General features: G+C 63.6%; 44 protein-coding genes (1 of these 44 only partly in view). 28 read left to right on the forward strand and 16 right to left on the reverse strand.

Going from position 1 to position 51,478, the window contains the following annotated elements; translation table 11 throughout:
* The 5 genes from KOL99_RS14010 to KOL99_RS14030 all read right to left on the reverse strand — a co-directional run.
* Positions 1-1,191, reverse strand: the 5' portion of a protein-coding gene (locus KOL99_RS14010; RefSeq protein ID WP_216511069.1) for a Na/Pi cotransporter family protein. Its footprint begins 480 nt before the window's first position; only the first 1,191 of its 1,671 coding nucleotides appear in the window; it begins with the start codon at positions 1,189-1,191; the stop codon falls past the left edge of the window.
* Between the two features lie 132 nt (positions 1,192-1,323).
* Entirely contained in the window at positions 1,324-1,599 is a 276-nt protein-coding gene (locus KOL99_RS14015; protein ID WP_183349941.1) for an HU family DNA-binding protein, read from the reverse strand.
* A gap of 26 nt (positions 1,600-1,625) precedes the next feature.
* Complete coding sequence (locus KOL99_RS14020) at positions 1,626-2,672, reverse strand: tetratricopeptide repeat protein (protein WP_216511070.1); 1,047 nt, start codon at positions 2,670-2,672, stop codon at positions 1,626-1,628.
* Between the two features lie 25 nt (positions 2,673-2,697).
* Complete coding sequence (rlmD, locus tag KOL99_RS14025; protein WP_216511071.1) at positions 2,698-4,011, reverse strand: 23S rRNA (uracil(1939)-C(5))-methyltransferase RlmD; 1,314 nt, start codon at positions 4,009-4,011, stop codon at positions 2,698-2,700.
* Positions 4,004-4,396 (reverse strand): hypothetical protein, encoded by a 393-nt coding sequence (locus KOL99_RS14030; protein WP_216511072.1) that lies wholly within the window; start codon positions 4,394-4,396, stop codon positions 4,004-4,006. Before KOL99_RS14030 ends, rlmD begins: the two co-directional genes overlap by 8 nt.
* A 180-nt stretch (positions 4,397-4,576) precedes the next feature.
* Here KOL99_RS14030 and infA point away from each other — a divergent pair, with 180 nt between their 5' ends.
* The 7 genes from infA to KOL99_RS14065 all read left to right on the forward strand — a co-directional run bounded on the left by infA (position 4,577) and on the right by KOL99_RS14065 (position 11,571).
* Complete coding sequence (infA, locus tag KOL99_RS14035) at positions 4,577-4,795, forward strand: translation initiation factor IF-1 (protein WP_012530490.1); 219 nt, start codon at positions 4,577-4,579, stop codon at positions 4,793-4,795.
* Between the two features lie 160 nt (positions 4,796-4,955).
* Positions 4,956-5,519 carry an elongation factor P gene (gene efp / locus KOL99_RS14040; RefSeq protein WP_199388847.1) on the forward strand — a complete coding sequence of 188 codons (564 nt, stop codon included), beginning with the start codon at positions 4,956-4,958 and terminating at the stop codon, positions 5,517-5,519.
* A gap of 3 nt (positions 5,520-5,522) precedes the next feature.
* Positions 5,523-6,434, forward strand: a complete 912-nt coding sequence (epmA, locus tag KOL99_RS14045; protein ID WP_216511073.1) for an EF-P lysine aminoacylase EpmA — start codon at positions 5,523-5,525, stop codon at positions 6,432-6,434.
* A gap of 172 nt (positions 6,435-6,606) precedes the next feature.
* Positions 6,607-7,593 (forward strand): biotin synthase BioB, encoded by a 987-nt coding sequence (bioB, locus tag KOL99_RS14050; protein WP_216511074.1) that lies wholly within the window; start codon positions 6,607-6,609, stop codon positions 7,591-7,593.
* Between the two features lie 126 nt (positions 7,594-7,719).
* Complete coding sequence (gene bioD / locus KOL99_RS14055) at positions 7,720-8,439, forward strand: dethiobiotin synthase (protein WP_216511075.1); 720 nt, start codon at positions 7,720-7,722, stop codon at positions 8,437-8,439.
* 128 nt (positions 8,440-8,567) lie between these two features.
* Complete coding sequence (gene bioA / locus KOL99_RS14060; RefSeq protein ID WP_216511076.1) at positions 8,568-9,929, forward strand: adenosylmethionine--8-amino-7-oxononanoate transaminase; 1,362 nt, start codon at positions 8,568-8,570, stop codon at positions 9,927-9,929.
* A gap of 265 nt (positions 9,930-10,194) precedes the next feature.
* Positions 10,195-11,571 carry a TatD family hydrolase gene (locus KOL99_RS14065; RefSeq protein WP_216511077.1) on the forward strand — a complete coding sequence of 459 codons (1,377 nt, stop codon included), beginning with the start codon at positions 10,195-10,197 and terminating at the stop codon, positions 11,569-11,571.
* Here the strand turns inward: KOL99_RS14065 and KOL99_RS14070 are convergent.
* Positions 11,568-13,535 carry a sensor histidine kinase gene (locus KOL99_RS14070; protein ID WP_236026100.1) on the reverse strand — a complete coding sequence of 656 codons (1,968 nt, stop codon included), beginning with the start codon at positions 13,533-13,535 and terminating at the stop codon, positions 11,568-11,570. The genes KOL99_RS14065 and KOL99_RS14070 overlap by 4 nt on opposite strands.
* A gap of 574 nt (positions 13,536-14,109) precedes the next feature.
* Here KOL99_RS14070 and KOL99_RS14075 point away from each other — a divergent pair.
* From KOL99_RS14075 to KOL99_RS14085, 3 genes are all read left to right on the forward strand, one after another.
* Positions 14,110-16,233 (forward strand): sensor domain-containing diguanylate cyclase, encoded by a 2,124-nt coding sequence (locus KOL99_RS14075; RefSeq protein WP_216511079.1) that lies wholly within the window; start codon positions 14,110-14,112, stop codon positions 16,231-16,233.
* Positions 16,234-16,477: 244 nt separating this feature from the next.
* On the forward strand, positions 16,478-18,565 hold the full coding sequence (locus KOL99_RS14080) for a PilZ domain-containing protein (RefSeq protein ID WP_216511080.1): 2,088 nt from the start codon (positions 16,478-16,480) through the stop codon (positions 18,563-18,565).
* Between the two features lie 6 nt (positions 18,566-18,571).
* Positions 18,572-20,506 (forward strand): HD domain-containing phosphohydrolase, encoded by a 1,935-nt coding sequence (locus KOL99_RS14085; protein ID WP_216511081.1) that lies wholly within the window; start codon positions 18,572-18,574, stop codon positions 20,504-20,506.
* Here the strand turns inward: KOL99_RS14085 and KOL99_RS14090 are convergent.
* On the reverse strand, positions 20,503-21,309 hold the full coding sequence (locus tag KOL99_RS14090; protein WP_216511082.1) for a class I SAM-dependent methyltransferase: 807 nt from the start codon (positions 21,307-21,309) through the stop codon (positions 20,503-20,505). The genes KOL99_RS14085 and KOL99_RS14090 overlap by 4 nt on opposite strands.
* 156 nt (positions 21,310-21,465) lie before the next feature.
* Between KOL99_RS14090 and KOL99_RS14095 the strand changes: the two genes are divergently transcribed.
* Positions 21,466-22,740: an OmpP1/FadL family transporter gene (locus tag KOL99_RS14095; RefSeq protein ID WP_216511083.1), complete on the forward strand. Its 1,275-nt coding sequence runs from the start codon at positions 21,466-21,468 to the stop codon at positions 22,738-22,740.
* 210 nt (positions 22,741-22,950) lie between these two features.
* On the opposite strand, the gene KOL99_RS14100 is transcribed toward KOL99_RS14095, so the two are convergent.
* The 5 genes from KOL99_RS14100 to KOL99_RS14120 form a co-directional block, all read right to left on the reverse strand.
* The gene (locus KOL99_RS14100) at positions 22,951-23,874 is read right to left on the reverse strand and encodes a hypothetical protein (RefSeq protein ID WP_216511084.1); all 924 of its coding nucleotides are present in this window, start codon (positions 23,872-23,874) and stop codon (positions 22,951-22,953) included.
* Between the two features lie 171 nt (positions 23,875-24,045).
* Positions 24,046-25,056, reverse strand: coding sequence for a transglutaminase-like domain-containing protein (locus tag KOL99_RS14105; RefSeq protein WP_216511085.1), 1,011 nt, complete (start codon positions 25,054-25,056; stop codon positions 24,046-24,048).
* A gap of 44 nt (positions 25,057-25,100) precedes the next feature.
* On the reverse strand, positions 25,101-25,868 hold the full coding sequence (locus KOL99_RS14110; protein WP_216511086.1) for a rhodanese-like domain-containing protein: 768 nt from the start codon (positions 25,866-25,868) through the stop codon (positions 25,101-25,103).
* A gap of 84 nt (positions 25,869-25,952) precedes the next feature.
* Positions 25,953-27,119 (reverse strand): double-cubane-cluster-containing anaerobic reductase, encoded by a 1,167-nt coding sequence (locus tag KOL99_RS14115; RefSeq protein ID WP_216511087.1) that lies wholly within the window; start codon positions 27,117-27,119, stop codon positions 25,953-25,955.
* Positions 27,116-27,877 carry an acyl-CoA dehydratase activase gene (locus tag KOL99_RS14120; RefSeq protein ID WP_216511088.1) on the reverse strand — a complete coding sequence of 254 codons (762 nt, stop codon included), beginning with the start codon at positions 27,875-27,877 and terminating at the stop codon, positions 27,116-27,118. Before KOL99_RS14120 ends, KOL99_RS14115 begins: the two co-directional genes overlap by 4 nt.
* Positions 27,878-28,027: 150 nt before the next feature.
* Between KOL99_RS14120 and KOL99_RS14125 the strand changes: the two genes are divergently transcribed.
* Positions 28,028-28,933 (forward strand): selenium metabolism-associated LysR family transcriptional regulator, encoded by a 906-nt coding sequence (locus KOL99_RS14125; RefSeq protein WP_216511089.1) that lies wholly within the window; start codon positions 28,028-28,030, stop codon positions 28,931-28,933.
* Positions 28,934-29,122: 189 nt separating this feature from the next.
* Here the strand turns inward: KOL99_RS14125 and KOL99_RS14130 are convergent, their stop codons facing one another.
* The gene (locus tag KOL99_RS14130; protein WP_216511090.1) at positions 29,123-29,446 is read right to left on the reverse strand and encodes a peptide chain release factor-like protein; all 324 of its coding nucleotides are present in this window, start codon (positions 29,444-29,446) and stop codon (positions 29,123-29,125) included.
* A 228-nt stretch (positions 29,447-29,674) separates the two neighbouring features.
* Here KOL99_RS14130 and dmpI point away from each other — a divergent pair, with 228 nt between their 5' ends.
* The 3 genes from dmpI to KOL99_RS14145 all read left to right on the forward strand — a co-directional run bounded on the left by dmpI (position 29,675) and on the right by KOL99_RS14145 (position 30,774).
* Positions 29,675-29,866: a 4-oxalocrotonate tautomerase DmpI gene (dmpI, locus tag KOL99_RS14135; protein ID WP_216511091.1), complete on the forward strand. Its 192-nt coding sequence runs from the start codon at positions 29,675-29,677 to the stop codon at positions 29,864-29,866.
* 16 nt (positions 29,867-29,882) lie between these two features.
* Positions 29,883-30,455 carry a flavin reductase family protein gene (locus tag KOL99_RS14140; protein ID WP_216511092.1) on the forward strand — a complete coding sequence of 191 codons (573 nt, stop codon included), beginning with the start codon at positions 29,883-29,885 and terminating at the stop codon, positions 30,453-30,455.
* Between the two features lie 88 nt (positions 30,456-30,543).
* Entirely contained in the window at positions 30,544-30,774 is a 231-nt protein-coding gene (locus KOL99_RS14145; protein WP_216511093.1) for a hypothetical protein, read from the forward strand.
* 152 nt (positions 30,775-30,926) lie between these two features.
* Here KOL99_RS14145 and KOL99_RS14150 read toward each other — a convergent pair whose 3' ends face one another.
* Positions 30,927-31,727: an ADP-ribosylglycohydrolase family protein gene (locus KOL99_RS14150; protein ID WP_216511094.1), complete on the reverse strand. Its 801-nt coding sequence runs from the start codon at positions 31,725-31,727 to the stop codon at positions 30,927-30,929.
* A 50-nt stretch (positions 31,728-31,777) separates the two neighbouring features.
* Between KOL99_RS14150 and KOL99_RS14155 the strand changes: the two genes are divergently transcribed.
* The 10 genes from KOL99_RS14155 to KOL99_RS14200 all read left to right on the forward strand — a co-directional run bounded on the left by KOL99_RS14155 (position 31,778) and on the right by KOL99_RS14200 (position 44,935).
* Positions 31,778-32,356 (forward strand): acyl carrier protein phosphodiesterase, encoded by a 579-nt coding sequence (locus tag KOL99_RS14155; protein ID WP_216511095.1) that lies wholly within the window; start codon positions 31,778-31,780, stop codon positions 32,354-32,356.
* A 296-nt stretch (positions 32,357-32,652) separates the two neighbouring features.
* On the forward strand, positions 32,653-33,087 hold the full coding sequence (locus tag KOL99_RS14160; protein WP_328760422.1) for a chemotaxis protein CheW: 435 nt from the start codon (positions 32,653-32,655) through the stop codon (positions 33,085-33,087).
* A 1-nt stretch (position 33,088) separates the two neighbouring features.
* Positions 33,089-34,582, forward strand: a complete 1,494-nt coding sequence (locus tag KOL99_RS14165) for a CheR family methyltransferase (RefSeq protein ID WP_328760399.1) — start codon at positions 33,089-33,091, stop codon at positions 34,580-34,582.
* A 33-nt stretch (positions 34,583-34,615) separates the two neighbouring features.
* A complete protein-coding gene (locus tag KOL99_RS14170; protein WP_216511096.1) occupies positions 34,616-35,221 on the forward strand; it encodes a chemotaxis protein CheW in 606 nt (201 codons plus the stop codon).
* Between the two features lie 113 nt (positions 35,222-35,334).
* The gene (locus KOL99_RS14175) at positions 35,335-37,191 is read left to right on the forward strand and encodes a methyl-accepting chemotaxis protein (protein WP_216511097.1); all 1,857 of its coding nucleotides are present in this window, start codon (positions 35,335-35,337) and stop codon (positions 37,189-37,191) included.
* A 36-nt stretch (positions 37,192-37,227) separates the two neighbouring features.
* Entirely contained in the window at positions 37,228-39,516 is a 2,289-nt protein-coding gene (locus KOL99_RS14180; RefSeq protein WP_216511098.1) for a hybrid sensor histidine kinase/response regulator, read from the forward strand.
* Between the two features lie 10 nt (positions 39,517-39,526).
* Positions 39,527-40,585: a chemotaxis-specific protein-glutamate methyltransferase CheB gene (gene cheB / locus KOL99_RS14185; protein WP_216511099.1), complete on the forward strand. Its 1,059-nt coding sequence runs from the start codon at positions 39,527-39,529 to the stop codon at positions 40,583-40,585.
* A gap of 13 nt (positions 40,586-40,598) precedes the next feature.
* The gene (locus tag KOL99_RS14190; RefSeq protein ID WP_216511100.1) at positions 40,599-41,957 is read left to right on the forward strand and encodes a hybrid sensor histidine kinase/response regulator; all 1,359 of its coding nucleotides are present in this window, start codon (positions 40,599-40,601) and stop codon (positions 41,955-41,957) included.
* A 1-nt stretch (position 41,958) separates the two neighbouring features.
* On the forward strand, positions 41,959-43,467 hold the full coding sequence (locus KOL99_RS14195; protein ID WP_216511101.1) for a sensor histidine kinase: 1,509 nt from the start codon (positions 41,959-41,961) through the stop codon (positions 43,465-43,467).
* 43 nt (positions 43,468-43,510) lie between these two features.
* Positions 43,511-44,935: a sigma-54-dependent transcriptional regulator gene (locus tag KOL99_RS14200; protein WP_216511102.1), complete on the forward strand. Its 1,425-nt coding sequence runs from the start codon at positions 43,511-43,513 to the stop codon at positions 44,933-44,935.
* A 120-nt stretch (positions 44,936-45,055) separates the two neighbouring features.
* Here the strand turns inward: KOL99_RS14200 and lhgO are convergent, their stop codons facing one another.
* Together lhgO and KOL99_RS14210 are read right to left on the reverse strand one after the other, a co-directional pair.
* Positions 45,056-46,261 carry an L-2-hydroxyglutarate oxidase gene (gene lhgO / locus KOL99_RS14205; RefSeq protein WP_216511103.1) on the reverse strand — a complete coding sequence of 402 codons (1,206 nt, stop codon included), beginning with the start codon at positions 46,259-46,261 and terminating at the stop codon, positions 45,056-45,058.
* A 278-nt stretch (positions 46,262-46,539) separates the two neighbouring features.
* Complete coding sequence (locus tag KOL99_RS14210) at positions 46,540-47,475, reverse strand: 3'-5' exonuclease (RefSeq protein WP_236026106.1); 936 nt, start codon at positions 47,473-47,475, stop codon at positions 46,540-46,542.
* Between the two features lie 184 nt (positions 47,476-47,659).
* On the opposite strand from KOL99_RS14210, the gene KOL99_RS14215 reads away from it, so the two are divergent.
* The 3 genes from KOL99_RS14215 (at position 47,660) to KOL99_RS14225 (ending at position 51,272) form a co-directional block, all read left to right on the forward strand.
* Positions 47,660-48,484 (forward strand): HesA/MoeB/ThiF family protein, encoded by an 825-nt coding sequence (locus KOL99_RS14215; RefSeq protein ID WP_216511104.1) that lies wholly within the window; start codon positions 47,660-47,662, stop codon positions 48,482-48,484.
* 488 nt (positions 48,485-48,972) lie between these two features.
* The gene (locus tag KOL99_RS14220) at positions 48,973-50,742 is read left to right on the forward strand and encodes an aldehyde ferredoxin oxidoreductase family protein (RefSeq protein WP_216511105.1); all 1,770 of its coding nucleotides are present in this window, start codon (positions 48,973-48,975) and stop codon (positions 50,740-50,742) included.
* 11 nt (positions 50,743-50,753) lie between these two features.
* Positions 50,754-51,272, forward strand: a complete 519-nt coding sequence (locus KOL99_RS14225; RefSeq protein ID WP_216511106.1) for a 4Fe-4S dicluster domain-containing protein — start codon at positions 50,754-50,756, stop codon at positions 51,270-51,272.
* Positions 51,273-51,478: the final 206 nt, after the last annotated feature.

Raw genomic sequence — 51,478 nt, forward strand, 5'->3', positions numbered from 1 at the left:
CTCCTTGTCGCGCACGGCCGCGGCGACCTTGGGGTTGAAGCCGTCGAACTGCGACACCAGTTCCGTGTACATCGCCGCCGCGATGCCGCCCATCCGGGAGAGTTCGTTCCACGCCTGCACCAGCGCGATGGTGGGGGTCTTGATGACGCGCAGATCGATAAAACGCGGACGCGGTTCGCTCTCGGAGCGCCTGGTGGGGAGCAGCGTCTCGGCGGAACGGGCGAAAAAGCCAATGGTCGGGAGGAAGATGAACAGCGACGCCACCGTGAAGACGGTATGTGCGTTGGCCAGGTGCCGGGCGATATGGGGGCGCAGGGCCTGCACCACCGCTTCCGGCGGCGCTCCGCGGTGCAGCAGGGACACGTCCCCGGGTGAGACCAGCGCCACGACCTTCAGGAACAAGGGGAAGAAGACCAGGGCCAGGGATATGGCCACCAGGCTGATGCCGAGATAGATCACCACGGCGCGCTTCGCGGTCTGGCTGCCGCCGATGGAGGCGATCAGCGGTATCAGGGCCGCCCCGGCCACCTCGCCGATCACCATGGCGATCGCGGCGTCATAGGACAAGACCCCCGCCGAGGCGAGCGCGATAACGATACCCAGGGTGGCGCTGCCGGACTGAACCAGGAACGTGAGCAGCGCGCCGAGGAGGACCGCGACCAGGCGCAGCGAGGGAATCCCCTGGTGCAGCCCGGCGATGATGGCGCTTTCGCTTAAGGGAAGGCAGGCCCCTTCCAGGATGGAGAGGCCGAAAAAGACCAGGCCGATACCCAGCAGCATGCCGCCGGCCTCGGAGAGCTTGCGGCTGCGGGAGAAGAAGTTGAGGAACACGCCGATGGTGATGGCGGGGAGCGCCACGGCGGAAACGCGGAACGCGATGAACTGTATGGCGAGGGTGGTGCCGATGCCGGTACCGAGCAGCACGCCCAGCGCCTGGTACAGGGAGAGGAGCCCCGCGTTGACGAAGCCGACGACGAGGACCGAGGCCGCGGAGCCGGACTGCAGGATCGAGGCGAGACAGCTGCCGATCAGGGGGGCGGTAAGACGGTTGCCGGTGGACTTCTCCAGCACGCGGCGCAGGCGCTCACCGGTGACCTTCTGCAGCCCCTCCGACATGGTGCGCATGCCGAGTATGAAGAGCGCCAGGCCGCCGAGAGCCTCGACGATGTATGACCAAGAGGTGGGAAACATGGTAAGGCCAGTCCAGCAAGGTTAAGGCTGATGATGCTTCGAGAATAATGGGCGCCCGTCGGCCATGGCGGCCGGCGGGCGCAGTAGTGGTGTCGAGATCCGTTACTCCCGTGACGGTAAGGGCGGAAAGGGTTAGCCGGAGACCTTCTCCTTCAGCTCCTTACCGACCTTGAAGAAGGGCAGCTTCTTCGCCTTGACGGAGATGGACTCGCCCGTCTTGGGGTTTCTGCCGGTATAGGCGTCGTATTCCTTGACCACGAAGCTGCCGAACCCCCTGATCTCGATCCGGTCACCGGAAAGCAGGGCCTCGGTCATCGAGGCGAACACGGCGTTGACGACTTCCTCGGCCTTCTTGAAGGAGAGGGTCTTTTTAGCTGCGAGAGATTCAATGAGTTCTGATTTGTTCATTGTCCACCTCCGAAAAACAGCTTCTTTTAACAACATCCCTTTAGATATTTCTTGGACAGATACTTCACGTCGTCGCTGCGCCCCTGGCGGTTCAGGATCGGGATGAGCCGCTCGGCGGCCGCCTTGGCAACGCCGGGGTGTTCCAACGACTTGGTCCACAACTCAACAGCCCGATCGATATCGCCTATCGTCTCGTGCAGCTCGCCCAGCATGAATTGGGCCTGGTCAGGGAGAATGTCCAGTTCCAGCATTTTCTGCACGGTGGCTATCGCCTGCGGGTAGCGCCCGCCGCCGGCAAACAAATGAACGAGTGCTATGTAGACGGCTGCGTTTTGCGGATTCAGCGCCAGTGCTCGATTCAGGAGCGCCTCGCTCTCATGAATTTGCCCCGCACGGAACATTATAAGTGCCACTTCGTATAATACAATGTCATTTTCACCAGATAACAACATTTCTTGCAAAATCGGGAAGGCGTCGCGGTCGTTGCCGTCATGAATCATGAGGTACGCCTTGGCGAACTGGGGGCCGAGGGTGGCGTAGCGGGCGGGAAGATCGCCGGGGAGCGGCTGCACCATGAGGAAGAACTGGTCCTCCTCGGAGAGGCTCATCTCCATCGGCGCGGGCTCCTCGTGGTGGTGGTCGCCGTGCCCCTTGCAGGTGGTGCAGGAACCGCCGCTGTGCGGCTTGTAGTTCCCCCCTCCCGCCGGTGCGGCTGCCGGCTTGACCGCGGCCTCGGGAGCTTCGAGTTTGGCGGCTTCGGCACGGGCGCGCGCCTTGAGGGAAGGGTCGGCGGCGAGGTCGGCGGCGAGGCAGAAATGGTCGTGGGCTTTCTGGGCCTCGCCGGCGCGCAGGGCGTGCTCACCTTCCTGCAGGTTCAACTCGCCCAGTTGGTCGCAGGCCTGGTCGAGCCCCTGGCGGATGGCGGCTGCTTCGTGCGAGGCTTCCGCCGGGCAGAGCTTCAGCGCCTCCTGGAAATCGACGCGAGCGTCCGAGTAACGCTCAGCGGCGAGGTGCTTGGCACCCTGGTTCTGGTAGTGACGAAAATCCTTCTTGCCGAACAGTCCGAAAAACATGCAGCCTCCGATAGGTGGATTGAATTCATATACGCACGAGCTCGGTGACGCTCTCGAGGTGGTAGGTCTGGGGGAACATGTCCACCGGTTTCGAGCGGGTCACCTGGTAGCCGTTACCGCAAAGTGAAGCGAGATCGCGGGCCAAGGTAGCCGGATCACAGGAAACATAGATGATCTTTTGCGGGGCCAGGCCGGCCAGTTCGGCGGCGGCCTCGGCGCCTCCGCGCGGAGGGTCGAGCACCACGAGGTCGAACCGCTCCTTCCGCTTGACCAGCCGCCTGACGGCCTGGGCCGCGTCGCTCACCTGGAAGTTGGCGTTTTCGATGCCGTTCGCCTCGGCGTTGGCGACCGCGTCGGCGATGGATGGCGCGTACCCCTCAATGCCGAGCACCTGCGCCGCGTTGAGCGCCAGCGGCAGGGAAAGGTTGCCGTTGCCGCAGTAGAGGTCAAGCACCCGCTCCTTCCCGGTGAGCCCGGCCCACGCGCAGGCGGTGCGGATCAGTTCCAGGTTCTGGCGATAGTTCACCTGGGAAAAGCCCCCCTTGCCGAACCGAAGCTCCAGCTCCCTCGAATCCGGCGCGATATCGGCGGGCACATGGTAGCTCAACGCCTCGATGCCGAATGCCTTCTCCAGTTCCCCTTTGCGCCCGACAGAAACGAAGGCGCCGGCGACCGAGGGAAGCTCGGCGCGGGCCCGGGCCAGGCGCTCGACCAACGCGTCCCCGCCTCCCCTGCTGTGCACGATGGCAATCCCCTCCCCGCTGTCGCCGACGGAGAGGTCGACCTGGTGGATCCATTCAAGCTGCGGCAACGTCGGCAGTAACGCCCGGAATTCCGCGGCCATACGGTTCAACGGCGGTTGCGCGAGCGGACAACCGGCGCCGAAATCAACGACGTCATGGGAGCCGGTGCGGAAAAAGCCCAGTTGCACCCGGCCCGCCCGCACCGTGACCTTCACCTGCACCCGGGAGCGGTAACCGTAGTCGTCAGGCGACGCAGCGACCGGCATCACCTTGTCCCGGGGCACCTTGCCGATGCGCGCCAGGGTGTCGGTGAAAATGGTCCCCTTCTGCGTCAGCTGTTCGGGATACGGCAGGAACTGCCACTGACAGCCGCCGCATTCGGTGAAGACCGGGCAGTCAGGCGCGATGCGCAACGGTGAAGGCTCGAGGAGTTCGACCAGCTCCCCTTCCAGAAAGGAGCTCTTCTCCTTCACCACGCGGATCCTGGCCAGGTCACCCGGGGCGGTGAAGGGGACGAAGCAGGCCTTCCCCTCCGCCCTGCCGAAACCGGCGCCGCCGTAACAGAGGCTCTCTATAGCGACGACAAGCTCAGCCATTCATACCACGCGGGACGAAGGCGCTCCTGCGCCCACGGGCGCGGGTCAGTTCGGAAAGGACCAGTTTCCTGGGGAATGCCGGGGTGTTGAAATAGCCAAGGGAATGCGCGGCGAAATCGTCGATGACCCGTGCCACGGTCTGGTCCACGCAGAGCGTGGCCACCCCCTGGTGCTCGATGTCCTTCTTATAGGTCACACTGGCGCCGATCAGTTTCAGGGCCGCCTGGTGGGATTCCTCGTCGGGGAAAAGGTCCGGCGTAACCGGAACTTCACAGCATATCTGGATGCGGACCTGGTGGTAATCGCCGAAGTAACGGCGCGTGGCATCGAAGAAGCGAACGGTGAGCCCGTTGGACAGGGGGATCTCCCTGATCAGTTTTTGCATGTAAAGTCGGTGCTCCTTGGTAAAATCTGGTCATTTTTTTAGCATGTTATGGGAGTTCTGTAAATAGCGATGATATCGAAGAGAAAATGGCAGCCGCCGTGAAATGCAGCTTGCTTTTTGCAGGAAAAATTTGTAGACTCACAGATTGTTAAAAGATGCCACAAACTCCCAGGAGCAAAAATGAGCAAGGAAGAAGCAATAGAAGTAGAAGGGACGGTCATCGAGCCGCTTCCCAACGCGATGTTCAAGGTCAAGCTGGAAAACGACCACATGGTGCTGGCGCACATATCCGGCAAGATGAGGAAGTTTTTCATCAAGATCCTGCCTGGCGACAAGGTGACCGTGGAGCTCTCTCCCTACGATCTCAGCCGCGGCCGCATCACCTATCGCGCCAAATAGACCCCTTCCCCGTACGTCACCCGGCGTCTGTCCCTGCCACCCTCAGCATCGCTGCAAGGCACATACGGATAACATAGGACCCAATACCGGTTTAGCTGCGTGCTCCGCGCGCAGCACACTGAACCTTTATTCAATCCCACAGTAAGAAGAGGAAGAACCAATGTACACTGCAGCCGATCTGAGAAAAGGGCTTAAGATCACCATCGATAACGAGCCTTACATCATCACTCACTTTGACTTCGCCAAGCCGGGCAAAGGGCAGGCCCTTTACCGCACCAAGATGAAGAACATGATCACCGGCTCCACCCTGGACCGCACCTACCGCTCCGGTGAGACCTTCGAGCCCGCCAACCTGGAAGACCGCGTGATGCAGTACCTCTACAAGGAAGACGACCACTACTGCTTCATGGACAACACCACCTTCGAGCAGATCCACATCAGCGAAGACGCCATGGGCGACGCCAAGAACTACCTGATCGACAATCTCCAGGTGGACGTGCTCCTGTTCAGGGAGAAGGCGATCGGGGTGGACGTGCCCAACTTCGTCAACCTGCGCGTCGTGCAGACCGACCCCTGGGTCAAGGGCGACACCTCCGGCAGCGATTCCAAACCCGCCACCGTCGAGACCGGCTACGTGCTGCGCGTGCCGCCGTTCATCGAGGAAGGCGAGCTGATCACCATAGACACCCGCACCGGCGAGTACTCCACCAGGGTCAAGGGGTAACCGATGTCGGGAAGTTGGCCACTGGCCAGGCGCTCCCAAGCCCTGGCCCAGCGTGGCGCGATCTTCACCAGGATCAGGATGTTTTTCCAGGAAAAGGGGTATCTCGAAGTCGAGACCCCTTTTCGCATACCTGCTCCCGCCCCCGAGGCCCAGATCGACGCCATCCCCAGCGACGGCTGGTTCCTGCAGACCTCGCCCGAACTCTGCATGAAGCGGCTTTTGGCCGCCGGCTACCCGCGCATCTTCCAGATCTGCCGCTGCTGGCGCGCCGGCGAGCGCGGCTCGCGCCACCTGAGCGAGTTCACCATGCTCGAGTGGTACCGGGCCGAGGCCGACTACCGCGATCTCATGGACGAGACCGAGGAGATGGTCAGGGCGGCGGCCGGAATCGACAGCATCACCTACCGCGGCGAAAAAATCGACCTCTCGCTTCCCTGGGAGCGGGTCACCGTCCGAGACGCCTTCCTGCGCCATACCGACACCACGGCGGAAGCAGCCCTTGCCGCAGGGACCTTCGACGAAGTCATGGTCGAAGCGATCGAGCCGCGATTGGGGATCGGCCGCCCCACCTTCATTTACGATTACCCCGCCAGTTGTTCCGCCCTCGCCCGCCTCAATGCCGAGGACCCTTCCGTGGCCGAACGTTTCGAGCTCTACCTGGGCGGCCTGGAGATCGCCAACGCGTTCTCCGAGCTGATCGATCCGATTGAGCAGCGCGCCCGGTTCGTGGCGGAGGCGGCGCAGCGGGCCAGCGACGGCAAACAGGGCTACCCCATGCCCGAGAAGTTCCTCGCCGCCCTGGCCGACATGCCGGAAGCAGCCGGCATCGCCCTCGGGCTCGATCGACTGGTGATGGTACTGCTCGACGCCGGGAGCATCGACGACGTCGTCGCCTTCACCACCGAGGAGCTTTAAGGGGACTACCCGGTTTTCACCGGAAAGCACCTGCCGGCGCCCTCACCCCGCCCCTCTCCCGGACGGCGAGGGGGAATCACACACCCTCCCTCGCCCAATCGTCAACCACCTCCTCCGAATTGGTTGACAACTACCTCTCGCGCGTGCTAAATCACCCGCTGGAGGATCTCTCATGGAAAAATTCATCGCCGAAATAGCTGAAAGAATCATCGCAGGCGGCTCCATCACCCCGGAGGAGGCCGTCCGCCTCTCCGAAACACAGGGTTCGGAGCTCTTCGACCTGTTCCGCGCCGCAACCCGCGTCAAGGAGCACTTCGTGGGCAACGAGGTGCACCTTTGCTCCATCATCAACGCGAAGTCCGGCCGCTGCGCCGAAAACTGCGCCTTCTGCGCCCAGTCCGCGCACCACAGCACCGACGCGCCGGTTTACCCCCTGGTCCAGGAGGACCAGATGGTGGAGTGCGCCAAGACGGCCGAGACCAACGGCTCCGCCTGCTTCGGCATCATCACCAGCGGCACCACGGTGAAGGGGCAGGAACTGGAACAGATCCTCGCCGCCCTGCGCCGCATCCGCAAGGAAACATCCATTCTCCCCTCCTGCTCCCTCGGCATCATCGACGAGGAGACCGCCCTGAAGCTCAAGGAAGCCGGGATGGACACCTACCACCACAACCTGGAGACCGCTGAGAGCTTCTTCCCCAACATCTGCACCACGCACGAGTACCAGGAAGACGTCAATACCGTCCGCGCCGTCAAGAAAGCCGGCGTCAAGGTCTGCTCCGGCGGCATCTTCGGCATGGGCGAGAGCGCGGCGCAGCGCGTGGAGATGGCCTTCACGCTGAAGGAACTCGACGTCGACTCGGTGCCGATGAACTTTCTGAACCCCATCGAGGGGACCAGGCTCGAGGGGGCCCGCAACATCACCGCCCGGGAGTGCCTGCAGACGATCGCCATCTACCGCCTGATCCTGCCGCAGAAAAGAATCACCATCTGCGGCGGGCGGGAAAAGAACCTGCGCGACCTGCAGTCCTGGATCTTCTTCGCCGGCGCCAACGGCACCATGATCGGCAACTACCTGACCACCCTGGGGCGCAACGTCGACACCGATCTGACCATGTTCAGCGATCTCGGCCTCAACACGGTGATGTGCGCGCACTAAACCACGACCGCTTGCCCCCTCGCTCATAAGGACATCCCCTCTACCCCCGGGAGAGGGATGGGGCAACCGGCAGGGCGAATGATTATTCGCCCCTACAGGTGAACCTGACTGAAAGGAAAACAGCACATGCCTGCCAAAAGCATCTTCATCACCGGCACCGATACCGGTGTGGGAAAAACCATAGCGTCCGCCACCATCGCCATGCTGCTGCGCCGGATGGGCCATAGCGTCGGCGTCATGAAACCGGTCACCAGCGGCTGCATCGAGCGCGACGGCGCCCTCATCTCCGAGGACGCCGAGCTGCTCGCCTTCGCGGCCGGCGTCCCGGTCACCGAGGACTCCGCCCCCTACCTGCTCCGTGCGCCCTTGGCGCCTTCCGTCTCCGCCACACAGGACGGTGTGCGTATCAGTTTCGACGTCATCAAGGAGGCGTACCAACGGCTCGCGGCCCAGTACGACTTCGTCATCGTCGAAGGGGCCGGCGGCCTGATGGTTCCCCTGGCCGGGGGACTGCTGGTGGCAGACCTTGCCCTGCACCTGAACCTCCCCATCGCCGTGGTCGCCCGCCCCAACCTGGGCACCATCAACCACACCCTGCTCACCACCTTCACCGCGCGCACGCTCGGGCTCAAGGTGAAGGGTGTCATCGTGAACCGGTACCCGGACACTCCCGACCAGGCGGAGTCCTACGCGCCGCACATGATCGACTCCCTCTCCGGGGCGCAACTCCTCGGCCTTTTCCCCGATCTCCAGGGCGAGGGCGAGCGGGACGTGGTCACCAAGCTGGCCGACCGCCTGCTGCAGATGCCGGCTACCGGGATCATGCTCAGGGAGATGTTTGAATGACAGGAACCCGTTCTACGTTCTAGCGTTCTACGTTGACGGCTTTACATCTTTGACGGAGACTTCATCCTGCCGTGCCACCGCTTGATGCCACAAAAGGCGCGGCGGTGGCTCTTTTTTTGGAGGACAAAATGGTCGAACTGGATACCGAAACACTCAGACGCTACGACAGCGAATACCTCTGGCACCCCTTCACCCAGATGAGCGAATGGGAAAACGCGGAGAACATCATCATCACCAGGGGTGAAGGCTCCTACATCATCGACTCCGACGGTAACCGCTACCTGGACGGCGTCGCCGCCATCTGGACCAACGTGCACGGCCACTGCCGCAAGGAGATCAACGAGGCGGTCAAGGAACAAGTGGACCGCCTGGAGCACTCCACCCTCCTCGGGCTTTCCAACGACCGGGCCGCGCTCCTTGCCAAGCGCCTGATCGACATCGCTCCCCCGGGCCTCGCCAAGGTCTTCTACTCCGACAATGGCTCCACCGCCGTCGAAATCGGCGTGAAGATGGCCTTCCAGTACCAGCAGCAGACCGGCAACACCAAGAAGCAGAAGTTCATCCGCTTCGACAACGCCTACCACGGCGACACGGTCGGCTCGATGAGCGTGGGCGGCATCGCCATCTACCACGAGGTCTACGCCCCCCTGCTCTTCCCCACCATCAAGGCCCCCTCCCCCTACTGCTACCGCTGCGCCCTTTCCCCGGAAGGTGACTGCCACAGCTGCGGCCTCTTGTGCCTGCAGGAGCTCGAGCGGCTCATGAAGGAGCACGCGCACGAACTGGCGGGACTCGTGATCGAGCCTTCGGTGCAGGGAGCCGGCGGCATGATCGTGCAGCCTCCCGGCTTCGTGAAAGGGGTGCGAGAACTCTGCGACCGCTACGACGTCCTCATGATCGCCGACGAGGTCGCGGTCGGCTTCGGCCGTACCGGCGCCATGTTCGCCTGCGGCAAGGAAGGGGTGACGCCGGACATCATGGCGATATCCAAAGGGATCTCGGCGGGCTACCTGCCGCTTGCAGCAACCCTCACCACCCGCAAGGTCTACGACGCCTTCTGGGGCGCCTACAGCGAACTGAAGACCTTCTTCCACGGCCACACCTTCACCGGCAACCCGATCGCCTGCGCCGCGGCCCTCGCCAGCCTCGACCTGTTCGAATCGGAGCGCCTGCTGGAGCAGCTCCCCGGGAAGATCGACTACCTCCAGGACCGCCTGCAGCGTCTCATGGAGCTGACCCACGTGGGCGACGTGCGCCAGGAAGGGATGATCGCCGGCATCGAGCTGGTCCGCGACCGGCACAGCCGCGACCCGTACCCGTGGGAGGAGCGCGTCGGCGTGCGCGTCTGCCTGGAAGCGAGAAAGCGCGGGATCTTCATCCGTCCCCTGGGGAACGTGATCGTCGTGTTCCCTCCCCTCTCCATCTCCCTCGACGAGCTTGCCATCCTCATGGACGGCATCGAGTCCTCCATCCGCGACGTCACCGAATAAAACTTCGATCCGCAGCACCGATAAAAAGCGCTGGCATCCGGTAAATTCATCCAGTACTATAATCGACTTCGCCTCTGGTCCCCTCTCCCGCCGGGAGAGGGGCAGGGGTGAGGGCGTCGCCATCTGCGCCAACGTTGCCGACAGCATCCCTCGCCCGCCCTGCGGGCACCCTCTCCCGGAGGGCGAGGGGATGGTCGGCGCCACTCACCAATCGGCAACATCACCAACCGGAGCAGGTTTCCGCTTGCGTTTCAAGGAGTACTTCATGGAACTGATCGACAGCCATTCCCACATATACGGCGCTGAATTCGCTGAGGATTTCGAGGAGATGATGGACCGGGCCCGGGAGGCGGGGGTCGGCACCATCATGGCCGTCGGCGCCGACATGGAGTCGAGCCGCGAGGCGGTGGCGCTGGCTGCAAGGCGCCCGAACATCTACTGCTCGGTGGGGATCCACCCTCACGACGCGGCCGGGGTGACCGAGGCGGACTACCAGGCCGCGCGCGAACTGGCCCTGGGGAACCCCAAGGTGGTCGCCATCGGCGAGGTGGGGCTCGACTTCTTCCGCGACCGTTCGCCCCGCCCGGCCCAGGAGGAGGTGTTCCGGCGCTTCATCCGGATGGCCCGCGAGCTCTCGCTGCCGCTCATCATCCACGACCGTGACGCCCATGACCGCATCGTCGCCATCCTCAAGGAGGAAAAGGCCCACGAGGTGGGAGGGGTGCTGCACTGCTTCTCGGGAGATCTCGCCATGGCGCAGGAGTGCATCGAGATGAACTTCATGATTTCCATTCCCGGCACCGTCACCTACCCCTCCAACGAGGCGCTCAGGGAGGTGGTCCGGGGGGTGAAGATCGAGAAGCTCATGGTGGAGACCGACGCCCCCTACCTCACCCCGGTGCCGCACCGGGGCAAGAGGAACGAGCCGGCCTATGTCAGATTCGCGGCGGAGCGGATCGCGGAGCTGAAGGGGCTCTCGCCGGAGGACGTCGGCCGCATCACCTCGTTCAATACCCGCAGGCTGTTCGGGATCGAGGAGGCTGCGCAGGAAGACACCATCGCCTACAAGATCCGCAACTCGCTCTACCTCAACATCACCAACCGCTGCTCGAACCGCTGCACCTTCTGCCCGAAGTTCGAGGAGTTGTCGGTCAAGGGACACGAGCTGAAGCTCTCGCACGAGCCGAATTTCGCCGAGGTGATCGCCGCCGTGGATGCCGCATCGGAGTACGACGAGGTGGTATTCTGCGGGTTCGGTGAGCCGTTGATCAGGCTGGACCTGGTCAAGGAGGTGGCCGCCGAGCTGAAGCGGCGCGGATTACGGGTGAGGATCAACACGGACGGCCAGGCGAACCTGGTGCACGGCCGCAACATCCTGCCGGAACTGAGCGGGCTGGTGGACGCCCTGTCGGTGAGCCTGAACGCGGCCAACGCCGCCGACTACGACAGGCTCTGCAACACCCCGTTCGGCGCGGCGGGTTTCGCCGGCGTGTGCGATTTTCTGAGGGAGGCTCCCAAGCACGTGCCCCAGGTGACCGCGAGCGTGGTGACGGTACCCGGCCTCGACGTGGACCATGTCCGCGAACTCGCCCTGTCGCTCGGGGTCGAGTTCCGGGAGCGGGAGTATTCCGAGGTCGGCTAGGGGGCGTCGGCCGGCGGGAGCGTGAAGTAGAAGGTCGCGCCCCTGCCCGGCTTCCCCTCGCCCCACACCTTGCCCCCCATCCGCTCCAGCATGCGCCGCACCATGGAGAGCCCGAGGCCGTGGCCGGCGAAGCGGCCGCCGTCGTGCAGTTTCCGGAACGGAACGAAGAGTTTCCCCGCCTGGGCCATGTCGAACCCCTCCCCGTTGTCTTTCACGTAGCAGACCCCGTCGTTGCGGCCGAAAGCGATCCTGGTGCAGCTCTTCAGGGCGCTGTACTTCCAGGCGTTCCCCAGCAGGTTTTCCATCACGCTCTCCAGCAGCCTCTCGTCGCCGGTGACCAGCACGCCGTCCTCAATGTCAAGCTCCACCTCCCGTTTCGGATCGGTGACCCTCAATTCGCCCAGGATGCGCCGGGCCAGCAGGCTCAGGTCGACGGGCTGCAGGACCGGGAGCACCGAGTTCACCTCGGAGAAATCAAGCATCCGGTCCAGGGTCTGCTCCATCCGCTCGCCGCCGCTGATGATGCTGGCCAGGTACTCCTTGCCGGCGTCGTCGAGCCGGTCCCCGTAGCCTTCCCGCAACAGTTCGCCATAGCCGTAGATCACCCGTAACGGGGTGCGCAGGTCGTGAGAGACCGAGTCGTAGAGGAACTCGAGCTCGGCGTAGGCCTGGGTCAACTCCGAGGTCCGTTCCGCCACGCGCCGCTCAAGGTGTTCCGAGGCTTTCCGGAGCTGTTCCGACAACCTCCTCTCGTTGGCGAAGCGCATCGCATTGCGGACGCTGACCCCGATCACCGGCGCGATCCCCTGTATCAGGTTGAGATCGCTTTGCAGCAATCCCCCTTCCCGGCTGGCGTCGTCGACGGCAAGCACCCCCACCGCTTCCCCTTCGCAGACGATGGGCGCGCAGATGAAGGACCGGACCCCGAGCGCACGGATCAGCGCGTAGTTCTCCGGCACCGCCTGCCCCCGGATCTGCTCGATGTCGTCGATCAGCACCGGCCGCTGGGTATTGAAACAGGTGACCAGCACGCCGCTGGGCGCCGCTCCGAATAGCGGGAACTCGATGGCGCGGACCCGCTCCTCGTCTTCCGGGGCCAGCCCGAAACAGCCCCGCAGCACCAGGACGTTACGCTGGGGGTCGAGCAGGACCACGATGCCCCTGCCGTACCCCAACCGCTTATGCAGCACCTGGTTGACGCTGGAGACGATTTCGCCGAGCTCGGTCCTGGTCGAGACTACCTGGCCGATTTCGTTGACGGCGAGGGCGCGGTCGAAATTCTCCTGGACCTGGGAGAGGAGCCGGTCGCTGGAGTTGCGCATACTGGTGAGCGAGGAAAGCAGGGCCTTGCGCTCGAAGTGGTGGCTCAGCAGGGTGAAGACGAGGTACGACAGGAGCGCCAGAAAGAGGGCCGGCGCCAAGATCGTCGGGCTCCAGTACAGCGCGCCCAAAAGGCCGGCGAGCAAAAGCAGCGAGCAGGTGCGCTGCGCGAGCAGTAACCGCGAGGTCAGCGACGGCCGCCACCGGATCAGGTAGCGACACACCTCTCCCCCCTTGAAGACGCACTCGGGGTGCTCGATCTCGGGAAAGTCGTGGTCGAAAAGCAGGAAGGCCGCCTCGAAGAAGCCGGTCCGGTTCTCGCACTGGCGCGGGTTTTCCCGTACGCCCTCCCGGAAGGCGACGGTGAGCTCGATTTCCCGGGGCCCGATCTTGCGGGCACTGCAGCGTGAGGAACGGGTGAACCGGGGGGCTATCTTGTTGATGAAGTAGAAGATGTACTCGGGGCCGACCATGCCGAGAAAGAAGGACCTCAGGGGCCCCAGCACCTCCGGCGACGCGGCGTAGCGGCCAGCCTCGCGGGCTATCCCCTGGTCACCGGTCACCTGTACCAGTTGGTCGTGAAAGCGGTCCACCTGGCGCTGGCTGAACCACTGCCCCGGGTCGGACACCTCATGCTGTTTCATGCCGGCATGGGCAAGCAGCGCCAACGTATCGACGTGGGGGTACTTTTTCCGAAGCAGCTTCAGGTAGGAATCAAAAATGCGGCTGTTATAGAGGGGAGTGTCTGGGGACGTGGGCATCCGTAACCTTTCGGGCATCGATGGCGCAGGATTTTACCGGTATCGCGGGCGAGAATCAATCAGTTTGTGCGCGCGTTTTGGGTACGACTACCCCCATCCGCGGACCCCGCCACTCCTTCTCGCAAAAAACACATTAGAATGTGATTCAAATTACTGACTTTATTGCCTTGAACTCCGATATTAACATCGCGCAATCCCCGTTATCCGGATCCGGAGCCGTACCGGAACCTGGTGCGGGGCCCGCGGGAGCACCCCCGGCTAGAAAGCGGTAATGATCCATTTGTAATCGCCCCGGGAACGGGTCGCCTCGCCTCCGTGAGCGGCTGAATTGCGCGCGGCGCTGGCGCGGAACGTGCAGAAGATTCTTGTTTTTTACAAGCATGCCGGGCATCACTCGTCCGGGCATGCATGCGTAACTGGTGATGGAGCCTTTGCCGTGAAACAGGAACTCGCGAACATGCCATTTGGGGATCTGCTGGCCGACTTGAAGGCCCTCCCTGCACTGGCGCGCTACAGCCTAACGCTCTATCGCCGGCGTAACGGCACGGTAGCGTCCGCGCAGCGTTTCGAGTCCTGTGCCACCGTGGTGGAGGATCCCCTGTGCCGGGAGGTGTCGCGTCAGTTCTTCGAGGAGAACATGGAGGTCTTCTTCGACGAGGCGACTCCTTCGGTCTGCCGCTACGGCGGAGGGTTCTTCGGCTTTCTCATCCCCTTCACCCTCTCCGGCGAGGATCTCTGCCTGGTCGGCGACGGCGTGCGCGAGGAATCCATCGACCTTTGGCAGCTGGCGTCACTGGCCCGCAACGGCGGCGATGCCTTTTCGCTGCTCCCTTACGTGGAATCGCTTGCCACGGCGAGCTACGAGGAGGTCGAGGAGGTCGCCGAGCAGGTCAGGCGCAGGATCGAGCTGTACCTGCTCCCGGCGCGCACCGAGCCCCCGGTCCCCCCCCCGGCGCATCCCCAGGACGCGCTGGGCGACGCCGCGCTGAGCGTGGTCTCACAGGCCATGGAAAGGCTGGACAAGGTGAGCACCGTCACCGCCTGCGTCGCCATCTGCTGCGAGACCATCGTCACCGCGTTCCAGCCCGCACGCATGGCGCTCGCCCTTCCCGACGCCGAGGGGAAATCGTTCCCGGTGACCGGCGTATGGGGGCTTCCCGAGGAGCTGGGAACGCTCACCCCCGAGACGCTGCAACTGTTCGTGGCGCCGGACAAGGCGAAAAGGACCGTGCTCTGGGACGGCAAGATGCGCGCGGCCCTGCCCGATCTTCGCGCCACCGTCTGCACCCCCTTCCCCCTCAAGGCGCAAGGCGAGCGCCTGGGCTTTCTTGCCATATTCGACACCGACGTCGCCCCCAACCAGGCGCTGCTCATCTCCATGCTGGTGGGCGCCATGGCGGGCAAGCTGGCCACCATCGACAAGGACGCGACGCGCAGTAAGGAAAACGCCCTCTCCGAGCGCCTCATGTCGCTCACCGACACCCTGCTGCAGATCGACAGCAAGGACCTCCTCTACGAATCGATACTGAAGATCGCCTCGGAGCTGATCGACGCGACCCAGGGATCGATCATGCTGATCGACAAGGACGGCGTCGGCATGCAGATCGTGTTCACCCTCGGGATGACGCTCAACATCGCGCGCTGCCTGCAGCTCAAGGTCGGCAAGGGGATCGCGGGCATGGTCGCCAAGACCGGGCAGCCGCTGCTGGTCAACGACGTCGAGAAGGACAGCAGGGTCGCCATGGCCAACCGGATGCGTTTCAAGTCGAAGTCGCTGATCTGTATCCCGCTCAAGCTGAAAGAAAAGGTGATCGGGGTGCTGAACCTCTCGGACAAGAAGAACCTGCGCCCGTTCACCCACTCCGACCTGCAGCTGCTGACCTCTTTCGCGAACCTCGCCTCCCTCATGATCGAGCGCACCGAGGTGCTCGAGGAGTCGGAGCGTTTCGAGCAGCTCTCCGTCACCGATCCCCTCACCGGCCTCTACAACCGCCGCTTCCTGAAGAGCAGGCTGGAGGAGGAGCTGAACCGGAGCATGCGCCAGGGGCTGAACCTCACCGTCATCTTCATCGACCTCGATTTCTTCAAGAACTACAACGACCTCTGCGGCCACCTGGCCGGCGACGAGGCGCTCAAGCTGACCGCGGACATCATCAAGGAGTCGCTGCGCGAGATGGACATCGTCGCGCGCTACGGCGGCGAGGAGTTCTGCGCCGTATTGCCGGGCACCTCCAAGGCCGAGGCGATGATCGTGGCGGAGCGGATTCGCTGCGAGATCGAGAACAAGCGCTTCCCCGGCGCGAGCGACATCCCGCTCAGAAGGCTCACCGCGAGCCTCGGCATCGCCTCCTTCCCCGAGGACGGCAGAACATTCAACGATCTGGTGCACGCCTCGGACGTCGCGCTCTACGAGGCCAAGGCGCGCGGCCGCAACCGCATCGTCGCTGCGCGCACCTCCGCCGACCGTGGCGAGGCGGTGCACGAGCTGTCCGACCAGCGTCCCGCGCAGACGCAAAGCAACCTCGCCAAGACCCTGGATTTCAACACCTATCTCGAGGCTTCGCTGCAGTCCAAGGGGTAAGGCCGGCACGGCTTTCCCCTTTTCTCCCTCACGACCTCTCCCGTCCGCACATTCCATTGATTAACCGCGTGATTTTTTTATCACGACACATCGTTTTATAGTGAAAAACCTGACGAATCATGCTAATAATCCCTACGCATAATGGATGGAAGCCCTGCATCCCTTTGAGAAGCGTTGGCAGATAGCTAGTTCGCCGTACCGCCATAGTTTCTCCTGTCGTCACCATGCGGCCATGAGGTAGTGGATGAAAGACGCCAGCAAGATTTTACAATTTGCCCGGCCCGACACTGTAATAGAATTTTCTCCCGGCACCGAAAAGGAGGTCGGGCTCAATAAGCTGATCAACAAACTTAACTTCATCAACTTCCAAGAAGAATCCATCCTTGTCAATTTCAGGCACACGAAATACCCTCGCACGGTAACACTCGAAGCAGCCCCCCTCCCCTGTCTCAACAACAAGCTTGAATGCCGCTGGGTTTCCGTCGACTCCATCAACACGGCGACCAACGGCTGCTCCTTCGACAACATCTTCGTGGTCAGCGGCCACCGCATGATCACCGCCACCCCGGAACTGATCAGCATCAGCGACGAGGGGGCCGTCTTCCTGCTCCCGGAGAAGTGCATCGAGGTGAACTACCGTAAATCCCGGCGCCATCCCTGCCAGGGGGTGTCGGCGGAACTGTTCCAGAACGGCGCCCGGTTCCAGGGAACGCTCATCGATTTCAGCGCCGTCTCCTTCAGGGTCGAGATCCAGGGGGACGGCAGCCGCACCTTCAACTGGATCAACTCCGACGCGCCGGTGCAGGTAGTCTTCAGCGGCGACGGCACCACCCTGTATTCCGCCGAATGCCGCATCACCTCGCAGACCCTCGGTCACCGGGACCGGATCTACCTGCTCGAGCCCCTGCAGGCCAGCATGCAGCGCTTCAAGGCGAAGGAGATCCGCAGCTGCCGGCACGAGCTGCTCCCCCTGCCCAACGCGGTGTTCAGGCACCCCTTCAGCCAGAAAAGCGTCGACCTCAAGGTGCTCGACATCTCCGGGTCCGGTTTCTCCGTCTGCGAGGACGCCGAATCGAGCGTGCTCATGCCGGGCATGATCCTGCCCGAGCTCGAGCTGCGCATCGGCAACAGCTTCTCCACCAAGTGCTCCGCCCAGGTCGTCTACCGCGACGACGCCTCCAAGCAGGAGAAGGCGCCCGTGGTGAAGTGCGGCCTGTGCTTTCTGGACATGGACATCCGGGACCACGTCAGCCTGCTGTCGCTTTTGTACCTCGCCAAGAACCGGCATTCCTACGTGAGCACCCAGGTGGACCTGGACGACCTGTGGCAGTTCTTCTTCGACACCGGCTTCATCTACCCCGAGAAGTACCACTTCGTGCAGCTCAACAAGGCCCACCTCAAGGAGACCTACCGAAGGCTCTACACGGAGAATCCCGGCATCGCCCGCCACTTCATCTACCAGGAGCACGGCAATATCCTGGGACACCTGGCCATGCTGCGCTTTTACCAGGGGACCTGGCTGGTGCACCACCACGCCGCCAACAAGTCGGAATCCAACTTCGCCGGCATGACCGTGCTCGACCACCTCTGCAACTCGATCAACGACACCTACAACCTCAGGTCGTCCCACATGGATTACCTGATCTGCTACTACAAGCCCGAGAACAAGTTCCCCAACCGGATCTTCGGCGGCTTCCTGAAGACGGTCGAGGAGAAAAAGAACTGCTCCACCGACACCTTCGTCTACTTCCACTACCAGCGCACCTACTCGAACGACTGGAACTTCGCCGGCCCCTGGGGGCTCACCCGCACCACCAGGGAGGACCTCCTCGAACTCGAGGCCTTCTACGAGCAGCACTCCGGCGGCCTGATGCTGAACGCGCTGGACCTGGAACCGGGGATGACCGAGTGCGACGAACTGGCGCAGGACTACCGCCAGGCGGGTTTCTCGCTGCAGCGCCACCTCTACACCCTTAAGCGCAACGGTGCGGTCAAGGCGGTGATCATGATCAACGTCTCCGACGTCGGCCTGAACCTTTCCGACCTCACCAACTGCATCAAGGTCTTCGTGCTGGACCAGGAGCAGTTCCCCAAGGACATCCTGCTCATCGCGCTCTCAATCATCACGCACAAGTACCAGCAAAACGACATACCGGTGATGGTTTACCCGGAAAGCTACGCCGAGGCCACCAACCTCTCCTTCGAGAGGAAGTACATACTCTGGGCCTTCAACGCACAGACGCAAACCTCCAACTTCATCAAGTACTTAGGCGACCTCCATACCCGGGGCAAAGACAAACGGGCGCAAAGAGCAGCGACCCAGGGTACCTAGGGAACAGTGATGAGCACACCACTTTACAACAGCAGCATTATCGACATCTACATCAGGCTGATCAGGAGCAAGTACAACTTCGTCAACGTCGGCGAGTTGCTGAGCTACGCCCAGATGACACCGCTGGAGGTGGCTGACCAGGGGCACTGGTTCACCCAGGAACAGGTCAACCTCTTCTACGAGCGGCTGCTCAAACTGACCGGCAACGAAAACATCGCACGCGAGGCCGGCCGTTACGCGGCGTCCCCCGAAGCCATGGGGATTCTCAGGCAGTACTTCCTCGGACTGGTGGGACCCTCGCGCGCCTACAGCCTGATCGGCGACACCGTCAACAACAACTTCGTCAGGTCCTCGGTCTACACCTCCAAGCGACTCAGCGCCAACAGCTACGAAATCACGGTCACCCCCAGGCCCGGCTGCCAGGAGGAACTGTTTCAGTGCCAGAACCGGATGGGGTTCTTCGAGGCCATCGCCAACCTGTTCCAACCCAAGCTGCCGCGCATCGAGCACCCCCAGTGCATGTTCAACGGCGACCCGGTGTGCCGCTACATCGTCACCTGGGAGCAGACCAGCACCGGATTCTGGCACTTCACCCGGAACTACGCCGCCATCGCCATCTTCATCCTCATCGCCTTTTGCTACCAGGCGAACCAGATGAACACCATCTACCTGCTTGCCCCCTGGGCGCTCACCCTGCTCCTGGTCATCAAGATCTGTTCGCTGCGCAGCGAGAAGGACGCCCTGCTCACCAGCCAGAAGAGCCTCAAGGACTTGACCGACAACCTGTTCAAGCGGATGGAGATCAACTACAACAACGCGCTGGTAACCAACGAGATCGGGCAGGCGCTCAGCAGGCAGACCGAAGTCCACGACATCCTCTCCAACGTGATCCAGATCCTGGAGAAGCGACTCGACTACAGCCGCGGCCTGATCCTGCTCAGCAATCCCGAGAAGTCGCGGCTGGTGTTCCAGGCCGGCTTCGGGTACCAGGACGAGCAACTGGCCTTTTTGGGCAAGACCACCTTCCACCTGGACCGCCCCGACTCCAAGGGGGTGTTCGTGATCTCCTTCCGCGAGCAGCGCCCCTTCCTGGTCGCGGACGTGAAGGATATCGAGGGGAACCTCTCCGGCAAGAGCCAGAACTTCGCCAAGCAGCTCCTGTCACAGACCTTCATCTGCTGCCCGATCATCTGCGAGGGGGAATCGCTCGGGATCATCGCCGTCGACAACCTGAAGTCGAAACGCCCCCTGGTGCAAAGCGACGTCTCCCTGCTGATGGGGATCGCGCCGGTCATCGGCATCAGCCTGCGCAACGCCAAGCTGCACGAGGCGAAATCGAACCAGTTCAGCTCCTTCCTGAAGGTCATGGCCGCCTCGATCGACGCCAGGGACCCGCTCACCGCCGGCCACTCCGAGAAGGTCACCGAGTACTCCGACGAGATCTGCGAGGAGCTCGGTCTACCGCGCCCGGAACGGGAGATGATCAGGGTCGCTGCGCTTTTGCACGACTACGGCAAGATCGGGGTCCCCGACGCCATCCTCAAGAAAAACGGCAGGCTGTCCGACATGGAGTACGAGATCGTCAAGACGCACTGTCACAAGACCCGGGACATCCTGGAGCAGGTCAATTTCGAGGGGATCTACCGGGAGGTTCCGGAGATCGCCGGCGCGCACCACGAGAAGATCGACGGCACCGGCTATCCGAAGGGACTGAAGGGGAAGGACATCCCGCTGGGGGCGAAGATCATCGCCGTGGCGGATTTCTACGAGGCGGTCACCTCGCAGCGCCACTACCGCGCCCCGATGCGGGTCGAGGAGGCGTTCCGGCTCCTCAGGGAAGGCGCGGGGAGCCATTTCGACAGGAACATCGTCGAGGCGCTGATCACCTGCCGTCTGCGGGCCACCGAGGAGAACGAGGCCGAAGCGGTCCAGGAAGCCTAGGGCTTGCGGCCACGGCAGGAGATGATGGGCGTGTAGGTGAAACGGCGGGGATTGGTGAAAAAGGCGCGGAACTCGCTCAGGAACTCCTCGTACCCCCCTTCGTATTCGTCGAAGCCGTAGCCTGACCTCTTGGCAGCGACCTCGACCTTTTTGGTCCAGTTGAACTCGTCCACAGCTCTGAGCTCGCCAAAGATCTGGTGGTGCGCCTCCACCTTCACATCGATGTCCTGGAAGCCGAGATCGTAGAGGAAGGAATACAGCTTCCTCCCCACGTAGGGGTCGAAGTCGTCGTTCTCCTCCAGGCTCTTGATAGTGGCGGCGACGGCGCGCTCCATCCGCTCGGACTGGCCGTAGTGGCTGAGGCAGTTGTGGTCGAGGTCGATGAGGCAGAGGATCCCGCCCGGCTTCAGCGCGGCGGAGATGTTGCGCACCAGCTCGAAGCAGTTGGAAAGGTGATACTCGAGGACGAAGCGGCACCAGGCGAAATCGAACTGCCCCAGCCCGGTGAGCGGCTGGTACAGGTCGCAGCGCTCGAAGCTCACCGTGTCGGAACCGTAATGCTCGCGGGCGTAGGCGAGCCGCTGCTCGGAAAGGTCGACACCCACGGCCCTTCCCCCCGGCTGCACCAGTTCCCCGAGCATGCCGGTCGTTTTGCCGGGGCCGCAGCCGATATCGATGACGCTCATGCCGGGCGCGAGACCTGCCCAGCGCGCCTGTTTCTCGGTCACCGCGTTGTCTGTCTTCATTTCAAGCCGGAGGGATTCCTCGGCGTGTTCCATCAGGTACGGTCGTTCCATATGCATCAACTGCTCCCGTTAACCGATCTAAATTATTCGGTTTTTTAGCACGAATGGTATGACGTAGTCAATCACGACAGCCATGTTACCCGTTGGCATGCCGGTTCGTCAACGTCGCAGAGTGCACGGGCCAAAATCCGACTACATATTTCAGGAGGAATCATGAACTACAGGAAGAGCCTGATCGCTGGGCTGCTGGCCTCGGCGGTCTCGCTGGCCGGAGGGTTTTCGTCCTCGGCGCACGCCGCCGGCTACGCCGTCTTCACCCATGGCGCCAGCGCCCTTGGCCAGGGCAACGCCGTGACCGCCCACACCAGCGACGCCAGCACCATCTTTTACAACCCGGCCCTGATGAACAAGCTCGACGGGACGCAACTGATGGTCGGCACCACCGCGATCTTCTCCTCCCGTGAATACTCGAGCTCCATCGGCGGCAACCCCGCGTCCAACGATTCGGTGTTCTTCCCGAGCCACCTCTACGTCACCCACAAGTTCAACGACCAGGTCAGCGCCGGCCTCGGCATCTTCAACCCGTTCGGCCTGGGCACCAAGTGGAACGACAACTGGGACGGCCGCTACATCGCCACCAGGTCCAACCTGAAGACCTTCGACATCAACCCGGTACTCTCCTACCGCGTGCTTCCCTCGCTGACGCTCGCGGCCGGGGTGGACGTGGTGCTGCTCGACGCCACGCTGCAGAGAAAGATCCCCTCCGCAGCGCTCACCCCCCTGCTCGGGTACGCCCCGGGCACCGACATCAACCAGAAGTTCAAGGGGGACGGCACCGGCGTCGGCTACAACGTGGCGGCGGCCTGGGAACCGTGCGAGCACCTCACCGTCGGCGCCTCCTATCGCAGCCAGGTCTACGTCGACGTCTCCGGAAACGCCGCTTTCGCCAGCCCCACCCCGCTGGTGCCGCCGGTCACCGTCCTGAACAGCGGTGGCAAGACCGATCTCACCCTGCCGCCGCAGTTCACCGCGGGTGTCGCCTTCAAGGGGATCGACAAGCTCACCGTGGAAGCCGGGGTGCGCTGGGAGGGGTGGTCCAAGTTCAAGAACCTGGACATCCGCCTGGACAACGGCAGCCAGTCGTTCACCCCGAGGGACTGGAAGGACTCCTGGGGGCTCAACCTGGGGGGAAGGTACCAGGTCGATCCCAGGGTTGCCCTGCTGGCCGGTTACGTCTACGGCGGCAGCGCGGTCCCCAACAGCACCTTCGACCCCTCCATTCCCGACGCCAAGACCCATGTCTTCTGCGTCGGCACCGACCTCGACCTGAAACCGTTCACCGTCGCCGTCGCCTACGGCTACCAGTACTACGAGAACAGGGACAAGAACAACGCGATCAACTTCGCCGGCATCCCGGCCACCTCGGCCAACGGCACGTACCAGAGTGACGCGCACCTGGTCGCCCTGTCGCTAGGCTACAAGTTCTAGCGCGTCAACAGGCATAATCGATACAAAAAAGGCCTCACCCTGATCGGGAGAGGCCTTTTTGTTTATTGATGATCACCTCGCCCTTCGGCAGAGGGTAACCGGCATCGGCAGTTTAGGGCATTCCCCCTCGCCCTTTGGGAGAGGGTGGCCGAAGGCCGGGTGAGGGCTCCGGCAGTTCCGCCTCCCTTCCCGGCGTACCCGTCACCACATCTATTTCTTGGCGAACTTCGGGTCCAGGCTGCGCGCCAGGTCATCGTAGGCGACCAGTGCCTTTATCTGGGGTGTGGTTTTCTTCACCGTGGCGTCGAAGAGCTGCAGCTTGCCGTTGAAGACCTGCGCCTTGTTCCTCAGCGACGTGGTGCTTTCGGCGAGGAAGCTCTTCTCGGCCTTCTCGTCGCTCTTCAGGAAGGACTTCGCCTTGCTGAGCGCCTCGTCGCCGGAACCCACGTAGTGGTTCACGCTCTCAAGAAAGGAGAGCGAGGACGCGGAAAGCTGGGAGGTGGTGGTGAGCCGGTCCTGCACCTCGGTCATCCCCTTCAAGAGGTCCTGGTCGGCGAAACGTACCAACTCAGAGACATCCTGGTTGTAGGTCGGCTTGTTCGGGTCCAGCGCGTCGGCCCGGGACAGGAACTGCTGCGAGGTCCCCAGGTACTTGTTGATGGAGACCGAGGCGGCACCGAGGGAGACCGCGGAGTCGGAGACGAACTTGGTGAAGAGCGAGGCCTGCCCGGCATAGGGAATCGGGAAGAACTTAACGAAACGGGCGGCGACGGAACTGGCCTGGATGTACTTGGAGTAACCCGCCACGTGCCCGGACATCCACTTCACGTAGCTCTCGAACTCCGCCATGGACTGGCGCTGGGTGCGCACATCGGCGGTGATCTCTTTGAGTTTCCTGGAGTTGCGGGCGGCAAGGTCGCTCGAACTGATGCTGCAGCTCTCCAGAGTCTTGATCTTCTCCTGCAGGAGCGCGTTCTCTTTGGCGAGGGCGGCGATGGCGGCAGCCTGGTCGGGGGCAGTAGCGGCGACAGGCACCGGGATGGCCTGGACGGGGGGCGTTTCGGCGGCATGGGCAAGCGGCACTGCAATGCAGGCGTAAAGAAACGAAAGGGTGACAAGGGTGCGGATCTGCACGGGTAAACTCCTAAATTCTTTATGTCGGACCGCAGGGAAAGATACAACAATCGCCCCTGTGAGACAAGGCAAAAGAGCTGGAAGCCGCGCCTGCCGGGTCTTGGCGCAGGAAACGAAAAAAGGCCGCGCCTTGCGGCACGGCCCGGTCGGGTCGGGTCGGTCTTCCCTCCCCTACTTTTCCTTGAAGGTGATGCGGTAGCTGAAGCCCTTCGGGTCGTACCAGTCGAGCACCTTGCCGCCAACCTCCGCGTAGGGGTAGCCGAAGGTGTTGAGCGGCGCGCCGGCCTGCGGCGGGTTGAGCACCACGTCGCGCCCGGAGGCGATCTTGAAGCGGTACGGGTCGATGCCGCCCCAGAAGTAGTCACGGTATTCGCGGGTCTTGGCGTCCTTCAACTCGAGCTTTTCCACCAGCATGGCCTTTCTCACGTCCGCAGGGTCAACCGGCACCCACCCGGTGCCCGGGAGGAAGAACTCGACCCAGCAGTGCTGCCAGGTGGTGATGTCCTCCTCGGCCTTCTTGCCAAGGCGCAGGCCGAACACCTCGCGCGCCGGGACCCCGGCCGCACGCGCCAGCGCGATATAGACCGAAGAGATGTCGGTGCACTTGCCGCCGGGCTTTTTCAGCAGCTCGCAGACGTCGCCCTTGCCGCACCCCACGGTGGCCGGGTCGCGGTACATGTTCTCGCAGGCCCAGTCGTAGATCGCCTTCGCCTTCTCGAGAACCGTGGTCTTGCCTTTCACGATGCCTTGCGCCAGTTTTTTCACCTCGCCATCCACCGGCCCCAGCGAGGTCGGCTTTAGGTACTCGGCGTAGTCGGCCTTGTTCCACGCGGGTTCTTTTGCGGCTAGATCCTTGATCCGCAGTTCCTCGCGCTGCACGGTGAAGCTGTAGACCAGCTTCCTGCTCTTGGCGTCCTTGTCCCACTGCGCGTACAGGATGGGGGTGCCGTTGGCCTGGTCGGTGTAGACCGCCGAGGTGGCGAAATCGCCGCTCACCTTGACGTCGGTCACCTTCTGATTCGCGTCGGAGACCGCATAGGGTATCCAGAGCCTGGTCTCCTTGCCCGCCTCCTGCTTTGAGAGATCGACCTCTACGCTGACCTGACCGCTGCGGCTTTTGGCCCAGGCGGCAGGGGTGAGGCAGAGGGAAAATGCCAGCACCGTCAACAACAACCTCTTCATTCGTGCTCCTTTGTTTCCTTAAGTGATGGGACAAGAAACAGCTTCTACAGCTGCGATTTTACGACGGGGAAGCCGGCTTCCTTCCACTCGGCCAGGATGGCCTGGAAGATGGAGGGATAGGCGAGCTTCATCAGCTTGCGGTAGGCCGAATAGCTGCGTCCGCCGCTGTTGCAGTAGACGATGATCCCCTTCTCCTTGGGGAGCACTCCGGACTTGGCGGCGAAGGTCTCAGCAGGGATGTTGATCGCCCCCTCGATGTGCCCCTCGGCGAACTCGAATTCGTCACGTACGTCCACGAGAACATAGGCGTCCTTTTTCTCCGCCAGGATCTCTTTGAGCTTGGCCGGGGAAAACTTGGAGGTCTCGATCTTCTTGGCGTAGTCCGCGCCGGCCACGATCGGGTACCCTTTTTCCTCCCAGACGGGGAAGCCGTCGGGGTAGATAACCAGGTTGGTGTATCCTGCCTCCTTGGCCTTCGCGGCAACCTTCTTGCTCTTGCCGCACTTGACCCCGTTGCAGTAGAAGACGATCAACGCCCCCTTGTCCTTGGGGAGCAGCGCGATCTTCTTGTCGAACTCCTTGTCCGGGATGCTGATCGCGCTCACCAGGTGGGCCACCTGGTATTCGTCGCTGCTGCGGGCGTCAACCAGGGTGAACGCTCTTTTCTCTTCCAGCATGTCCCTCAAAGCCTCGCTGGAGACGGTTTTGAACTCGGCCTCCGCGGCAAAGAGCGGCATCGCTGCAGTCAAAACCAGAAAAAGCGCAAGCAGTGAAAGGACCGACGTGCCGATGAAACGGGTAAAGCTTTTCATGGTGACCTCCATTTGATTGACATGACATGACAGAATCGACGTGGTACCTGCAGTCGTCGAACAGTTCCCCGTGCCGGCCCCCGCTCAAGGGCGCCCTCCCCGCCTGGTCCCTATCACCTCCAGGAACGCCTCGATGCGCACCTTCAGCTGCTCCGTGTCGGACTCGGAATAGTCGGTTTCGATCTGCAGGAAAGGAACCTGCACCGTCTCCTGCAAATGGCGCTTGACGGTGAACGATTCGACGTTGTAGGTGTGGCACCCCTGCCAGGTAAGATCGATCACCCCGTCTGCCTGGAACTCCTGCACCAGCTTTTCCAGCAGTTGCAGACGCCCGGTGTTGGGCGACATGCACGAACAGGGGACGCGCAGGTACTTTTCCGCGATGGAACGTAGCAGGTCTTTGCCTGGCAAGACGGGATCCACCTTCTTGTAAGCACCGCAACTCTCGAAGCAGACCACGCTCCCCCCCAGTTCCTCGACCAGGCGCACGACCTTTTCCGACCCGATCCCCACCGGCACACCGGTCAGCAGGATGCGCGGGGTCCGGGAAGTGAAGGGAGAAAAGCCGTTATCGCTCAGCCCGGCCAGTTCCGCGGTCAGGCGGTCGATGAGCCCGATGGCCTCCCGCTTGTCCACGGTGAAGCCGCGGTTGTGCAAAACGGTCAGCAGGTCCATCCCCGAGATCGGGGCAGGCTTGCGTTTCAAAAGGTCCTGCAGGGCCTTGAGCGAGCGCCGCTCCTCGTTCAAAAGCAGCACCGCCGCGGCCAGCTTCTCAGGGGTGATCTGCACATCGAACGCCTGCTCCAGGCGTCTTGTCAGGCGTTTGAGCTCAAGGACCCAGTATTCCAGCGCCGCCTCGTCCTGCACCTGCGGCAGCTGCATCAGGTGCAGCGGTTTCATCCGGCCCAGCAGCTCGTACATCTTCTTCTTGCCGTCGCAGGTGGTTTCGGCGAGCAAGAGGTCGGAGAAATGGAAAAAGGGACAGGTGTCGGTGAGCGCGAAACCGTAGCTGGACTTGATCAGCGGGCAAAGCGAACGCGGCAGCACCTTTTCCGCAGCGGGGATGGGCGTCGCACTGGTGCCGCACAGCGATACCGGGATGGCACCGGCGGCGACGATCAGTTCGACCGGCGAGAACAGGCAGTAGGTGCCGACCACCTTCCTGCCGCGGTCCTTGGCAACCTTGAGCGCGATGGCGTTTCGTTCCCTGAGACCGGCGATCTCGTCGAAGCTGGCACAGATTTCCCTCATGCCTCGAACCCCATGATGGCGGCGCCCAGCGCGCCGACCATCTGCGGCGCGTGCGGAACACACATATCGACACCGAGGCTCGCACCGATGGCGCTGCAGAGTTCGCGGTTCAGTGCCACGCCGCCGCTGAAGGTGACCCGGTGCGACAGGGTGACTTTTCCGGCCAGCCCCTGGATCCTCCCGGCGATGGAATGAAAGATACCGGCTGCGATGCTCCCTTTGTCAGCACCGCGGGCCAGCAGGCCGATCACCTCTGACTCGGCGAAAACGGCGCACATGCTGGAGATCCGTGCCGGCGTCGCGCCGACGGCGAGCTGCCCCAGCTGTTCCAGGGATACGTCGAGCACGCCGGCCATGACCTGCAGGAAACGCCCGGTACCGGCGGCACACTTGTCGTTCATGGCGAACTCTGCCACCCGCCCATGCTCATCGACGCTGATCACCTTGCTGTCCTGTCCGCCGATATCGATCACGCTGCGGGTTTCCGGGTGAAGGAAGTGGGCTCCGCGGGCGTGGCAGGTGATCTCGGTGACTTTCCTGTCGAAGATGGGAAGGGAGACCCGGCCGTAGCCGGTCCCGACGATGCTGTGCACGTCGCCTTCGGCGATGCCGGCGCAGTCAAGCGCCTGGCGAAAAGCCTCGAGCCCCGCGGCCTTGGGGTCCCACCCCGTGGGAACCACGATGCTGGCGCGGATCTCTCCATCGAAGAGAACCGCTTTTGTCCCTGTCGAGCCTATGTCGATTCCTGCTGCAACCATCTGTGTGTTTCTCGCTGAAATGAGATGTCGGAAAGAAGAGGGAGATGTGGGAAAAGCACTGACATGAATAACTAATTGACCGGCGGGAGTCAAATTGATAAATTCGATAAAACAAATAACAATGATCGCAATTCTTAATAGGAGGGAGCGGTGAACCTGAAACAACTGGAGGTCTTCATCAAGGTTGCGGAAAGCGGCAGTTTCTCAAAGGGAGCCGAAGCCACCTTCATAACCCAGTCCACGGTAAGCCAGCACATCTCCGCCCTCGAGAGCGAATTCGGGATGAAACTTCTCGATCGCACCGGCAAGGGCGCCCTTCCCACCGAAGGAGGCAAGATCCTTTTGGAGCGGGCGCGCAAACTGGTGGAGTACGCGAAAGAGATCCCGGTTGCGCTGGCGCGCTTCAAGGGGATCGAGGAAGCGGAACTGAACATCGCGGGGAGCAGCATACCCGGTGAATACATGATCCCGGCCGCCCTCCCCCTCCTGATCAGCCGTTTTCCCGGCGTCACCATCGTGCTGAGGCAGGGTGACAGCCGCGACGTACTCGGAAAGCTCATGTCCGAGGAGGTGGAGTTGGGGGTGGTGGGCGGGCGTTTCGAGGAGGAGGCGCTTGAATTCGTCCCCTTTGCCGAGGACGAGTTGGTGCTGATAGCTCCCTGCGGGCACCGTTGGGACCGGAAGAGCGCGATCAGCAAAGAAGAGCTCCTCGGTGAGCCCGTGGTGCTGCGGGAAACCGGTTCCGGAACCGGCAAGGCCACAGCCCAGGCCCTGCGTGAGGCAGGGATCGATCCCGGCAGGTTGCGGGTGGCGGCACACCTGGGGAGCAACGAGGCGGTGAAGCGTGCCGTCATCGCCGGGATCGGCATCTCGTTCGTCTCGGCGGTGTCGGTGCAGTACGAGCTGGAGCAGGGGACGCTGATCCAGGTTCCGGTAACCGGGGTTTCCATCAAGCGGCAGTTCTACCTGGCCAGCCGCAAAGGACGGGAGCTGTCACCGGCCGCCGTTGCCTTCAGGACGATCATGATGGAGATGTACAAGGCACCGAGCGATTAACAAATCTGTAGGGGCGAATAATCATTCGCCCAAGGAGATGCACAAAGCACCGAGCAATTGACAAATCTGTAGGGGCGAATAATCATTCGCCCAAAAGGGGGAGCAGCACTGCCGGCTGCGGTAATCTTCCCCGTGGCAATGCCCTCACCCTGCCCCTCTCCCGAGGGATAGGGGATCTTGACGTTGAAACTAATCGTCCACCGACGACCGCTGCCTCTTCCGCGCCGAAACCGCCTTCTTGTCGGAAAGCCGTTTCTCCTTCGCGCCGCGCGGCACCTTGGTTGCGACCCGTTTCTTTCTTTTCAGCTCACGCCTGCGCAAAAGCTCGGCCAGGCGCTCCAGGGCCTTTTCCCTGTTTTGCGTCTGCGACCGGCTCTCGCTGGCCTGGGCAACGATACCCGTCGGGAGGTGCCGCACCCGCACCGCCGAGTCAGTCGTGTTCCGATGCTGCCCCCCCGGCCCCGAGGCCCGGTAAAACTCGACTTTTATTTCCGATTCTTTTATCTCAACCATTTCCCTCGTCCTCGTTATCTCAAACCCCGGTCACTATACCACGACCGCAGCATACTCCCTAGGATTGCCGCTCTCATTCACTGTGTACGACCGGCACTTACCCGTACAGGTACGGCGCTAAACGTTGAACAGTCGCCCCCTGCGTGAGATAGCGCAGTTGATGCGACCAGTAATATTTGATACATTGGCCCCTTTCGACAACCACAGCTGCCATAAGGAGAGATTCCCATGCCCGTCATCACCATTGATCTCGGCACCATCGAGAACAAAGAGAAAAAGGGTCAACTGGTGCAGGCTTTGACCGAAGCCGCCAGTTCGGTCACCCAGATCCCGGCCGAGAAGTTCATCGTCTTCATCAAGGAAATGGAGCGGGAGAACATAGGGGTCGGCGGCAAACTGCTGTCGGACATCCTCAAGTAAAGGTCCAGGAGGCCATATGAAGAAGAGTTTGGGCAAAGGAACCCACGCCATGCCGACCCCGGTCTGGCTGGTGGGAAGTTACGACCAGGCGGGTAAGCCGAACCTGGCCACGGTCGCGTGGGGCGGCGTCTGCAGTTCCGATCCCGCTGCCGTGACCATTTCGCTGCGCAAGTCCCGCTACAGCTACGACTCGATCCTCAGGCACGGCGCCTTCACGGTCAACATCCCGTCGCAGGCGTTCGCGGTCGCGGCCGACTACGCTGGCATCGCCTCCGGGAAGAACGAGGACAAGTTCGCCCAGGCAGGGCTTACCGCAGTGAAGAGCGACCTGGTCGATGCCCCGTACGTCGCGGAATTCCCGCTCGTCATCGAATGCCGCCTGCTGCAGACGGTGGAAATCGGGGTGCATACCCAGTTCATCGGCGAGATCGTCGATGTGAAGGCCGATGAATCCGTTCTCGACGCCAACGGCCTTCCCGACCCGGCCAAGGTGCTGCCGCTCATCTACAGCCCGACCAACCGCACCTACTACGGCCTGGGCGAGGCGGTGGGAAAGGGTTTCGACATCGGCAAAGAATTGATGAAGTAGCTGGATGCTTGTCGTTCCTACGGTATAATCGTTCGCGTCGTTAAACCTAGGGGCGCCCCTCACCGCCAGCGCCCGCACGGGGATGGCCATGGACGATGATACCTTCAAGAACGAGGTGCTGAACCGGCTGCAGCAGATCATGGAGATGCTGACCTCCATCCTGCCGGAGGCCTGCGTCGAGGAATTGGATGAAGCACGTGACCCCGTCGCCACGCCGAAGGTGGCACAGGCCAGCGATGCCTATGGTATCCACGACGAGATGCAGGATGACTACCGCACCGCCATGGAGAAGTGGAACCTCGAGCACCGCCGCGCGTAACCCCTCCGTTGCAGCCCGCTAACCGGCCGGTGGCCGTGCGCGATCGCGCCCGCGTCACCGGCCTTTCTTGTAGACACAGGGACGCAGAGTGACCCGCCAACCCCAGCCGAGCCGTCGACATAACTGGCCGTAACCGCGCCGCACCTCCTCGGTTACGGCCGCAGCTTAACGTCCTGAATTTCAGACTTCACGAAGCGCGCCTCGAACTCCAGCGTCACCTTCCTGAGCGGCTCGTCCAGAAAGCGCAGCGCCTCCTGCGCGATATGCACCGGGACCCCGCCGTAGTACGCCTGCGCGATGCCGCCGGTGATGCAGGCCAGGGTGTCGGAATCGCCTCCCAGCGACACGGCGAGGCGCAAGGCACTCTCGAAATCCTCCGAATCGAAGAAGGCGGCAAGCGCCTGGGGGACTGTCCCCTGGCAGGAGACATCGAAGCGGTAACCGGGGCGGATCTCGTCGCAGTTCTTGGTGAGTTCATATCCGAAGCGGTCGGTGATGAAGCTGCGCATCTCCTCTTTGGTGGCGCCGGTACGCCCAAGGTAGGCCGCCGCAGCCGCGGCCTGCGCGCCTCTCACCCCCTCCGGGTGCCCGTGGGTCGGGAGGGTGTATTCCTCGGCCTTACGCAGCACCTCTTCCAGGGAATCAAAGGCCCAGGCCGCCGGGGCGATGCGCATCGCGGCGCCGTTGCCCCAGCTTTGGTAAGGGACGGCATACTCGCTCGCGGCCCAGCGCGCGAAGTTCTTGCCGTACCCAGCTTCGGGATACCTGCGGTAGTAGCGCCGCATCACCAGCCCGTACGGCTCGCCGCTCATGATCGCCTCGGCCAGCGCCACGGTCAGCACCGTGTCGTCGGTGAAGCGGCACTTGTCCTGGAACAACGGGAAGACGGTGGTCTTGATGTTGTTCCACTCGTAGATGGACCCGACGATATCGCCGGTCAGCGCGCCAAGCATGTCACCCTCCCCCTACCCCTTCTCTCGACCTTTTGGTATCATCATTTGCCATGAACTACCTCTTCCATCTCTATCTCTCCGGGGACGACCCCGCCATCCTCACCGGCAACTTCATGGGGGACTTCGTCAAGGGACCGCTCGCCGGCCGATTCCCGGAGCGCCTGGGCCTGGGACTCGCGCTGCACCGGCGCATCGATTCCTTCGCCCAGGGGCATCCCGCCTTCACCGCCAGCCGTCTGCGCATAGCACCCGAGTTCGGCCTGTACCGGGGCATTTTGGTCGACCTGTACTACGATCATTTCCTCGCCAGCACCTGGCGGCAATGGCACGAGGAACCGCTGCCGGCCTACCTCGGGCGGGTCAGGAAAATCGTAGAAGGACACCGCGGCCTGCTGCCGGAATCGCTGCAGAGGCTGGTCCCGGTGATCTTCGAGGACATGATTCCCTCCTACCTCACCACCGACGGGGTCGCCGGCGCGCTGCGGCGCATGTCCAGGCGCGTGCCGCGCGCCAATCCCCTGGCCGATGGCGGCAGGGAGCTTACCCGCAACTACCACGCATTGCAAGAGGATTTCCGGCAATTCCTCCCCGAGGTGCAGCGCTGCGCGCGTGAGTTTTCACGGCATTGAGATCAGGACCAACGGCTGCGCCTTTGCCACTGTCAGGACAGAATAGCGGCTGGATTTCCTTTCACCAGTATTGTCAAAGCGACATCGGCCACTGTATTTCCGGAACCTCCAGATCATCGTTAAAAGAGGCAAAGCCCCCCATCAGTACTCCAAGCAGAAACTTCAATTGCAAAAAATCACAAGATCAGTCATAAAGTCGCAACAATCCGCTTGAATAGAAGCCCGACGCGCGGTAAATTAGAGCGCCGTAGTGATGTCGAACCTGGAGAAGACCGATAGACACGATCCACCTGCTCATCTTCGCCCTCGACGGCAAACGCTTCGCCTTGAGCCTTGACCAGGCCACCAGGGTGGTCAGGGCAGCGGCGCTCACCCCGCTCCCCCATGCCCCGGACATCGTGCTGGGCATTCTCGACCTGCAAGGCGAGGTCATTCCCGTGATCAACCTGAGAAAACGGTTCCGGCTCCCGGAGCGCGGCATCGGCTGTGACGACCAGTTCGTCATCGCCCGTACCGGGAGGCTCACGCTGGCGCTCCATGTCGACGCGACCGAAGGGGTGTGCGAGCAGGCGGCCGGTGCGCTCCTGCCGGCAGAGGAGATCGTCTCGGGAACCGAATTTCTTGCCGGCGTCACCCGGACGGCGGAGGGGCTGGTGCTGATTCACGATCTGGACACCCTGCTCTTCCCGGACGAGGAGACGCAGATCCGCGCCGCGCTGGAAGCGCCGTAGCGTGGGCGAGGCACGCCACCACAACGCCCTGGGCAGCTTCGCCCGGTTCATCGCCAGGAACATGGGGCTGCATTTCCCAGAAGGGCGGCTGCCCGTCCTGGCGCAAAAGATGGCCGCGCTGGCGCGCGAGGCGGGTTTCGAGGACTTGGACCACTACCTGTTCCAGCTCATGTCCGCCCCGCTGTCCCAGGAGCAGTTCAAGGCCCTGAGCGCCGCCCTGACCATCGGCGAGACGTACTTCCTGCGTGACCCCAAGAGCTACCGCGTTCTCGAAGAACAGGTACTCCCCGCGCTCATCGCGACGCGGCGCCGCGGCGGCAAAACCCTGAAAATCTGGAGCGCCGGCTGCTCCACCGGCGAGGAACCGTACACCATCGCCATCATCCTGAGCCGCCTGCTGCGGGATCCGGGCGACTGGAAGATCACGCTCCTTGGCACCGACATCAACGAGGAAGCCCTGGAGCGCGCGCGCAGGGGGGTGTACGGCAAGTGGTCCTTCCGCAACGCACCGGGATGGCTCATGGAGTACTTCACCCCCCTCGGGGACGGCCAGTTCGAGATCGTTCCCCACATCCGGCAGATGGTGCACTTCAGGCAACTGAACCTGGCCAGCGACACGGCCGAGCCCGGGGCCCTCACCGCCGGCATGGATGTCGTCTTCTGCCGCAACGTGATGCTCTACTTCCACGCCGAGCAGATCGAAAAGACGGTGGCCCGTTTCCACGCCGCGCTGAAACAGGGGGGATGGCTTTTCGTGGGCCCCACCGAGGTGGACCACCAGAAACAGACCGGCTTCACCAGCCACCACTTCGACGGCGCGGTGCTGCTCAGAAAAGGGGAACCGCGCCGTAAAACGCAGCGCCCAGCCGCCCAGGCCGCACCCGCCGCGCCGCTCCCGACTGGCGCCCCGACTGGCGTCCCGACTGACGCCACGATCGGCGTCCCGGTCAGCGTCCCGCAGGCAGGACTGGATCCGCCCGCCCACGCGCCGTCGCCGGAACCGCTCCCCGCAAGCGTGGAACAGGCCCGCGCCGCGTACCTCGCCGGGCAGTACCAGGAGGCGGCCAGGCTGGCCCTGTGCGCGCCGCACCTCGCCGAGTGCCTCGCCCTCGCCGCGCGCTCTTTCGCGAACCTCGGGCGTTACCAGGAGGCGCGCGAGCAGTGCGAAAAGGCCCTGCTGCAAGAGCGCCTGGACCCGCATGGTCACTACCTGCTGTCCATGATCCTGGAGCAGCTTGGTGACGCGGCCGGGGCGGAGACGGCGGTGAGGCGCGCGCTCTACCTGGACCACGACTACCTGCTCGCCTACTTCGCGCTGGGGAACCTCTGCAGGAGGCGCGGGGAACTTCGGGAAGCGGAGCAGAGTTTCAAGACCGCGCTGCGCCTTTTGCAACGCTACGACCCGGCCGCGGTGCTGCCGGAGGCCGAGGGGATCACCGCGGGGATGCTGGCGCAGTTGATCAAGGGGATGATCGCGGGCCTGAACCGCAGGTAAGCGCGACCGCCGCACTGTTTCTGGAGATGGCGCATGTCACAAAAAACTTCCAGCATAGATTGGGCTGACCTGCTCAAACGCCAGGAGGCCGCCTTCGCCGCGGCGCAGGCGCCTTCCCGCGACCCGGAGCGCGAGCGCGCACTCCTCGAAGAGCGGGCGCGCCTTTTGAGCCGCAAGCCCGGCGGGAAACCCGGGAGCGCCGGTATCGACTGCCTCGAGTTCCTGCTTTCCGGCGAGCGCTACGCCATCGAACTCTCCTACATAGCGGCAACGCTGCCGCTCACCGATTTCACGCCGCTTTTCTGCGCGCCCCCCTTCGTGCTGGGGATCACCAACCTGCGCGGACGCATCATCTCCATCGTCGATCTGCGCCGCTTTTTCGAGTTGCCGGCGCTCGGGCTAGCGGACCTGAACCGGGTCATCGTGGTAGGAGACGAGGGGATGGAATTCGGGGTGCTGGCCGACCGCGTCGTCGGCACCATGTCCTTGACGGCCGATGAACTGCTCCCCATTCCCGACACGTTTACCGGGCCCAGGGAGGAATTCGTCGCCGGGGTGACCGCCGAGCGCATGGCCCTGCTCGACATGGGGCGCATCCTCGCCGACCCGAGGATGGTGGTGCACGAAGAGGTGGGGTAAAGAGGCAGGTTGAGGAGTTGTTGAGGTTGAGTGGTGATTGTGCATTTTAACGTTAAGGGTTGCGCTGCTGAGGTTTTCTCAACCTCAACCTTAACCTGTCTTTAGGGGGTTCCATGCTGAGCACTATGAAGATCCGTTACCGACTTGCCGCCGGCTTTTCCGTGCTGGTGCTGTTTCTCATCCTGACCGGGGGGCTCTCCCTGAAGAACATCGCGGCCGAAGGGGACCTGCTGAACGAGTTTTACGAACACCCCTTCACGGTCACCAACGCCATCCACCAGGTGGACAGCAATATCGTGCGCATGCACCGAGACATGAAGGACGTGGTGCTCTACGCCAACGACCCGTCCGACCTGGAAAACTCCCTCACCGACATCAGTAACTGCGAACAGATCGTCTACCAGCAGCTTGCCGTTGCCCGCGAGAAGTTCCTTGGCGACAAGGCCAAGATCGACCAGATCAAGCAGTCGATGGAACAGTGGAAGGAGGTCCGGTCCCGGACCATCTCCCTGGTGCGGCAGGGCAAGATCAAGGAGGCCGTTGCCTTCCACAAGACCTACGCGCGCCGGACCGTCGCCAACATCGAGGCCCAGGTCAATGAGGTGCTCAAGTTCTCCTTCGCCAAAGCCGAGTCCTTCGCGCAGGAGTCCAGGCGCAACCAGCGCTCCACCTTCGCCATCACCGCGGTCCTCGTGGCGTTGGCCGGCATCCTCGCCGCCCTCATCGCCTTCGCCATCACCGCCTCCATCACCAGGCCGCTCACCGACGCGGTGCAGGCCGCCGAGCGCCTCGCCCAGGGGGACGTCTCCGTCGAGATCGGCAGCGACTCTCCCGACGAGCTCGGACAGTTGCTCAGGTCCATGGGCAAGGTGGTGCACTCCATGCGTCGCCTGGGCGAAACCGCCAACCGCATCGCCCAGGGCGACCTGGACGTGGAGGTGACCCCGCTTTCCGAGCGCGACGTGTTCGGCTCCGCCATGCGCAACATGGTGGCCTCGCTCAACAGCCTTGCCGACAACGCCGACCGCATCGCGTCCGGCGACCTCACCATCGAAGTCCTCCCGGCCTCCCCCAAGGACCGGCTGGGCAACTCCTTCCGCACCATGACCAGCAACGTGAGGGAGCTCACCGTGGAAATCGCCGAGGTGGTCAACATCCTGGCCGGCTCCGCCGCCGAGATCATGACCACGGTCAGCGAACTTGCCTCCAGTTCGGCCCAGACCGCGACCTCCATCTCCGAGACCAACGCCACCGTCCAGGAGATCCGCCAGACCACCGACCTCACCTCGCAGAAGTCGCGCCAGGTGTACGAGGGGGCCCACCGCTCCGCGCAGATCGCGCGCACGGGCAGGGAATCGGTCAACAGCGCCATCGGCGGCATGCAGGGGATCGACGAGCGCATGGGCTTCATCGCCGAGCGCATCGTCAACCTCTCGGAGCAGAGCCAGGCCATCGGCGAGATCATCGCCACCGTCGCCGACCTCGCCGAGCAGTCCAACCTTTTGGCGGTGAACGCGGCCATCGAGGCGGCCAAGGCCGGGGAGCACGGCAAGGGATTCGCCGTCGTGGCCCAGGAGGTGAAGAACCTGGCCACCCAGTCCAAGCAGGCCACCTCCCAGGTCAGGAACATCATCGGCCAGATCCAGAAGGCGACCACCGCGGCGGTCCTCGCCACCGAACAGGGGAGCAAGGCGGTCGAGGCGGGGGTGAAGCAGTCCAGCGAGGCGGGCGAGTCGATCCGGCAGCTGGCCGCCAGCATCGAGGAATCCTCCAACGCCACCTTGCAGATCGTCACCTCCACCCAGGAGCAGGCCATCGGCATGGACCAGATCGCCATCGCCATCCAGAGCATCAACCAGGCCAGCGACCAGAACGTCGAGGGATCGCGCCAGATCGAGGCGGCGGCCCGCAACCTCTACGAGCTGAACCAGAAGTTGCAGCAACTGGTCAGCGGCTACAAGGTGGCATGATGGCCATGACGGCGGAAAAGGGGAGACTCGCGCGGCATGCTTGACAGCGACGCCTTGCTCAAAGAGCTCCTGGCCACCTTCGAACAGGAGGCGCGCGAGCACCTTGGGGAGCTCTCCTCCCTGCTCCTCGCGCTGGAGCGCGACCCGGAGGCGGCCGAGCGCGGACACCTGCTCGAGTCGGTGTTCCGTCGCGTGCACACCCTGAAGGGGGCGGCGCACGCGGTGAACCTCCCGGATGTGGCGTTCGCCTGCCAGCGGCTCGAGGACATGCTCGCGGATTTGAAGCGGGGCGACCTCGCGCTCGGGCTCGAGCAGTTCGACTCGCTGCACGTCAGCATCAACGACCTGGGCCAGCGGCTCTGCTTCGGCTCCCCCGCCGCCGAGCCCGCTGCTTTCCCGGCCGAGGCCCCACCTCCCATCCCCGCCCCGCTCGCCCGGACTGCGCCGCGCGAGACGCCGGAATCGGTCGCGCCCCCGGCACGGCAGGCGACGGAACCGGTCGCCGTACCTGGCGCCGCCCCGCGCCCCGCACGCCTCCCGGAGGGAAGAGCGGTCCAGCAGCGCCACGCGGTGGCGCGTCCGCAGGGGGACGAGACGGTCCGGGTCTCGGCGCGGCTTTTGGAAGAGCTCCTGCTGCAGTCCGAGGAGCTGGTCTCGGCGAAGCTTTCCGCCTCAGCGCTGCACGAGGAACTGGCGGCCGCGGCCGGCGAACTCGCCCTGCGCCAAGGGGAACAGGGCCGGGCCCTGGAGGTCGCCAGAAGGGGCGCCAAGGATGCCACCGGCCGGGAGGCGGCGCTTTGCGCCCTGCTCGAGCGGGGGTGCCACACGGAGCGGCAGGTGGTGGGGCGCCTGCGCCTTTTGGAGAAGAGCGCGGAGAAGCACCTGAGGTCGCTGCAATCGATGCTCGACCCGCTTCTGGAGGAGATGAAGAAGCTCCAGCTCCTCCCCTGCGCCACGCTCTGCGACCCCTTCGCCAAGGTGGTGCGGGATCTCTCCCGCGAACTGGGCAAGGAGGCGGAGTTCACCTGCCTGGGGGGAGAACTCGAGATCGACCGCCGCATCCTGGCCGAACTCAAGGAGCCGCTGTTACACCTGGTGCGCAACACGGTCGACCACGGCATCGAGCCCCCTTCCGTACGCGAGGCCGCGGGAAAGCCGGCCAGGGGCTCGATCCGGATCGAGATCAGGCTGCAGGACGCCAACCGCGCCGAGTTGCTCCTCGAGGACGACGGCGGCGGCATCGACGTCGCGCGGGTCAAGGGCGCCGCGCTGCGGCTGGAGGGAGTTTCGGCCGAGCTCCTGGAACGCATGCCCGACCATGAGGCGCTGCAGCTCATCTTCGAGGGGGGGCTCTCCACCAAAAGGAGCGTCGGCAGCGTTTCCGGGCGCGGCGTCGGGCTCGCCATCGTGCGCGACGCCCTCGAGCGCCTGGGGGGGCACGTGAGCGTTTCCAGCACCCCCGGCGCCGGGACCGCGTTCCGTCTCGTCTTTCCGCTCTCCTTCGCCAGGATCCGCGGCCTCCTGGTGCAGGTGGGGGGGCGCGACTGCGTCATTCCCGCCACCAACGTTGAATTGAGCGCCAGGGTGGCGCACGACGAGGTGAAACGGCTGGAAAACCGCGACACGCTGCTCGTCAACGGCGAGCTGGTCGCGCTGGTCTCCCTGGGGCGGATCCTCGAGGTGAAGCGTGGCGCGGCCGGCATGGAGCGGACCGTCTGCTACGTGCTGCTGCACGCCGGCGACAAGAGGATCGCCTTCGCCGTCGACCAGGTGCTCGGGGTCCAGGAGATCCTGGTCAAGCCGCTGGGGCGGCAGCTCTCCCGGGTGCGCAACGTGGCCGGGGCCACCGTGCTCGGCAACGGCAGGGTGGTGCCGGTTCTCAACGTGGCGGACCTGTTCCGCTCGGCGCTTACCATCGAGGCGCCCGCGGTGCCGCCCCCCTCCCCCGCCGTGCCGGCCCGGCGCGTCTCGGTGCTGGTCGCGGAGGATTCCATCACCTCGCGCACGCTCCTCAAGAACATCCTGGAATCGGCCGGTTACGAGGTCCGTACCGCCGTGGACGGGGCCGACGCGCTCGCCCAGCTCAAAGCGGAGAGTTGCGACGTGGTCGTCTCGGACATCGAGATGCCGCGCATGGACGGCTTCCAGCTCACCGCCGCGATTCGCGCCGACAGCAGGCTGGCCGCGCTGCCGGTGATCCTCGTGACCGGACTTGAGTCGCGCGCCGACCGGGAGCGCGGCATCGACGTGGGGGCGAGCGCCTACCTGGTGAAAAGCGGCTTCGATCAGGCCAACCTGATCGAGGTGATTCAAAAACTAAGCTGACGGGGTCCGCGTGATCAGACTGCTGGTGGTAGAGGATTCGAAAACGGTGCAACGCGCGCTGGTCGCTGCCTTTGAGGCGGATCCCGGGATCGAGGTGATCGCTACGGCCGAAACCGGTGAGGAGGCCGTCGAGGCCGCGAGGACCCTGCGCCCCGACCTGATAACCATGGACATCAACCTCCCCGGCATGGACGGCTTCGACGCCACCCGGGCCATCATGTCCAGCTGGCCGGTCCCCATCGTCATCGTCACCGGGAAGATGAACCCGAGGGATTCCGCCACACTGTTCCGGGTGATGGAGGCCGGAGCCCTCATGGTGCTCTCCAAGCCGGACCCGGTGGGGACGCCGGGGTACCAGGCCTCGGTGGACAACCTGGTCCGTCACCTGAAGCTGATGGCCGAGATAAAGGTGGTGCGACGCACCTTCCCGTCCGGCAAGGTCCCCCCCCGCACCGACCGGCCGGTCCCTCTCCCCCCGGTGCATCCGGTCAAGGTGGTGGCGATCGGCGCCTCGACGGGAGGGCCGCCCCTGCTGCGCCAGATCCTCGCCGCTCTCCCCGCACACTTCCCCGCCGCGGTCGTGGTCGTGCAGCACATGGCGGTCGGCTTCACAGAGAATTTCGTGCACTGGCTGAACCGCTCCTCCACGCTCCCGGTGGCGCTCGGCACCGACGGCGCGCAGTTGGTCCCCGGCCAGGTCTACGTGGCGCCCGACAACTGCCACATGGAGGTGACCCCTTCCGGGAGGCTCCTCCTCTCCGACGCCCCCCCGGAGTACGGCGTGCGCCCCTCGGTCTCGGCGCTGTTCCGCTCGGTGGCGCAAAGCTACGGCCGCCACGCCATGGGCGTGCTCCTCACCGGCATGGGGAAGGACGGGGCGCTCGAATTGAAGGCGATCCGCGGGCGCGGCGGCATCACGGTGGCCCAGGACCGGGAAAGTTCCATGGTTTTCGGCATGCCGGGCGAGGCGATCGAGATCGACGCGGCCCAGCACGTGCTGCCGCCGGCGGCGATCATCGAACTGTTGCAGAGGATGACAGGTAAAGGCGGGATCACCCCCGCAAGCTAAGGAAAGAGAAGAGATGGATACCGACAACACCCCGGGTGCCGCGCGGCACCGCATACTCATCGTCGACGACAGCCCTACCCAGGCGAAACTGCTGGAACAGATGCTGGCCGAACAGGGATACCGGGTGCTCAGCGCCCGAAACGGCAGCGAGGCGCTGGCGAAAATCGGCACCGACAGCCCCGATCTCGTCATCAGCGACATCCTCATGCCGGAGATGGACGGTTTCGAGTTGTGCCGCCGCGTCAGGGAGCTGCAGGGGAAGGGACAGCTCCCCATCATCCTGCTCACCCACCTGAACGACCCCGCCGACGTGCTGCACAGCCTCGAGGTGGGGGCGGACTACTTCGTCTCCAAGCCCTACAGCCGCAAGCTCCTCCTGTCCCGGATCCGCGCGGTGCTCGAGGGGGAGCGCCTGTGCCGCCAGGGGGAGGTCGACAACGAGGTCTCGGTCGGCTACCGGGGCCGGCAGTACCGGGTCCACGCCGACTGCGCCCATACCCTGGAGCTGCTGCTGGCGACCTACGAGATGGCGGCGGAAAAGAACCAGGAACTGCTCGGGGCGCAGGCGCTTCTTTCCAATCTGAACCGCGAGCTCGAGCAACGGGTGTTGGAGCGGACCGCGGCGCTGACCCAGGAGACGGCGGAACGCCTGCAGGCGCTGGAAGAGCTGCGCAAGAAGGACGAGGTGCTCATGCAGCAAAGCCGCCAGGCGGCGATGGGGGAGATGATCGGCAACATCGCGCACCAGTGGCGCCAGCCGCTCAACGCGGTCGGGCTCCTGGTCCAGGACCTCACCCTCTCCTACGAGTACGGCAATTTCAGCCGGGAGTACCTCGATACGAGCACCGGCAAAATCATGCAGATGATCCGGCACATGTCCCAGACCATCGACGACTTCAGGAACTTCTTCACTCCCGACAAGGAGAAGACCGAGTTCCAGCTGGAGAAGGTGCTGCGGCGCACCCTAGCGCTGGTCGACGGCAGCCTCAACGACAAGGGGATCGTGATCGAGCTGGAGGCCGGGGAGGTCCCGCCCGTGGTCGGCCATCCCAACGAGTTCTCCCAGGTCATTTTGAACATCATCAACAACGCCATGGACGCCTTCTGCGAGCGGAAGGTGCGCTCGCCGCACCTGAAGGTCGCCCTGTCCCGCCACGAGGGTCGGGCCGTGGTGACCATCGCCGACAACGCCGGCGGCATCCCGGACGAGGTGATCGGCCGCATCTTCGAGCCCTACTTCACCACCAAGGAGCAGGGCAAGGGGACCGGGATCGGCCTCTTCATGGCCAAGAACATCGTGGAAAAGAGCATGAACGGCTCGCTGACCGTGCGCAACACCGCGGCGGGCGCCGAATTCAGGATCGAGGTTTGACATGGTAGCAGCCGCACCGGGCACCGGTTTCACCCTGTTATACGTTGAGGACGACGAGCTCACCAGGCAGACGGTACTCACCCTCCTGGAGCGACGCTTCCGCGGTCTCGCCATCCACGCGGCGCAAAACGGCGCCGAAGCGCTGGAGCTCTACGCCACCTTCGCCCCGGACCTGGTGGTCACCGACATCAAGATGCCGGTGATGAGCGGCATCGAGATGGCGCGGCGGCTCCTGGAGCGGAAGCCCTCCCTGCCGGTGATCGTCACCAGCGCGCACAGCGACATGCAGTACCTCCTGGAATCGATCGAGCTGGGGATCGCGCGCTACGTCCTGAAGCCCATCGACAGCGGTAAGCTTTTCGGCGCCATCGATGCCTGCCTCACCACCTTGTCCATGGAACGTGAGCTGCAGGCCCAGCAGGCTTTCGTGCGCAAGCTGTCGCGCGCGGTGCAGCAAAGCCCCAGCTCCATCATCATCACCGATCCCGAGGGGACCGTGGAATACGTCAACCCGAAGTTCACTGAACTGACCGGCAAGGCCGAGTCCGAGGCGCTGGGACGCCCCCTGGCCGAACTTCTGCCGGCAGGGGAGGAGATCTGGGCCAAGCTCTCCTCCGGCGGCACCTGGCACGGCGAGCTGGCCGGGGTGGACGGCAACGGCCTTCCCCTCTACCAGTCAAGCTCCATCTCGCCGGTCCTCGACGAAGCGGGGGAGATCGCCAACTTCGTCGCGGTCCAGGAGGACATCACCGAGCGGGTGCGCAACCAGCGTGAAATCGAGCAGTTGAACCTCACCCTGTCGGCCCGTGCCGAGGAGCTCGAAATCGCCAACCGCGACCTTGAAGGCTTCAGCTACACGGTCTCCCACGACCTGCGCACGCCGCTCACCAACATCAACGGCTACTGCCAGGTGATCCTGGAGCTCTACGGCGCCACCCTGGAACAGGGGTGCAAGGAGTTCATCGACGTCATCTTCAACGAGACCATCAACATGAACCAGCTGATCAGGACGCTGCTGGAGTTCTCACGGGTCTCCCGCGCCGAGATGGTCAAGTCCCCGGTCAACCTGAGCGAGATGGCGGCCCTGATAGCCGCGGCGCAGCAGTTGGCCTCCCCGGGACGCAGGCTCAACTTCACCATCGAGCCCGACCTCGCCGCCTACGGCGACCCGAACCTGCTCAAGGTGGTGCTCGAGAACCTCATCTCCAACGCCTGCAAGTACTCCAGCAAAAGGGAGCAGTCCCAGATACAGTTTGGCCGCGAACTGCGCGACGGCGAGGAGGTCTACCTGGTGCGCGACAACGGGGCGGGATTCGACATGGCGCAGGCGGACAAGCTGTTCAGCCCGTTCCAGCGCCTCCATTCGGAGCGGGAATTCAGCGGCTTCGGCGTGGGGCTCGCTACCGTCCAGCGCATCATCCAGCGCCACGGCGGGCGCGTCTGGGCCGAGGGCGAGGTCGACGGGGGCGCGTGTTTCTACTTCACCCTCCCGGGGCCGCAGGCGCGGTGACGGCGGCACGGGGAGTTTCCACAGTTAGCAGGAGGTATCAGCAGTGCAAGCGATAAACAAGCATTCGCAACGGATTTTGCTGGTCGACGACGAAGCGCTGATCCTCGAGGGGTGCCGCGCCTGCCTCAACAACGCCGGCTGGAACGACGTCATCCTCGAAAGCGACAGCCGCCTGGTGCTGCCGCTCCTGGAGCGCGAGGAGGTGGACGTCATCGTGCTCGACCTGCGCATGCCCAACATCACCGGGGTGGAATTGCTGCCGCAAATCGTGAAGCAGCACCCGCATATCAAGGTGATCGTCGCCACCGCCAACAACGAGGTGGAGACGGTGGTCAACTGCATGAAGGATGGCGCCTTCGACTATCTGGTGAAGCCCATCGACGTGAAGCGCCTGCTCACCTCGGTGAAAAAGGCGATGGAAATGCGCAGCCTCGCCAACGAGCTCTCCGCGCTGAAAGCCTACATGTTCACCGACCGGCTGGACCACCCGGAGGCCTTCGCCGGGATCATCACCGGCAACAAGGCGATGCGCGCCGTGTTCCAGTACCTCGAGGTGATCGCCGGCACGCGGCAGCCGGTCACCATCACCGGCGAGACCGGGACGGGGAAGGAGCTGATCGCCCGCGCCATCCACGATCTGAGCGGCTGCAGCGGCGACTACGTGGCGCTCAACGTGGCGGGACTGGATGACAACATGTTCTCCGACACCCTGTTCGGCCACCGCAAGGGCGCCTTCACCGGCGCCGACCAGGCCCGCGACGGCCTGATCACCCGCGCCGCCGGGGGCACCCTCTTTCTCGACGAAATCGGCGACTTGAACGAGATGTCGCAGATCAAGCTATTGAGGCTGTTGCAGGAACAGGAGTACTACCCGGTAGGATCCGACTTCGTCAAGAAGAGCGACGCCCGCCTCGTCTTGGCCACCAACCGAGACCTGCAGGAGATGATCAAGCAGGGGAAGTTCAGAAACGACCTCTACTACCGGCTCTGCGGGCACCGGGTGCACCTCCCTCCCCTGCGCGAGCGGCGGGACGACATCCCGCTGCTTTTGGACCACTTCCTGGAGAAGGCTGCCGTCCGCATGGGGAAGAAGAAACCGACCCCGCCGCCGGAACTGGCCGTGATGCTCACGCTCTACCCATTCCCCGGCAACGTCCGGGAGATGGAGGCCATGGTCTCGGACGCGGTCCTGCGCCACGGCGCGGGGGTCCTTTCCATGGACACCTTCCGGGCCGTGATCGGCGACGAGCGCCCCATCCCGAAGAACTCCGGCGCGGACAAGAGCGGCGGTGAGAACCCGCTGTGTGCCATCTTCGGGCACTTCCCGACCCTGGACGAGGTCGAGCAGTACATGATCGAGGAAGCGATGAAGATGGCCAAGGGGAACCAGGGGCTGGCCGGCAAGATCCTCGGCATGGGGCGCCAGACCCTTAACAAGCGCTTGAAGTCACAGTCCCAGTCGGCCTGAGGCCAGACGCATGCCGCAACGACAAAACCGCCGGGAGCATCGCCCCCGGCGGTTTTTCTTTTGTATCTTCCCCCTGTGCGAGAGCACGTTATCCCCTCTCCCAGAGGGAGAGGGAGTTTGTTACGGCGCTGGAGCGAAGTGCCGGGCCACGATCCCCTGGGCGAGGTCCATGGACGAGGTGAACGCGGGAGAAATGGGGTTCAGCACGTGGACCGTCGGCCCGTCGGCCTCCACCAGGAAGTCCATCACGAGCTGCTTGGTGTTCCAGTCCACGAGCTGCGGCCGGATCCCGACCTTGGAGGCGGCGACCACGTCCCCGGGCGAGAGTTCCTTGACCAGGCGCGCGGCGTCCTTGAAGAAGACGGAGGGGATGTACTTGGCCGGCTCGGTGAGCGCCACGTTGCGGAAGGACTTGTTGGCCAAAAACAGCACCAGGTCCTGGAAAGCGATGGAGAAGGCCTCCGCGCCCATCCCCGAGAGGATGCCGTAGTTCTCCCTGCCAAAGGCGGGGATGGCGGTAGGCCCAAGGTAGACGTCGCCGTGCACGCTGCGGGTGAAATGGACGCCGAGAAACGGGTTGCGGATGTCGGGGACCGGATAGATGCTGGAGTTGACCGTGTACGGGGCGTCCTTTTTGAGCAGCCGGTACACCCCCTTGAAGGGAATCAGGCGGTAGTTTCTTCCCACGCCGAAAAAGCCCGCCACCTTGTCGCAGTAGGCCCCGGCGGCGTTGACGAACCTGTTGAAGCGGATCTCCCCGCAGCTGGTGACCGCGATCCCGCTCCCCTTGAGGCCGGTCATGCGGCACCCCATGAGAAAGGTGACCTTGCCGCTTCCCTCCAGGTCCTTCTTCAGGCTCTTCAGCACGGCCTTCGGGTCGACCACCGCGGTGTAGTGCGAGAAGAGTGCGCGCTGCACGGTGCGTGCATTGGGTTCGATGGAGGCGAGCTGGCGTTCGTCGATCATCTCGACCTTGGCCCCGTTGGTGGTGGCGCGCCGGAACAACTCGTCAAGGACCGGCAGTTCGGCCTCGGTGCGGGTCACGATCACCTTGCCCGTTTCCAGAAGCGGCAGCCCCTTCTCCTTGCAGTAGGCCCGCATCAGGAAGTTGCCGTTCAGGCAGGACTTCGCCTTGAGGCTGTCCGGCGAATAGTAGATCCCGGCGTGCAGCACGCCGGAATTGCGGCCGGAGGCGTGCACCCCAAGTTCGGTTTCCTTCTCGATGATCACGATGTCGCCGTGCCCGGTCCGCACCAGTTCGCGCGCGATGGCGAGTCCGATGATGCCCGCCCCGACGATCAGTATCTCGGCCCTGTCGATGCTCATGCCACCTCCGGTATCCATTCAGTTTATCTAGCGTGGCTCTGCTAAAGATTCAGAGCAAAAGCAAAAAGCTTCAACGCAAAGGCGCAGAGGCGCCAAGGCGCAAAGAGAATGCAACTACGGGGGAAAAGCGAAAGCGTTATAAACCAAAAACCAATTTGTAACGCAAAGCCGCAAAGACGCAAAGAGTTCAGATTCTAAGGGGTGTGTCTTCCCCCCAAAAAGGTTTTCTTAGCGCCTTTGCGGCTCTGCGCCTTTGCGTTAAAAGCTTTAGATTTTAACTACTCCCGCACCGAGAACCGCGCATAGGCGTCGCAGCGCATGACCTGTACGGCACTGGTGTTGCCGCGCGGGTAGATCTCCCGCGCCAGGTAGGCGAGCTCCTCCGGTTCCTCGTGCGCCGGCACGTCGCGCCACCAGGCCTTGCTCCCCCCTTGCGTCCCGTCGCTCCAGCGGTACCCCCGCTCCTTGAGCACATCCTTCTTGTCGAAAGGAGCCGATACGGCGTAGATGCGCGAAGTAACCTCGTGCGCCCGCTTCAAAAGCTCCAGGAAGATCGGCGCACCGCTCACCGGCAAACGCTCCAGCAACAGCCCCAGCACCCCCTCGGCATCATCCAGGGCCCGGTGGGCGTTGATGGTGAGGGACCCGGTCTTGTACAGCAGAAATTCCAGGGTGCGCGAGGAGAGCCGCTCCGCGTTCCAGTCGATCTGGCAGACGGTGCAGGCCCAAGGGAGTTTCACGAAGGAGGGGAAACGCGTTTCCACGAACTTGCGGTCGAAGGCCGCGTTGTGCGCGATGACGAGATCGGATTTCTCGGCCAGGGCATTGACGATGGCGTCATCGAAAGCCTGTCCGCGCACCATGTCGTCGGAGATGCCGGTAATCTCCCGAACCTCGGGGGGAATGGCGAAGCCGGGGTCCTCGAAGCCGGAGTAGCGGTCCGTGATGCGGTAGATCTCGCCGCTGACGGGGTCGAACTCGAAGGCGACGATGCCCAGCTCGATGACCTTGTCCTGTTTGTGGTTCAACCCGGTGGTCTCGGTGTCGAGGCAGAGCGCGATCTTGGCGTGGCTTGGGCCCGGGCGCCCGAGCCGCGCGTCCCGAGCCAGGTTCAGGCGGCGCAGCACCTGGTAATCCCCTGTGTTATGCAGGGCCGCGATGGCGATTTCTATCTCCAGCGCGTTCATCGGGCCCCCTTTTTGCTTCACTGCCATGTCGTCACCTTATACCTTGGGGTGTGACCGGGAAAGCGCCGGCAGCAGCCAAGGGCGATCCCGGTAGTCGGGCACGATATCACAGACTTACCATGACAGGCAACAACCAGCATTGCCGCGCTGCAAAAACCCGGCAGGTAGAGCACACGCCGCAGCCTGCGCGTCGACGCAAAGGATAACCGAAATGGACCAACTGAGCAGCTTTCTCAAGGAACACGCGGAGGGAGACCTCATCTGTTGGCAGTACCAGGCCGAGGCGGCGCGCCGCTTCCGAATCACCGTCGCACAGGCGGAGCGTGCGATACTCGAGATGGGCCTGCTCCCGGCGCGCTACCAGCGCAACGTCGGCACGGTAAGCCCAAAGGGGCAGCTCGTCCTGCACGGCAGCCGGGTCGCCGTGGTTGGATGCGGCGGGCTGGGCGGCTACGTCGTGGAGCACCTGGCCCGGCTCGGGGTCGGTACCATCGTCGCCGTAGACCCCGACCTGTTTGAGGAACACAACCTCAACCGGCAACTCCTCAGCAGCATCGAGGCGCTCGGGACGCCCAAGGCCGCCGCGGCCGCACAACGGGTCGCGGACATCAACCCGGCGGTGACCGTGCTGCCGGTGCAGGATTGCTTTTGCCCCGACAACGCCGGCGAGTTGATCGCCGGGTGCTCAGCCGCCGTCGATGCCCTCGATAACGTGCAGAGCAGGCTTGAACTGGCCGACGCCTGCAACACCTTCGGGGTGCCGCTGGTGCACGGCGCCATTGCCGGCTGGTACGGCCAGGTCGCCACGCAACTGCCGGGGCAGGCAACGCTTCGCCACATCTACCGCTCCTGGAGCTCCGGCGCGGGAGTGGAGCGCGAACTGGGCAACCCCTCCTTCACGCCTGCGGCCGTGGCGAGCCTCCAGGCCGCAGAAGTCTGCAAACTGCTGCTCGGGACCGGGCGCCCCCTGACCGGACGCAAGCTCGTGGTGGACCTGCTGCACATGGACATGGACCAGTTCACCATCCCCGCCTGACCGGATCCGGTTGCGGCACATCACGCGGCGATGTGGCCATGCATCCTTGATGCAGCGCCGCATCCTGACGGCGCGGCCGCCGCACCGCTGCCGCCTCCCCGACCGTGTCCCGTCTTTCCCGCTAATTCCAGCAATTCCAAGCAGCAACCCTTTCATCAGGCCCCATTAGTAGCGTTCCCGTGCCGTCTTGCCGGCAGGATGCGTCGCTGCATTATCCAATGCCGGAACGCGCTTTGGTCGGCTGGTCGCGCGCGACCCATGGAAAGGACCGGTTCCAGGAACTAAGCGCAGGCTTCTCCGCACGAAGCTAAAGAAAACGCGATGTTGCACGTTATCCTCTGCAGGGGCAGGCGCCGCAGCACCGCGTGCCCTGCAGCGGCTCCGCCTCGTGGCACGCCCTGTGCTATCACGAGTGCGCCGACCAAGGGGCGCACGTGTTCCAGGGGCGGCCCCGCTGCATCCAATTTCAGACTTAATACGGGGTGAACATGAATCTTTACATGGGAAAGATGTTGGTGGTCGACCTTAGCGCGGAGTCGGTGACGACTGAGCCGTTACGCGCCGAGTGGCTCCGCGAGTACTGGGGAGCATGGGGGCTGGCGCTGCGCTACTACACGGATGCGGTCTCACCCGAGATCGACCCGCTCGCGCCGGAGAACGTTGTGGTCATCATGACCGCCCCCCTGTGCGGGACATTAGTGCCGCTCGCCTCCCGAATGTGCCTGGTCTCCAAGTCCCCGCATACGGGGACCATCTTCGAGTCCAACGTGGGGGGCTCCTTCGGTCCGGAACTGAAGTACGCCGGCTACGACGGCATCATCATCAAGGGGCGCGCGGCCTCCCCGGTCTTCCTCAAGATCGATGACGATCGGGTCAGCATCGAGAGCGCCGAACACATGACGGGCCAGGGGATCTTTGAAACGGAGAAATTGATGGAAGCGGCCATCGGCGCCCACGGGGCCAAGACCCTCGCCATCGGGCCGGCCGCAGAGAACATGATCACCTACAGCATGATCGGCTCCGAGTCCTACCGCCAGTTCGGCCGCGGCGGGACCGGCGCGCTCTTCGGGAGCAAGAACCTGAAAGGAGTCGTCTGCCGCGGCACCGGCGGGGTCAGGGTCGCCGACATGCCCAGGTTCCTGGAGCGCACCGACCACTTCACCAAAAACGACCTGCTGTGCGACGACAACCTTTGGGCCAAGACCGACGGCACGCCGATCCTTGTGGAGGTGACCAACGAGATGGGGATCCACCCCACGAGGAACTACACCAAGGGGTTCAACGGAAGGAAGGAGCGGCTCAACTCCGACGCCATCCAGGCTGCCAAGCTGGGCAACCGCGCCTGTGCGTCCTGCCCGATGGCCTGCGGCAAGTTCACCCGGGTGAACTCCGCCGAGATTGAGGGACCCGAGTATGAGACGCTCTGCCTGGGAGGCTCCAACTGCGAGATCCACGACCTCGAGGCGGTGATCCGCTTCAACCGCCTGTGCGACGACCTTGGGCTCGACACCATGACCTGCGGCAGCACCATAAGCCTCGCCATGGAGATGACCGAGAACGGCGTCCACGACTTCAACCTGCGTTTCGGGCAGGTGGAGGAATACCTCAAGGTCGTCTACGAGATCGCAACCCTCTCCACCGAGCGCGGGCGCGACCTGGCCAAAGGGGCGAAGCACCTAGCCGCCAAGTACGGCGCAGAAGAGCTCAGCATGGAGGTGAAGGGGCTCGAGATGCCCGCCTACGAGCCACGCGGCAACTTCGGCATGGGTATCGCCTATGCGACCAGCGAGCGCGGTGCCTGCCACCTGCGCGCCTTCCCCATCTTCGCCACCGACCCCCACGATATCGACGCGTTGGTCTCCGATGTGGTAGACGCGCAAAACGCCAACTCGATCAAATGGTCGCTCGGCTTCTGCGATTTCTGGGGCACAGTCAACACGTCCATCGAGGCGGACCTCATGTCGGCAGGGCTGGGCGAACCGGTGAGCGCCGAGGAACTGGACCGGGCCGGTGAGCGGATCTGGACCCTGAGCAGGCTCTTCAACCTGGCGGCCGGCTTTACTGCGGCTGACGACACGCTCCCCAAGAAGATCATGGAGCGACCGCTCGAAGGGGGGCGCCACGCGGGGCGCGTCTTCAGCCGTGCCGACCTCGCCCGCGCCATGCAGTCCTACTACGAACTGCGCGACTGGAGCGCCAAGGGGATCCCTTCGTCGCGTAAGCTGGCCGCCCTCGGCCTCGAGACAACGACCCTATAGGAGACCTGACCTTGAAAAAAGAACTCTTCGCCAACCCGGATCTGTGCACCGGCTGCAACAGGTGCACCCTCGCCTGCTCCGCCAACAAGGAGGGCGTCTTTCAACCCAGCAAGGCCAGGATGCGCGTGACCAACTTCCCGCTGCGCGGCTTCTCTGTCCCCAACATCTGTTTCCAGTGCCCCAAGGCAAACTGCCTGGAAGCATGCCCTACCGACGCCATGTTCCGTGGCGCGGACGGGGTGGTCCGTCTCAACCGCGACCTGTGCTCCGGATGCGGCGCCTGCGTCTCCGCCTGCCCATACGGCATGGTCGAGCAGGACGCCAAGGGGATCCCCTTCAAGTGCGACCTCTGTGACGGCGATCCGGCCTGCGCCAAGGAATGCCACTCCGAGGCCCTGGTACACGTCGCCGGGGATGCCGCCCTCTTCCAGCTCAAGGCGGCGCAGATGAAAACAAGGCACAATTCCGGCACGCCGCTGGAGAAGCGGCACAAGATTGCCGAAGCGTTGAAAAGGAACTCACGAGGCTAGCACCTCCCCCATTCAACGCACAGAGGCGGTATTTGATAGCTCTACACCAGATGCTTCATGTGAAGCGACAAGGAGATTCAGTGATGATGAGAGACGTAGCGTACGCACAAAGCGAGGCCCAGAGGATGCTGAACCTGCTCCTGACCCCGGAGCACGAGGTTCCGGCGGCGGAGCGCGAAAAGATCGAGCAGGAGACCGTGGAGAAC

Origin of the sequence: Geomonas azotofigens, assembly GCF_018919395.1 — a bacterium.
Taxonomy (GTDB): Bacteria; Desulfobacterota; Desulfuromonadia; order Geobacterales; family Geobacteraceae; genus Geomonas; species Geomonas azotofigens.

Coding starts and splice junctions, on each gene's coding strand:
- KOL99_RS14015 (WP_183349941.1), bottom strand. CDS start 1,599: ATGAACAAATCAGAACTCATTGAATCTCTCGCAGCTAAAAAGACCCTC.
- KOL99_RS14020 (WP_216511070.1), bottom strand. CDS start 2,672: ATGTTTTTCGGACTGTTCGGCAAGAAGGATTTTCGTCACTACCAGAAC.
- rlmD (WP_216511071.1), bottom strand. CDS start 4,011: ATGGCTGAGCTTGTCGTCGCTATAGAGAGCCTCTGTTACGGCGGCGCC.
- KOL99_RS14030 (WP_216511072.1), bottom strand. CDS start 4,396: ATGCAAAAACTGATCAGGGAGATCCCCCTGTCCAACGGGCTCACCGTT.
- infA (WP_012530490.1), top strand. CDS start 4,577: ATGAGCAAGGAAGAAGCAATAGAAGTAGAAGGGACGGTCATCGAGCCG.
- efp (WP_199388847.1), top strand. CDS start 4,956: ATGTACACTGCAGCCGATCTGAGAAAAGGGCTTAAGATCACCATCGAT.
- epmA (WP_216511073.1), top strand. CDS start 5,523: ATGTCGGGAAGTTGGCCACTGGCCAGGCGCTCCCAAGCCCTGGCCCAG.
- bioB (WP_216511074.1), top strand. CDS start 6,607: ATGGAAAAATTCATCGCCGAAATAGCTGAAAGAATCATCGCAGGCGGC.
- bioD (WP_216511075.1), top strand. CDS start 7,720: ATGCCTGCCAAAAGCATCTTCATCACCGGCACCGATACCGGTGTGGGA.
- bioA (WP_216511076.1), top strand. CDS start 8,568: ATGGTCGAACTGGATACCGAAACACTCAGACGCTACGACAGCGAATAC.
- KOL99_RS14065 (WP_216511077.1), top strand. CDS start 10,195: ATGGAACTGATCGACAGCCATTCCCACATATACGGCGCTGAATTCGCT.
- KOL99_RS14070 (WP_236026100.1), bottom strand. CDS start 13,535: ATGAAACAGCATGAGGTGTCCGACCCGGGGCAGTGGTTCAGCCAGCGC.
- KOL99_RS14075 (WP_216511079.1), top strand. CDS start 14,110: ATGCCATTTGGGGATCTGCTGGCCGACTTGAAGGCCCTCCCTGCACTG.
- KOL99_RS14080 (WP_216511080.1), top strand. CDS start 16,478: ATGAAAGACGCCAGCAAGATTTTACAATTTGCCCGGCCCGACACTGTA.
- KOL99_RS14090 (WP_216511082.1), bottom strand. CDS start 21,309: ATGCATATGGAACGACCGTACCTGATGGAACACGCCGAGGAATCCCTC.
- KOL99_RS14095 (WP_216511083.1), top strand. CDS start 21,466: ATGAACTACAGGAAGAGCCTGATCGCTGGGCTGCTGGCCTCGGCGGTC.
- KOL99_RS14105 (WP_216511085.1), bottom strand. CDS start 25,056: ATGAAGAGGTTGTTGTTGACGGTGCTGGCATTTTCCCTCTGCCTCACC.
- KOL99_RS14110 (WP_216511086.1), bottom strand. CDS start 25,868: ATGAAAAGCTTTACCCGTTTCATCGGCACGTCGGTCCTTTCACTGCTT.
- KOL99_RS14115 (WP_216511087.1), bottom strand. CDS start 27,119: ATGAGGGAAATCTGTGCCAGCTTCGACGAGATCGCCGGTCTCAGGGAA.
- KOL99_RS14120 (WP_216511088.1), bottom strand. CDS start 27,877: ATGGTTGCAGCAGGAATCGACATAGGCTCGACAGGGACAAAAGCGGTT.
- KOL99_RS14130 (WP_216511090.1), bottom strand. CDS start 29,446: ATGGTTGAGATAAAAGAATCGGAAATAAAAGTCGAGTTTTACCGGGCC.
- dmpI (WP_216511091.1), top strand. CDS start 29,675: ATGCCCGTCATCACCATTGATCTCGGCACCATCGAGAACAAAGAGAAA.
- KOL99_RS14140 (WP_216511092.1), top strand. CDS start 29,883: ATGAAGAAGAGTTTGGGCAAAGGAACCCACGCCATGCCGACCCCGGTC.
- KOL99_RS14145 (WP_216511093.1), top strand. CDS start 30,544: ATGGACGATGATACCTTCAAGAACGAGGTGCTGAACCGGCTGCAGCAG.
- KOL99_RS14150 (WP_216511094.1), bottom strand. CDS start 31,727: ATGCTTGGCGCGCTGACCGGCGATATCGTCGGGTCCATCTACGAGTGG.
- KOL99_RS14155 (WP_216511095.1), top strand. CDS start 31,778: ATGAACTACCTCTTCCATCTCTATCTCTCCGGGGACGACCCCGCCATC.
- KOL99_RS14170 (WP_216511096.1), top strand. CDS start 34,616: ATGTCACAAAAAACTTCCAGCATAGATTGGGCTGACCTGCTCAAACGC.
- KOL99_RS14175 (WP_216511097.1), top strand. CDS start 35,335: ATGCTGAGCACTATGAAGATCCGTTACCGACTTGCCGCCGGCTTTTCC.
- KOL99_RS14180 (WP_216511098.1), top strand. CDS start 37,228: ATGCTTGACAGCGACGCCTTGCTCAAAGAGCTCCTGGCCACCTTCGAA.
- KOL99_RS14190 (WP_216511100.1), top strand. CDS start 40,599: ATGGATACCGACAACACCCCGGGTGCCGCGCGGCACCGCATACTCATC.
- KOL99_RS14195 (WP_216511101.1), top strand. CDS start 41,959: ATGGTAGCAGCCGCACCGGGCACCGGTTTCACCCTGTTATACGTTGAG.
- lhgO (WP_216511103.1), bottom strand. CDS start 46,261: ATGAGCATCGACAGGGCCGAGATACTGATCGTCGGGGCGGGCATCATC.
- KOL99_RS14210 (WP_236026106.1), bottom strand. CDS start 47,475: ATGGCAGTGAAGCAAAAAGGGGGCCCGATGAACGCGCTGGAGATAGAA.
- KOL99_RS14215 (WP_216511104.1), top strand. CDS start 47,660: ATGGACCAACTGAGCAGCTTTCTCAAGGAACACGCGGAGGGAGACCTC.
- KOL99_RS14220 (WP_216511105.1), top strand. CDS start 48,973: ATGAATCTTTACATGGGAAAGATGTTGGTGGTCGACCTTAGCGCGGAG.